At 72.7% G+C, this 54,705-nt stretch carries 52 protein-coding genes and 1 riboswitch; of the genes, 24 read left to right on the top strand and 28 right to left on the bottom strand.

What is annotated here, in order from left to right:
- From rhaD to rhaI, 3 genes are all read right to left on the bottom strand, one after another.
- A partial coding sequence (gene rhaD, locus VIG76_RS00450; protein WP_331949887.1) for a bifunctional rhamnulose-1-phosphate aldolase/short-chain dehydrogenase occupies positions 1–1,263 on the bottom strand: 1,263 nt, incomplete at its 3' end.
- A 21-nt stretch (positions 1,264–1,284) separates the two neighbouring features.
- Positions 1,285–1,617: an L-rhamnose mutarotase gene (locus tag VIG76_RS00445; protein ID WP_331949885.1), complete on the bottom strand. Its 333-nt coding sequence runs from the start codon at positions 1,615–1,617 to the stop codon at positions 1,285–1,287.
- A complete protein-coding gene (rhaI, locus tag VIG76_RS00440) occupies positions 1,614–2,780 on the bottom strand; it encodes an L-rhamnose isomerase (RefSeq protein ID WP_331949883.1) in 1,167 nt (388 codons plus the stop codon). The genes VIG76_RS00445 and rhaI overlap by 4 nt, the downstream gene beginning before the upstream one ends.
- Positions 2,781–2,871: 91 nt before the next feature.
- Between rhaI and VIG76_RS00435 the strand changes: the two genes are divergently transcribed.
- On the top strand, positions 2,872–3,870 hold the full coding sequence (locus VIG76_RS00435; protein ID WP_331949881.1) for a LacI family DNA-binding transcriptional regulator: 999 nt from the start codon (positions 2,872–2,874) through the stop codon (positions 3,868–3,870).
- Positions 3,871–3,874: 4 nt separating this feature from the next.
- Here the strand turns inward: VIG76_RS00435 and VIG76_RS00430 are convergent, their stop codons facing one another.
- Together VIG76_RS00430 and VIG76_RS00425 are read right to left on the bottom strand one after the other, a co-directional pair.
- The gene (locus VIG76_RS00430) at positions 3,875–4,717 is read right to left on the bottom strand and encodes an SDR family NAD(P)-dependent oxidoreductase (RefSeq protein WP_331949879.1); all 843 of its coding nucleotides are present in this window, start codon (positions 4,715–4,717) and stop codon (positions 3,875–3,877) included.
- A 35-nt stretch (positions 4,718–4,752) separates the two neighbouring features.
- Positions 4,753–5,541 (bottom strand): SDR family oxidoreductase, encoded by a 789-nt coding sequence (locus VIG76_RS00425; protein ID WP_331949877.1) that lies wholly within the window; start codon positions 5,539–5,541, stop codon positions 4,753–4,755.
- A 65-nt stretch (positions 5,542–5,606) separates the two neighbouring features.
- On the opposite strand from VIG76_RS00425, the gene VIG76_RS00420 reads away from it, so the two are divergent.
- Positions 5,607–6,431 carry a PfkB family carbohydrate kinase gene (locus VIG76_RS00420; protein ID WP_331949875.1) on the top strand — a complete coding sequence of 275 codons (825 nt, stop codon included), beginning with the start codon at positions 5,607–5,609 and terminating at the stop codon, positions 6,429–6,431.
- A gap of 108 nt (positions 6,432–6,539) precedes the next feature.
- Here VIG76_RS00420 and ribH read toward each other — a convergent pair whose 3' ends face one another.
- From ribH to VIG76_RS00365, 11 genes are all read right to left on the bottom strand, one after another.
- Positions 6,540–7,013, bottom strand: a complete 474-nt coding sequence (ribH, locus tag VIG76_RS00415; protein WP_331949873.1) for a 6,7-dimethyl-8-ribityllumazine synthase — start codon at positions 7,011–7,013, stop codon at positions 6,540–6,542.
- Positions 7,010–8,284 (bottom strand): GTP cyclohydrolase II, encoded by a 1,275-nt coding sequence (ribA, locus tag VIG76_RS00410; protein ID WP_331949871.1) that lies wholly within the window; start codon positions 8,282–8,284, stop codon positions 7,010–7,012. The genes ribH and ribA overlap by 4 nt, the downstream gene beginning before the upstream one ends.
- On the bottom strand, positions 8,284–8,904 hold the full coding sequence (locus tag VIG76_RS00405) for a riboflavin synthase (RefSeq protein WP_331949869.1): 621 nt from the start codon (positions 8,902–8,904) through the stop codon (positions 8,284–8,286). Before VIG76_RS00405 ends, ribA begins: the two co-directional genes overlap by 1 nt.
- A gap of 1 nt (position 8,905) precedes the next feature.
- Entirely contained in the window at positions 8,906–9,982 is a 1,077-nt protein-coding gene (gene ribD, locus VIG76_RS00400; protein WP_331949867.1) for a bifunctional diaminohydroxyphosphoribosylaminopyrimidine deaminase/5-amino-6-(5-phosphoribosylamino)uracil reductase RibD, read from the bottom strand.
- 77 nt (positions 9,983–10,059) lie between these two features.
- A riboswitch (FMN riboswitch) is annotated at positions 10,060–10,208 on the bottom strand.
- Between the two features lie 247 nt (positions 10,209–10,455).
- A complete protein-coding gene (locus VIG76_RS00395; RefSeq protein WP_331949865.1) occupies positions 10,456–11,349 on the bottom strand; it encodes an alpha/beta fold hydrolase in 894 nt (297 codons plus the stop codon).
- Between the two features lie 19 nt (positions 11,350–11,368).
- Positions 11,369–12,484: an NAD(P)/FAD-dependent oxidoreductase gene (locus tag VIG76_RS00390; protein ID WP_331949863.1), complete on the bottom strand. Its 1,116-nt coding sequence runs from the start codon at positions 12,482–12,484 to the stop codon at positions 11,369–11,371.
- The gene (locus VIG76_RS00385) at positions 12,481–13,218 is read right to left on the bottom strand and encodes an HAD family hydrolase (protein WP_331949861.1); all 738 of its coding nucleotides are present in this window, start codon (positions 13,216–13,218) and stop codon (positions 12,481–12,483) included. Before VIG76_RS00385 ends, VIG76_RS00390 begins: the two co-directional genes overlap by 4 nt.
- Positions 13,215–13,781: a GNAT family N-acetyltransferase gene (locus tag VIG76_RS00380; protein ID WP_331949859.1), complete on the bottom strand. Its 567-nt coding sequence runs from the start codon at positions 13,779–13,781 to the stop codon at positions 13,215–13,217. Before VIG76_RS00380 ends, VIG76_RS00385 begins: the two co-directional genes overlap by 4 nt.
- A complete protein-coding gene (gene trpS / locus VIG76_RS00375) occupies positions 13,778–14,788 on the bottom strand; it encodes a tryptophan--tRNA ligase (protein WP_331949857.1) in 1,011 nt (336 codons plus the stop codon). Before trpS ends, VIG76_RS00380 begins: the two co-directional genes overlap by 4 nt.
- Positions 14,789–14,822: 34 nt before the next feature.
- The gene (locus tag VIG76_RS00370; protein ID WP_331949855.1) at positions 14,823–15,659 is read right to left on the bottom strand and encodes an exodeoxyribonuclease III; all 837 of its coding nucleotides are present in this window, start codon (positions 15,657–15,659) and stop codon (positions 14,823–14,825) included.
- A gap of 10 nt (positions 15,660–15,669) precedes the next feature.
- Positions 15,670–16,944: a YihY/virulence factor BrkB family protein gene (locus VIG76_RS00365; protein WP_331949853.1), complete on the bottom strand. Its 1,275-nt coding sequence runs from the start codon at positions 16,942–16,944 to the stop codon at positions 15,670–15,672.
- A 115-nt stretch (positions 16,945–17,059) separates the two neighbouring features.
- Between VIG76_RS00365 and ptsP the strand changes: the two genes are divergently transcribed.
- Positions 17,060–18,706, top strand: a complete 1,647-nt coding sequence (ptsP, locus tag VIG76_RS00360; protein WP_331949851.1) for a phosphoenolpyruvate--protein phosphotransferase — start codon at positions 17,060–17,062, stop codon at positions 18,704–18,706.
- 79 nt (positions 18,707–18,785) lie between these two features.
- Here ptsP and VIG76_RS00355 read toward each other — a convergent pair whose 3' ends face one another.
- From VIG76_RS00355 to sdhC, 5 genes are all read right to left on the bottom strand, one after another.
- Positions 18,786–19,610: an endonuclease domain-containing protein gene (locus VIG76_RS00355; protein ID WP_331949849.1), complete on the bottom strand. Its 825-nt coding sequence runs from the start codon at positions 19,608–19,610 to the stop codon at positions 18,786–18,788.
- Between the two features lie 236 nt (positions 19,611–19,846).
- Positions 19,847–20,608 carry a succinate dehydrogenase iron-sulfur subunit gene (locus tag VIG76_RS00350; RefSeq protein ID WP_331949891.1) on the bottom strand — a complete coding sequence of 254 codons (762 nt, stop codon included), beginning with the start codon at positions 20,606–20,608 and terminating at the stop codon, positions 19,847–19,849.
- Positions 20,609–20,637: 29 nt separating this feature from the next.
- Positions 20,638–22,458, bottom strand: coding sequence for a succinate dehydrogenase flavoprotein subunit (sdhA, locus tag VIG76_RS00345; protein WP_414640587.1), 1,821 nt, complete (start codon positions 22,456–22,458; stop codon positions 20,638–20,640).
- Positions 22,459–22,553: 95 nt separating this feature from the next.
- A complete protein-coding gene (locus tag VIG76_RS00340) occupies positions 22,554–23,003 on the bottom strand; it encodes a succinate dehydrogenase hydrophobic membrane anchor subunit (protein ID WP_331949847.1) in 450 nt (149 codons plus the stop codon).
- Positions 23,003–23,446: a succinate dehydrogenase, cytochrome b556 subunit gene (gene sdhC / locus VIG76_RS00335; RefSeq protein WP_331949845.1), complete on the bottom strand. Its 444-nt coding sequence runs from the start codon at positions 23,444–23,446 to the stop codon at positions 23,003–23,005. Before sdhC ends, VIG76_RS00340 begins: the two co-directional genes overlap by 1 nt.
- A gap of 180 nt (positions 23,447–23,626) precedes the next feature.
- Between sdhC and VIG76_RS00330 the strand changes: the two genes are divergently transcribed.
- From VIG76_RS00330 to VIG76_RS00290, 9 genes are all read left to right on the top strand, one after another.
- Positions 23,627–24,778: a mannose-1-phosphate guanylyltransferase gene (locus VIG76_RS00330; RefSeq protein ID WP_331949843.1), complete on the top strand. Its 1,152-nt coding sequence runs from the start codon at positions 23,627–23,629 to the stop codon at positions 24,776–24,778.
- 144 nt (positions 24,779–24,922) lie between these two features.
- Positions 24,923–26,029 (top strand): BMP family lipoprotein, encoded by a 1,107-nt coding sequence (locus VIG76_RS00325; protein WP_331949841.1) that lies wholly within the window; start codon positions 24,923–24,925, stop codon positions 26,027–26,029.
- Positions 26,030–26,124: 95 nt separating this feature from the next.
- Positions 26,125–27,639 carry an ABC transporter ATP-binding protein gene (locus VIG76_RS00320; RefSeq protein ID WP_331949839.1) on the top strand — a complete coding sequence of 505 codons (1,515 nt, stop codon included), beginning with the start codon at positions 26,125–26,127 and terminating at the stop codon, positions 27,637–27,639.
- Positions 27,636–28,919, top strand: a complete 1,284-nt coding sequence (locus VIG76_RS00315; RefSeq protein ID WP_331949837.1) for an ABC transporter permease — start codon at positions 27,636–27,638, stop codon at positions 28,917–28,919. Before VIG76_RS00320 ends, VIG76_RS00315 begins: the two co-directional genes overlap by 4 nt.
- Positions 28,916–30,190: an ABC transporter permease gene (locus VIG76_RS00310; protein WP_331949835.1), complete on the top strand. Its 1,275-nt coding sequence runs from the start codon at positions 28,916–28,918 to the stop codon at positions 30,188–30,190. Before VIG76_RS00315 ends, VIG76_RS00310 begins: the two co-directional genes overlap by 4 nt.
- On the top strand, positions 30,187–30,600 hold the full coding sequence (locus VIG76_RS00305; RefSeq protein ID WP_331949833.1) for a cytidine deaminase: 414 nt from the start codon (positions 30,187–30,189) through the stop codon (positions 30,598–30,600). Before VIG76_RS00310 ends, VIG76_RS00305 begins: the two co-directional genes overlap by 4 nt.
- A gap of 9 nt (positions 30,601–30,609) precedes the next feature.
- Complete coding sequence (locus VIG76_RS00300) at positions 30,610–31,905, top strand: thymidine phosphorylase (RefSeq protein WP_331949831.1); 1,296 nt, start codon at positions 30,610–30,612, stop codon at positions 31,903–31,905.
- A gap of 42 nt (positions 31,906–31,947) precedes the next feature.
- Positions 31,948–33,063, top strand: coding sequence for an adenosine deaminase (locus VIG76_RS00295; RefSeq protein WP_331949829.1), 1,116 nt, complete (start codon positions 31,948–31,950; stop codon positions 33,061–33,063).
- A gap of 1 nt (position 33,064) precedes the next feature.
- Positions 33,065–33,346, top strand: a complete 282-nt coding sequence (locus VIG76_RS00290) for a PTS sugar transporter subunit IIB (RefSeq protein WP_331949827.1) — start codon at positions 33,065–33,067, stop codon at positions 33,344–33,346.
- Between the two features lie 166 nt (positions 33,347–33,512).
- On the opposite strand, the gene VIG76_RS00285 is transcribed toward VIG76_RS00290, so the two are convergent.
- On the bottom strand, positions 33,513–35,147 hold the full coding sequence (locus VIG76_RS00285; RefSeq protein ID WP_331949825.1) for a phospho-sugar mutase: 1,635 nt from the start codon (positions 35,145–35,147) through the stop codon (positions 33,513–33,515).
- Positions 35,144–35,989, bottom strand: coding sequence for a purine-nucleoside phosphorylase (locus VIG76_RS00280; RefSeq protein ID WP_331949823.1), 846 nt, complete (start codon positions 35,987–35,989; stop codon positions 35,144–35,146). The genes VIG76_RS00285 and VIG76_RS00280 overlap by 4 nt, the downstream gene beginning before the upstream one ends.
- A 55-nt stretch (positions 35,990–36,044) precedes the next feature.
- Here VIG76_RS00280 and VIG76_RS00275 point away from each other — a divergent pair, with 55 nt between their 5' ends.
- On the top strand, positions 36,045–37,481 hold the full coding sequence (locus VIG76_RS00275; protein ID WP_331949821.1) for an NAD(P)H-quinone dehydrogenase: 1,437 nt from the start codon (positions 36,045–36,047) through the stop codon (positions 37,479–37,481).
- Between the two features lie 120 nt (positions 37,482–37,601).
- Here VIG76_RS00275 and VIG76_RS00270 read toward each other — a convergent pair whose 3' ends face one another.
- A complete protein-coding gene (locus VIG76_RS00270) occupies positions 37,602–39,419 on the bottom strand; it encodes an acetyl/propionyl/methylcrotonyl-CoA carboxylase subunit alpha (protein ID WP_331949819.1) in 1,818 nt (605 codons plus the stop codon).
- Positions 39,420–39,498: 79 nt separating this feature from the next.
- Positions 39,499–40,152 carry a Maf family protein gene (locus tag VIG76_RS00265; protein ID WP_331949817.1) on the bottom strand — a complete coding sequence of 218 codons (654 nt, stop codon included), beginning with the start codon at positions 40,150–40,152 and terminating at the stop codon, positions 39,499–39,501.
- Between the two features lie 199 nt (positions 40,153–40,351).
- Here VIG76_RS00265 and VIG76_RS00260 point away from each other — a divergent pair, with 199 nt between their 5' ends.
- The 4 genes from VIG76_RS00260 to VIG76_RS00245 all read left to right on the top strand — a co-directional run bounded on the left by VIG76_RS00260 (position 40,352) and on the right by VIG76_RS00245 (position 44,736).
- Entirely contained in the window at positions 40,352–41,572 is a 1,221-nt protein-coding gene (locus VIG76_RS00260) for a class I SAM-dependent RNA methyltransferase (protein ID WP_331949815.1), read from the top strand.
- Between the two features lie 131 nt (positions 41,573–41,703).
- Complete coding sequence (locus VIG76_RS00255; RefSeq protein WP_331949813.1) at positions 41,704–42,402, top strand: response regulator transcription factor; 699 nt, start codon at positions 41,704–41,706, stop codon at positions 42,400–42,402.
- On the top strand, positions 42,392–43,669 hold the full coding sequence (locus VIG76_RS00250; protein WP_331949811.1) for a sensor histidine kinase: 1,278 nt from the start codon (positions 42,392–42,394) through the stop codon (positions 43,667–43,669). The genes VIG76_RS00255 and VIG76_RS00250 overlap by 11 nt, the downstream gene beginning before the upstream one ends.
- Positions 43,666–44,736 (top strand): hypothetical protein, encoded by a 1,071-nt coding sequence (locus VIG76_RS00245; RefSeq protein WP_331949809.1) that lies wholly within the window; start codon positions 43,666–43,668, stop codon positions 44,734–44,736. The genes VIG76_RS00250 and VIG76_RS00245 overlap by 4 nt, the downstream gene beginning before the upstream one ends.
- 407 nt (positions 44,737–45,143) lie before the next feature.
- Here VIG76_RS00245 and VIG76_RS00240 read toward each other — a convergent pair whose 3' ends face one another.
- Both VIG76_RS00240 and VIG76_RS00235 read right to left on the bottom strand, forming a co-directional pair.
- The gene (locus VIG76_RS00240; protein WP_331949807.1) at positions 45,144–45,356 is read right to left on the bottom strand and encodes an acyl-CoA carboxylase subunit epsilon; all 213 of its coding nucleotides are present in this window, start codon (positions 45,354–45,356) and stop codon (positions 45,144–45,146) included.
- On the bottom strand, positions 45,353–46,957 hold the full coding sequence (locus tag VIG76_RS00235; RefSeq protein WP_331949805.1) for an acyl-CoA carboxylase subunit beta: 1,605 nt from the start codon (positions 46,955–46,957) through the stop codon (positions 45,353–45,355). Before VIG76_RS00235 ends, VIG76_RS00240 begins: the two co-directional genes overlap by 4 nt.
- A 77-nt stretch (positions 46,958–47,034) precedes the next feature.
- On the opposite strand from VIG76_RS00235, the gene VIG76_RS00230 reads away from it, so the two are divergent.
- Positions 47,035–47,802, top strand: a complete 768-nt coding sequence (locus tag VIG76_RS00230; protein ID WP_331949803.1) for a biotin--[acetyl-CoA-carboxylase] ligase — start codon at positions 47,035–47,037, stop codon at positions 47,800–47,802.
- 3 nt (positions 47,803–47,805) lie between these two features.
- On the top strand, positions 47,806–48,357 hold the full coding sequence (locus VIG76_RS00225) for a PH domain-containing protein (protein WP_331949801.1): 552 nt from the start codon (positions 47,806–47,808) through the stop codon (positions 48,355–48,357).
- A gap of 33 nt (positions 48,358–48,390) precedes the next feature.
- Here VIG76_RS00225 and VIG76_RS00220 read toward each other — a convergent pair whose 3' ends face one another.
- Entirely contained in the window at positions 48,391–48,885 is a 495-nt protein-coding gene (locus tag VIG76_RS00220) for a GtrA family protein (protein ID WP_331949799.1), read from the bottom strand.
- A gap of 124 nt (positions 48,886–49,009) precedes the next feature.
- On the opposite strand from VIG76_RS00220, the gene VIG76_RS00215 reads away from it, so the two are divergent.
- The 5 genes from VIG76_RS00215 to VIG76_RS00195 all read left to right on the top strand — a co-directional run.
- Positions 49,010–50,125, top strand: coding sequence for a 5-(carboxyamino)imidazole ribonucleotide synthase (locus tag VIG76_RS00215; protein ID WP_331949797.1), 1,116 nt, complete (start codon positions 49,010–49,012; stop codon positions 50,123–50,125).
- Position 50,126: 1 nt separating this feature from the next.
- Positions 50,127–50,648, top strand: coding sequence for a 5-(carboxyamino)imidazole ribonucleotide mutase (purE, locus tag VIG76_RS00210; RefSeq protein ID WP_331949795.1), 522 nt, complete (start codon positions 50,127–50,129; stop codon positions 50,646–50,648).
- A 216-nt stretch (positions 50,649–50,864) separates the two neighbouring features.
- On the top strand, positions 50,865–52,397 hold the full coding sequence (locus VIG76_RS00205; RefSeq protein ID WP_331949793.1) for a glycosyltransferase family protein: 1,533 nt from the start codon (positions 50,865–50,867) through the stop codon (positions 52,395–52,397).
- 91 nt (positions 52,398–52,488) lie between these two features.
- Positions 52,489–53,889 carry an LCP family protein gene (locus VIG76_RS00200; protein WP_331949791.1) on the top strand — a complete coding sequence of 467 codons (1,401 nt, stop codon included), beginning with the start codon at positions 52,489–52,491 and terminating at the stop codon, positions 53,887–53,889.
- A 61-nt stretch (positions 53,890–53,950) separates the two neighbouring features.
- Positions 53,951–54,705 (top strand): hypothetical protein (locus VIG76_RS00195; protein ID WP_331949789.1); only part of this gene is annotated, 755 nt, incomplete at its 3' end.

Genomic DNA, 54,705 nt, shown 5'->3' with positions numbered 1-54,705 from the left:
GATGCGGGTCGCGTGCGACTTCGGCTTCGGCAGCCGCTGCAGCTTCGCCTCCTCGAGCGCCCAGTACTCGATCCGGAACTTCTCCGCCTCGTCGATCGGTGCGTAGCGGGAGACGGCCTCGGCACCGCGCATCACGTTGATGGCGTTGACGTAGAACTCGCCGGCCACCCGGGCGGTCTGCTTGTTCGCGCCGTAGCTGAACATCCCGACCCCCGGCACGAGCACGATCGCCGGGTCCGCGCCCCGGATGGCCGGGGAGTCGGCGGTCGCGTGGCGGTCGTAGTACGCCTGGTAGTCGGCCCGGTACTGCTCGTGCAGCTCGGCCAGCCGGGCGAGCTGCTCCTCGGCGCTCGCCGTGGCGGGCAGGTCGAGCACGAGGGGCTTCACCTTGGTGCGGAGGAAGTGGTCGGGGCACGACGTGCCGAGGGCCGCGAGCCGGGGATGCTCGGCCCGGGCGAGGAACTCGAGCACCTCGGGGGCGTCGGTGAAGTGCCCGACCATCGGCCGGTCGTGCGAGGCGAGGCCCCGGATGGCCGGGGCGAGCGCGACGGCGCGGGCGCGGCGCTCCGCCTCGGGCAGGGCCGCGTAGCCCGGCAGCTCGGGCCCGAAGGGCTCCGGCCGGCCGTGCTCGGCGATCCACGCCTCGGCGGTGCGGATGATCCGCAGCGAGTTCGCCTCCGCCTCCTCGCTGGTGTCGCCCCACGCCGTGATGCCGTGACCGCCGAGGATCGCGCCGATCGCCCGCCGGTGCTCGCGCTTGATCGCGGCGATGTCGAGGCCGAGCTGGAAGCCGGGCCGGCGCCAGGGCACCCAGACGACGTCGTCGCCGAAGATCTCGTGCGTGAGGCGCTCGCCGTCGGCGGCGGTCGCGATCGCGAGGCCGGAGTCGGGGTGCAGGTGGTCGACGTGGGCCGCGTCGACGAGGCCGTGCATGGCGGTGTCGATCGAGGGGGCCGCGCCGCCCTTCCCGAAGAGCGTGAAGTCGAATGCGGCGACCATCTCGTCCTCCCGCTCGACGCCAGGGTAGACGGACGCGAGCGCGCGCAGCCGGTCGAGCCGCAGGACCGCGAGGCCGGTCTCCTGCAGCGTGCCGAGGTCGCCGCCCGAGCCCTTCACCCAGAGCAGCTCGACGGGCTCGCCGGTGACCGGATCCGTCTCCTCGCCCTTCGCGGAGGTGTTCCCGCCCGCGTAGTTCGTGTTCTTCGGGTCGGCGCCGAGCCGGTTGGAGCGGGCGATCAGCGCCGCTGCGGTGGGGTTCGTCATCGTCTCGTTCTGTCCTCGAGGTCAGCGGTCGGATCGCCCGTCGAGGTGGAACACCTCGACCAGCTCGGCGGCGCCCGTGTCGGGGCGGCCGTCGAGGTCGGCGAAGAAGGCGGCGGACTCGGCCTCCCAGGCCGCGGTCCGGGGGTCGGCGCGAAGCGCGGCCGCCGAGGCGGCCGGGTCGTCGGCCTCGTAGTAGCCGATCAGGAGCCCGTCGTCGCCGACGAAGATCGAGTAGTCGCGGCGGCCGGCGTCACGGATGGCGGCGAGCACGTCCTCGTCGACCGCGCGGTGGCGCTCGACGTACTCCGCGATCCGCTCCGGCTTCAGCTGCAGCCGGAAGCAGACGCGGGTCACGCGCCCCATCCGGCCTGCGCGCCGCCGACCCGCTCCGCCTCGATCCGCTCCTGGTAGTCGGACTCGGCAAAGGCGCGCATCGGATCCTCCGGCAGGCCGTGCTCGGCTCGCCACGCGGCGAGGTCCGGACGGACGTCGCGGTAGAAGGCGTCCATGAAGATCGAGTTCGCCGCGAGCACGTCACCCGCCCGCTGCGCGGCGTCGAGCCCGTCCCGGTCGAGCAGCAGCGCCCGTGCGGTCATCTCCTGCACGTTCAGCACGCTGCGGATCTGGCCGGGGATCTTCTTCTCGATGTTGTGGCACTGGTCGAGCATGAACGCGACGCCGCTGTCCGGTCCGTACCCGCCGCCGCGGACGACCTCGACCAGGATGCGGAACAGCTGGAACGGATCCGCGGCACCGACGATCAGGTCGTCGTCCGCGTAGAAGCGCGAGTTGAAGTCGAAGGAGCCGAGCCGGCCCAGCCGCAGCAGCTGCATGACGATGAACTCGATGTTCGTGCTGGGCGCGTGGTGGCCGGTGTCGAGGCACACGAACGCCTTCTCGCCGAGGGCGGTCACCTGGGCGTAGGAGGTGCCCCAGTCCGGCACGTCCGTGTGGTAGAACGCCGGCTCGAAGATCTTGTACTCGAGCACGAGGCGCTGGTCGCCGCCGATCGCCGCGTAGATCTCCTGGAGCGACGCGGCGAGGTGGTCCTGCCGCGAGCGCATGTCGTCCTGGCCGGGGTAGTTCGTGCCGTCGGCGAGCCAGATCTTGAGGTCCCGGCTGCCGGTCTCGCTCATGATCTCGATGCAGCGCAGGTGGTGGTCGATCGCCTTGCGGCGCACGGCCGGGTCGCGGTGCGCGAGGCTGCCGAGCTTGTACGTCTCGTCCTGGAACGTGTTCGAGTTGATGGTGCCGAGCGCGACGCCGAGGTCCTCGGCATGGCGGCGGAGGGCACCGAAGTCGTCGACCTCGTCCCACGGGATGTGCAGCGCCACGCTCGGCGCGAGCCCGGTGAGCCGATGCACCTGCGCGGCGTCCGCGATCTTCTCGTACGGGTCCCGGGGCACGCCGGCCTGGGGGAACACGCGGAAGCGGGTCCCGGAGTTGCCGAACGCCCAGGACGGGAGCTCGATGGCCTGGGCGGCGAGTGCGGCGGTGATGTCTGCGAAGGACGGCATCGTGCTTCGGGCTCCCTATAGTGAATCGTTTCATTGACCGTAGGGGCGGTCCGTGCCAGTGTCAAGATGGCGGAGCCGGAAGGAGGAGCGGATGGCGGTGAGCGTTCGTGACGTCGCGCTTCGCGCCGGCGTCTCCGTCGGCACCGTGTCGAATGTGCTGAACCGCCGGGCGACGGTCGCGCCCGCGACCGCGGAGCGGGTGCTCGCGGCCATCGAGGAGCTCGGCTTCGTGCGCAACGACGCGGCGAGGCAGCTGCGCGCGGGCTCCAGTCGCAGCATCGGGCTGCTCGTGCTCGACGTGCGCAACCCGTTCTTCACCGACGTCGCCCGTGGTGCGGAGGAGCGGGCGCAGGAGGAGGGCCTCTCTGTGCTGCTCGCTGATAGCGGAGAGATGCTCGAACGGGAGTCCCAGCATCTCGACCTCTTCGAGGAGCAGCGCGTTCGGGGCCTGCTCATCACACCGGTCGGCGACGTCGCCGCTCGCCTGGAGCGCCTCCGCGAACGTGGGATCCCGATCGTCCTGGTGGACCGGATGGCCGGGGCCGGGGGATTCTCCTCCGTCTCCGTCGACGACGTCGCCGGAGGCCGCCTCGCGGCCGAGCACCTGCTCGCAGCAGGTCGGCGTCGGCTGCTCTTCGTCGGGGGGCCGCTCTCGCTGGCCCAGGTCGCCGACCGCCTCGAGGGCGCGAGGGCCGCGGTCGCCGCGGTGCCGCATGCCCGGATCGATGTGCTCGAGATCCCCTCGCTGACCATGGCCTCCGGTGTCGCGGCCGCACGGCGGATCCTCGGTGCGGATGCACGTCCCGACGCCGTGTTCGCGGCGAACGACGTCGTCGCGCTCGGGATCCAGCAAGGGGTGGGGATGCTCGGCGCGCTCAAGGTGCCGGACGACCTCGCGATCGTCGGGTACGACGACATCGATTTCGCTGCGGCCGCCGCGGTCCCGATCAGCTCCGTGCGCCAGCCGCGGGAGCTGATCGGGCGCACGGCGGTCGAGCTGCTGCTCGCCGAGATCGAAGGTGGGCACGAGCGTCAGCAGATCGTGTTCCAGCCGGAGATGGTCGTACGGGAGTCCACCCGGACGCGCTGAGCCGTCAGGCTCCGGGTCGCTCGAAGCTCGTGCCCACGAAGGCGTCCCACAGCCGGTCGGGCAGCACCCGCCGCACGCCGACGAGCAGGCCGGCGGAGGGCGTCACGAGCATCCGGGCGGCGGGGGAGCGGCGCCGGATCGCGCGCTCGACGGCCCTCGCCACCGCATCCGGGTCGCCGCCGAGCAGGCTGATCGGGCCGGACGCGTAGGTCTGAAGCGTCGTGCGCGCGACGCCCTCGTTGAAGGACGTGTACGGCGCGGGGGCGGGTGGCACGGCGGAGGCGGTCGCGGCGAACTCCGTGCGGATGAAGCCCGGCTCGATCAGCACGACCCGCACGCCGAAACCGGCGACCTCGAAGCGCAGCGCGTCGCTCAGCGCCTCGACCGCGTACTTCGTCGCGTGGTAGGCGCCGCCGCCGGGGAAGGTGAACCGGCCGCCCATCGAGCCGACGTTGATGATGCGCCCCCACCCGGCCCGTCGCATGCCGGGGAGCACGAGCTGCGTCATCCGCACGAGGCCGAGCACGTTCGTCTCGAACTGCCGTCGCAGCTCGTCCATCGGCAGGGTCTCGATCGCGCCCGACAGCGAGTAGCCGGCGTTGTTCACGAGCGCGCCGACCGCGCCGTGCTCGGCCTCGATCCGCTCGACCGCGCCTCGCATCGACTGCTCGTCGGTGACGTCGAGGGCGAGCGTCGTGCAGCCCTCCTCGCGCAGGTCGGCGATGGCGTCCTCCCGCCGAGCGGTCGCGACGACGGTGAGGCCGGAGCGGACGAGCCGCAGGGCCGTGGCCCGGCCGATGCCGGTGGAGCAGCCGGTGATCAGGACGGGGCGGGAGCGGACGGCCATGGCCGAAGCGTAGGGGCGCGGCCTGGCCCTCCCGGTCAGAGGGAGACGCTGATGCCGCCGTCGACGTAGAGCGTGTGCCCGTTCACGAAGCTCGCCGCGTCGGAGGCGAGGAAGACGCAGGCGCCGACGAGCTCCGCAGCCTCGCCCCAGCGCCCCGCCGGCGTGCGGGCCTTGAGCCAGCCGTCGAACGCCGGATCCGCGGCGAGCGGCTCGTTCAGCGGCGTGCGGATGTAGCCGGGCGCGAGGGCGTTGCAGCTGAGCCCGTGCCGGGCCCAGTCGGTGGCCATGCCCTTCGTCAGGTTCACGACCGCGCCTTTCGTGGCGGTGTACGGGGCGATGGAGTGCCGGGCGAGGGCCGCGTTGACCGAGGCGATGTTCACGATCCGTCCGCGGCCGCGCGGGATCATGTGCCGGGCGACGGCCTGCGCGACGGTGAAGACGCTCGTGAGGTTCGTGGCGAGCAGCTGCTCGAACGCGGCCTCGGGGAAGTCCTCGAGCGGCGAGCGGTGCTGCATGCCCGCGTTGTTCACGAGCACGTCGATGGGACCCTCGTCCACCTCGAAGCCGTCGACCGCGGCCACCACCGCGGCGCGGTCGGTCACGTCGAACGGCAGCAGGCGCGCACCCGGGATGCGTGCCGCGGCGGCCTCGAGCTTCGCCGGGTCGCGCCCGTTCAGCAGCACGCGCGCGCCCGCATCCGCGAGGCCGATCGCGAGCGCCAGACCGATGCCCTGCGAGGAGCCGGTGACGAGCGCCGTGCGCCCGGTGAGGTCGAAGAGCGCCGTTCCCCGGCGCGATCGGGGTGCGCTGCTGGTCGCGTCCATCGTCAGCCTTTCGTCGATCCCGCCGTCTCGGGGCCATTCTCCCGGGCCTGCGGAAGGATGGGGCCGTGGCGACCGTGTGGGTGCTCGGCAGTCTCAACGTCGACGCCATCGTGCGGGTGGCACGCCATCCGGCGCCCGGGGAGACGGTGCTCGGCGGCCCGGTCGAGCTGCGCTTCGGCGGCAAGGGCGCGAACCAGGCGGTCGCCGCGGCGGTCGCGGGCGCCGACGTGCGGATGATCGGGCGCGTCGGCGATGACGCGGACGGCCGCGCCTACCGCGACCGGCTCGCGTCGTTCGGCATCGACGTCGCGGCGGTGCGAGTCGACCCGTCCGCGGCGACAGGGCGGGCCGCCATCGCGGTCGACGCCGCGGGGGAGAACACGATCATCGTGTCGCCGGGTGCCAACGCGGCGGTGAGCCGCGCGGACCTCGACGCCCTCGAGGACCTGGCGCCGGCCGACGTGCTGCTCGTGCAGCTCGAGATCGACCTCGATGTCGTCGCCGAGGCGGTGCGGACGGCCGCGCAGCGGGGCGCGCGCGTGGTGCTGAACGCGGCGCCGTTCGCGCCGCTGCCCGCCGCCGTGCTCGCGCTCGCGGATCCGGTCGTGGCGAACGAGGCGGAGGCGGCCGAGCTCGCCGCATCCGGCGCGGTGCCGGTGCAGCTGCTCGTCACGCGCGGCGCGGGCGGCTCCGCGTGGGGCGAGGTCGAGGTCGCGGCGGATCGGGTGGAGGAGCCCGTGGACACGACCGGGGCCGGCGACACCTACTGCGGCGCCCTCGCCGCGGCGCTCGCCGCGGGCGTCGGGCCCGCGGACGCGATGCGCGCGGCGGCCGCCGCGGCGGCCCGCTCCGTCACGTGGCTCGGCGCGCAGCCCGACCCGGCCCTCTGACCCCGCCGAATCGCGCCGTTCCGGAGAAATCCGCCGACACGCCGGGGCGGAGCGCTCAGGCGCGGCGTGTCGCGCAGGAACTCCGGAACGGCGCGATGAACGAGCCGGTCAGCCGCGGATGACGCGGAGGGCGAGCGCCGTCTGCAGCGCTGCCGCTGCCGCCTCGGCACCCTTGTCCTCCTTCGAGCCCGGGAGGCCCGCGCGGTCGAGGCCCTGCTGCTCGTCGTCGAGCGTGAGCACCCCGAAACCGACGGGCTTGCCGGTCCGCAGCGCGACCTCGGTGAGCCCTTGCGTCGCCGCGGACGACACGTACTCGAAGTGCGGCGTGCCACCGCGGATGATCACGCCGAGCGCGACCACCGCATCCGCCCCGGCCGTCAGCGCCGCCTGGGCGACGACCGGCAGCTCGAAGCTGCCCGGCACCGGGTACTCGACGACGCGCGCACCCGAGGCCTCCAGCGTGCGGCGCGCGCCCTCGAGCAGGCCGTCCGCGATCCGCGGATGCCAGGTGCCGTGCACGATCGCGACGGTGAGGTCGCTGCCGTCGACGCCGGTGGCCTCCGGCTTGCCCTCCGCGCTCACGATGCGCTCCGCTCGGCCTGGGACACCCGCAGGTCGCTGTCGGCGATGAGGTGACCCATCCGGGACCGCTTCGCTTCGAGGTAGCCCTCGTTCACCGCGCCGACGCCCACGACGAGCGGGACCCGCTCGCTGACGTGCACGCCGTGCGCCTCGAGCTGCGCGATCTTGTTCGGGTTGTTCGTGAGCAGCCGCACGTCGGTGATGCCGAGGTCGGTGAGGATCACGGCGGCGGCGATGTACTCGCGCGCGTCGGCGGGCAGGCCGAGCGCGAGGTTCGCGTCGAGGGTGTCGAGGCCGTCCTCCTGCAGGCGATAGGCCCGCAGCTTGTTCACGAGGCCGATGCCGCGGCCCTCGTGCCCGCGCAGGTAGACGACCACGCCGCCCTCCTCCTGCACGGCGTCGAGCGCGGCGTCGAGCTGCGGCCCGCACTCGCACTTCAGCGAGCCGAACGCCTCGCCCGTGAGGCACTCGGAGTGCACGCGCACGAGGGCAGTCGGCCCGGGCGTGCCCGAGATCAGCGCCACGTGCTCGTCGCCGGTCATCGCATCCCGGTAGGCGCGGACGCGGAACATCCCGTGGGTCGTCGGCAGGGCCGTCTCGACCTCGAAGCGGATGCGCGGGGGCGGCGGCGGGGCGCTGATCCCGACGCGCGTGCAGAGGCCGGGGTTCGCGTCGAGGTGGGCGATGATCGCGGCGACGGTGGTGACGGGCACCGAGTCGGCCTCGCCGAGCTCGAGCAGCCCGGGCAGCCGCGTCATGGTGCCGTCGGGCTCGTTGATCTCGGCGATCGCGGCGACCGGGGTGAGGCCGGCGAGGCGGAGCAGGTCCACCGCCGCCTCGGTGTGCCCGCCGCGCACGCGCACGCCGCCGTCGACCGCGCGAAGCGGCACGACGTGGCCGGGCCGGATCACACTCGCGGGGGTCGACGACGGGTCGGCGAGCACGTTGAGCGTGTGTGCACGGTCCGCGGCGCTGATGCCGGTGCTCATCCGATCGGCCGCGTCGACGGTCACCGTGTAGGCGGTGCCGCGCGGGTCCTCGTTCAGCCGGACCATGGTGGTGAGCTCGAGCCGGTCGGCGATCGCGTTCGTCATCGGCGCGCAGAGGAAGCCGGATGAGTGGCGGATGATCCAGGCGACGGTCTCCGCGGTCGCGAGCTCGGCCGCGAGGATCGCGTCGCCCTCGTTCTCCCGTCCCTCGTCGTCGGCGACGAGCACGGGGCGGCCGGCGCGCAGCGCGTCGAGGACCTCCTGCATCGATGCGAGCGCCATCAGGCCACCGCCGCCGGGACGAAGGTCAGCATCCGCTGCACGTGGCGGGCGATCACGTCGGTCTCGAGGTTGGCGCGACCGCCGACGCCGATCGCGCCGAGCGTGGTCGCCTCGAGGGTCTCGGGGATGAGGCTGACCTCGAACCAGTGCCCGTCGTCGTCGCGGCCGATCGCGGAGACCGTGAGCGAGACGCCGGCGACCGTGATGGAGCCCTTGTCCACCACGAGGGGCGCGAGGTCGTCGGGGAGCCGGAAGCGCAGCACCCGCCAGGAGCTCTCGTCGTGCACCGCGATCACGGCCGCGGTGCCGTCGACGTGGCCCTGCACGATGTGGCCGCCGAGGCGGTCGCCGACCTTGGCGGCCCGCTCGAGGTTCACGTCGTCGCCGGGCGCGAGGTCCGCGATGGCGCTGACCGCGAGCGTCTGCCCCATCACGTCCGCCGTGAAGACGCCGTCACCGTGCTCGACGACGGTGAGGCAGACGCCGGAGACGGCGATGGAGTCGCCGTGGGACGCGTCGGATGCGGCGAGCGGCGCCGCGACGGTGAGGCGCGCGCCGCCGTCGGCGGTGGTCTCCCAGCCGAGCACGCGGCCGCGCTCCTCGATGATGCCGGTGAACATGTCAGTCCTCTCTTGTGGCGGCGGAGGCCGCTGCGAAGGATTCGGGGGAGCCCGCGTGATGCGGGCGGGCGACGATCAGCAGGTCGGAGCCGAGCGCGCGCGTCGCGCGCACGTCGAGCCGGCGCTGGGCGGAGATGGTGGCGACGCCGAGGTCGGCGATCGCGAGCCTCGGGCCGCCGATCAGGGTCGGGGCGAGGTACACGAGCACCTCGTCGACGAGGCCGGCGGCGAGGAAGGCGCTGACGAGCGTCGGGCCGCCCTCGAGGAAGGCCGACGTGGCGCCGGCCTCGGCGATCGCGGCGAGGACGGCATCCGGATCGTGGTCGCGCACATGCAGCAGCGGCCGCGGATGCGAGCGCAGCCGTGCGTCGGACGGCACGTCGCTGGCGCCGACGACGACCGGGATCGGCTGGTCCGGCAGCAGGGATCCGTCGGCGTCCCTGGCGGTGAGGCTCGGGTCGTCGGTGAGGGCGGTGCCGGTGCCGACGACGATGGCGCCGTGCGCGGCGCGGCGGCGGTGCACGTCCTCGCGGGCGGTGTCGCCGGTGATCCAGCGGCTCGTGCCGTCGGCCGCCGCGATCCGGCCGTCGAGGCTCGACGCCCACTTCGCCGTCACCCAGGGGCGGCCGCGGACGACGGCCGTGATCCAGCGCTCGTTCAGGGCCGCCGCCTCGTCGGCGAGCACGCCCTCGACGACCTCGACGCCCGCGTCGCGCAGGCGGTCGCCGCCACCGGCTGCAAGACGGTAGGGGTCGCGGAGCGCGAACACCACGCGCGCGACGCCCGCCTCGATCAGCGCGACCGCGCAGGGGCCGGTGCGACCGGTGTGGTTGCAGGGCTCGAGGGTGACGACCGCGGTTGCGCCGGCCGCGGTGCCGGGCGGCAGCTGCGCGAGCGCGTCGGCCTCGGCGTGCGGCGTGCCCGCGCCGCGGTGGTGCCCCTCGGCGAGCACGCGCCCGTCCGGCGACAGCAGCACGCAGCCGACCTGCGGATTCGGGCCGCCGGCGGGGCCCAGCGCGGCGAGGTCGAGGGCGCGGCGCATCGCGGACTCGACGGTCGTCGTCGTCGCGATGGTCATGCGGTCCTCGGTGCGGTCGGGTCGCTCCGGGGACGGCGGACTGCTCCGCCTCGCGGTGCGCGACGCGCGCGCGACCGCCTCGTGCTTCTCCCATCCAGACTGTGACTGTCGGTTCCGGAGTTCCACCGGATCGGCCCCGCCCTCGCCGCCCCTCGCGGGGCGCTTCGGACGGGGTTCGCGGACTATGACCGCCGGTTCGGAATTGCACCGACCCCGGAGCACGAAAATGTGTTGCTTGTTCCTACCAGAACCCGCCGCATCCGTGCCTATTCCCAGGTCGCCCGATGACATCGCCCAGGAGTGATGTGAGTTGCCACTTCTGGCCCTCGAGGGGTGCGTTCGAGGGCGGAAAGTGGCAACTCACCCGAATCGTGAGCTCCAGTCGGGCCAGGGGGAGGTGTGGGTTGCCACTTCTGGCCCTCGAGGGGCGCGTTCGAGGGCGGATAGTGGCAACTCACCCCGTGGTGGCGGACTCATGAGGGCAGGAGGACGGGGGTGAGCGCCGCCAGCACCGCATCCGGCTGCTCGACCGCCGCGAAGTGGCCGGCGTCCGCGAGGACCGTCTCGGCGAAGTCCGGGAGCAGGCTTCGCAGCGCATCCGCATCCCGCCGCCCGACGAACACGTCCCGGGCGCCGCGCACCGATCGCACCGGGCAGCGGATGTCTCTCCACCGATCCACGTCGTAGCGGGCCGCCGCGAGGGTGGCGGCGTGGAAGGCGCGCGGCCGCGCCTCCTGCGCCAGCGCATCGACGACGGACCGGTCCGGGGTGCGGGCGAAGAGCGGCCCGGTCAGCGGCCCGAGCAACCCGGTGCGGCCGAGCACGGCAAGGAGTCCTCGACCCTCGCGCGGCAGCAGACCGAGCGCGCCCATCGCGAGCCGCATGCCGGCGAACCACGGCAGCCCCGGACTCCCGCGGAGCGGACGGCGGACCGCGTCGACCACGGCGGGGCCCGTCGGGGAGACGAGGCCGACCCCGAGCACGGCGTCGGGGCGCCGCGTCGCGAGGTCCAGGGCGACGAAGCCGCCGAGCGAGTGACCGAGCAGGCGCCAGCGTCCGTACCCGAGGTCGAGGGCGAGCTGCGCGATCGCCGCCGCCAGGTCGGCGATGGGAGGAACCGGCCCGGCGGACCCGCCCCATCCGGGCAGGTCGATCGCGATCACGTCGGTGATCGGCGAGCCCGCCCGGTCGGATGCGGCCAGTAGCGGCGTCCAGGTCGTCCACGAGCCCGCGGCGCCGTGCAGCAGCACGGTCGCCGGGCCGTCCGCCCCTCGACCGACGTGCACCACGAGCGTGCCGACCGCCGTGCGGACCTCGGTGCGGCGCAGGCCGAGGGCACGCGGATCGGTCAGGAGGGCGGCACGCACCGCAGGGGTTCGGAGCGGATCAGGCCGGCAGGGCGTCGCGCGCGGGGGAGAGGTCGGCGAGCACGCCCTCGAGCCCGGGGATCGTCGACGCGGTGCCGAGCAGGTCGTCCGCGACGGCGGCGCCGAGCGCCGCGGACGTCTGGATGCCGTAGCCGCCCTGCCCCGCGAGCCAGTAGAAGCCCGGGACGTCGGCGTCGCGGCCGACGACCGGCAGCGAGTCGGGGGCGAGGGTCCGGAGGCCCGTCCAGGTGGTCTCGGTCTCCCGCAGCGCGAGGTCGGTGGCGGCGTTCACCCGATCGAGCACGGTCGCGACCACCTCCGCGCGCGGCTGGGCGTCCTCCGGCTCGCTCGGCTCGTCCTCGAGCGCGGATGCGAGCACGGCGCGGCCGCGCGGGCGGAAGTAGAAGGTGTCGAGCACGTCGGACGCCATCGGCCAGGCCGGATCCACGGGGCGGCCGGTCGGCACCGCCACGGCGACGGTGCGGCGGAGCGGCTGCAGCCCTCGTGAGCGGGCGCCGAACAGTGCGGCGATCCGCTCGACCCAGGCGCCGGCCGCGTTCACGACGACCGGCGCCTCGACCACGGCCGTGCCGGCGGTGAGCCGCCAGGCGTCCCCGATCCGCTCCGCGCGCTCCACACGGCTGGACGGGAGCACCTCGACCCCGCCCGCGACGGCCGCGGCCCGGTACGCCTCGAGCAGCGCGGGGACGTCGACCTCGACCGCGGACCGGTCGATCCCGGCCGCGTGCACCGCGTCCGGACGGAGCGCCGGCAGCAGCGCGACGGCCTCGCGCGGTTCGATCTCCTCGAGGCCCAGCACGGTCGCGAGCAGCTCATCGAGGTGGTGGCGATCGGGGGTCGTTCCGACCCAGAGCAGCGGCCGCGGCGTGAAGATCGGCCGTCCGAGCCCCTCGGCGATCGCCTGCACGCGGGGGATCGACGCGCTCGTCAGCCGGCGGACGGGCGCCGGGCCGTAGGTCGGCTGCATCTGCTCCGCCGAGCGGCTTGAGGTGTGGTGGAAGAGCTCCGGCTCGGCCTCGAGCAGCACGGTGCGGGCGCGCCCGCCGATCGCCGAAGCGAGGGAGAAGCCGGCGATGCCGCCGCCGATGATCGCGATGTCCGCCGTCGTGGTCACGCCGCCTCCGTCCGTGCGAGCAGCGCAGGCAGGCCGTCCAGCCCGGTGAGCACCGGGACGCCGAGCCGCCGCGCCTCGTCGAGATCCGACGGGCTCGCGACGCCGGTCCCGCGGTCGAGCCAGATGCCGAGCATCTCGGCATGGGTGGCGCCGAGCGCGTCGGTCCAGAGCCGGTCGCCCACGTACGCGCAGGCGTCCGGCGGCACGCCGAACCGCTCGGCCGCCATCGCGAAGATCCGCCGGTCGGGCTTCGCGACGCCGAGCTCGCCCGAGGTGATCACCTGCTCGAAGCGCTCCGTGATGCCGAGCGCGTGGAGCTTCGCGGTCTGGAAGGCCAGGTCGCCGTTGGTGATGATCCCGAACCGGAGGCCGTGCCGCGCGAGGTCGTCGAGGCAGGGCAGTGCGTCGGCGTGCAGGCGGAACGCGGCTCGGTAGCGGCTCGAGTACTCCTCGAACCACGCCTCGGCGGCTGGATCGTCGAGCTCGGCGCCGTACGGCGCGAGGAAGTCGCGGACGCGTGCCCGCCGCTGCCCCTGGTAGTCGAGCTCGCCCGCGAGGTAGCGGTGGTAGTGGCGCTCCTCGAGCTCGCGCCAGCGGGCCTGCTCCTCGGTCTCGTCGGGTGCGTCGGCGGGCCGCTCCATCGCGGCCAGGGTCGCGAGCACGCCCTCCTCGACGGCTTCGCGATGACGAAACAAGGTGTCGTCCAGATCGAAGAGGACGACCTCGGTCCTCATCCCCCCACCTCGGACGGCCAGCCCGACTGCGGCTCCCGCGGCTCGCCCGCGAAGAGCTCGCCGTGCCAGCTGTCGGGGCGCGACCCGTCGCGGTGGGGGACCGTCGCCGGCCCGGTGCCGGTGAAGTGGAACCCGGCGCGGCGCGCGGCGCGGGCGGACGCGACGTTGCCGACGATGCACGACCACGTGAGCCGCTCGTGGCCGGCGCGGAACCCGTGGTCGAGCACGACCTCGAGCGCCTCGCCGAGGTACCCCTTGCCGCGGTGCGGCGCGCCCATCCAGAACCCCAGCTCGCCGTACGAGCGCAGCCCGATCACGCCGAGCAGCCGGGCGTCGGGCACGTCCGCCTGGCGGATCGCCCAGGTGTGCTCCACGTCGTCCTCCCACCACCGCGGCACGAGCTCGAGCAGGAAGTGCTCGGCGTCGCTCCGCGCGTACGGCACGGGGATGGTGGTGTACCGCTGCAGCACCTCGTCCTGGCAGTACTCGGTCACGAGGTCGATGTCGCCCTCGCCCGGCTGGTCGAGCACGAGGCGCGGCGTGCGCAGCACGACGGGGGTCATCGGATCCGCCGGAGGAGGCCGACCCGGTCGTAGACCTCGTCGAGCTTCGCGTCTGCGAGCCCGGCGGCGCGCTCGGCGCTGCGGGTGAGGATGCGGTCGAGCTCCGCGGGATCCGCGAGCAGCTCCTGGGTGCGCTGCTTGATCGGCCCGAAGACCTCCACGACGGCGTCGGCGACGTCCTTCTTGAAGTCGCCGTAGCCACGGCCCGCGTACTCCTGCTCGAGCTGGGGCACCGGCACCTCGCGGAACGCGGACAGGATCGCCAGCAGGTTCGCGATGCCCGGCTTCGTCTCCCGGTCGAAGCGGATCTCCCGCTCGGTGTCCGTGACCGCGGAGCGGATCTTCTTCGCGGTGACGTTCGGCTCGTCCAGCATCCAGACGATCCCGGCGTCGGACGCCGCGGACTTGCTCATCTTGACTGTCGGCGTTTGCAGGTCGTAGATGCGCGCGGTGTCCTTCTGGATCAACGCCTCCGGCACCGTGAAGGTGTCTCCGAACCGGCTGTTGAAGCGGTTCGCGAGGTCGCGGGTCAGCTCCACGTGCTGCCGCTGGTCGTCGCCGACGGGCACGGCCGCCGCGTCGTAGAGCAGGATGTCGGCCGCCATCAGGATCGGGTACGCGAACAGGCCCACGGATGCCGCATCCGCGCCCTGGCGCTGCGACTTGTCCTTGAACTGCGTCATCCGGCTCGCCTCGCCGAAGCCGGTGATCGTGTTCAGCACCCACGCGAGCTCGGCGTGCGCGGGCACCTGCGACTGCACGAACATCGTCGAGCGCTCGGGGTCGATCCCGGCGGCGATGTACTGCGCGGCGAGGGTGCGCGTCTGCTGCTGCAGCCCCTTCGGGTCCTGCGGCACCGTGATGGCGTGCAGGTCGACGATGCAGAAGATGGCGTCGTAGGCGTCCTGCAGGGCGCGCCACTGCAGCACCGCGCCGATGAAGTTGCCGATGTGCAGGGAGTCGGCGCTCGGCTGGATGCCGGAGAAGATGCGGGCCTTGTCGGTCATGGTGCTTCCGTCGTTCGAGGGGGCGGGCTCGGGGTCAGAGCGCGTAGTCGGCGACCACGGGCGTGTGATCCGACCATCGGCCGTCGCGCGAGTCGGCCTTGTCGACCGCGTAGTCGGCGACGCGCTCGCCGAGGGCCGGCGACGCGAGGTGGTAGTCGATCCGCCAGCCGGTGTCGTTGTCGAACGCCTGGCCGCGCCAGGACCACCAGGTGTACGGGCCGTCGACCTCGCCCGCGGCACGGCGGCCGACGTCGACCCAGCCGAGCCCGGCGCCCGAGTTGTAGCGGTCGTCGTCCTCGGCGCCGATGATCCGGTCCCAGTACGCGCGCTCGTCGGGCAGGAACCCGCTGGCCTTCTGGTTGCCGCGCCAGTTGCGGATGTCGAGCCGCCGGTGCGCCACGTTCAGATCGCCGACGACGACCGCGAGCGGATTGTGCGCGGTGAGCTCGGGCAGCCGGGCCTCCATCGCGTCGAGGAAGCGGAACTTGTCGTCCTGCTTCGGGGTGCCGACCTCGCCCGAGTGCACGTAGGCCGAGACGACGGTGAGCACGGTGCCGCCGATCTCGAAGTCGGCTTCGAGCCAGCGGCCGGCGGTGTCGAAGTCCTCCTCGCCGATCGCGACGCGGTGGATGTGGGCCGGCTCGCGGGAGGCGATCGCCACCCCGGCGCGGCCCTTCGCGGTCGCCGCGTCGTGCAGCACGCTCCACTCGGGACCGAGCAGCTGCTCCAGGTCCTCGGTGGCGGCGCGCACCTCCTGCAGGGCGAGGATGTCGACGCCCCGGCCGTCGAGCCACGCGCCCATGCCCTTGCGGAAGGCCGCGCGGACGCCGTTCACGTTGACGGAGGCCACTCGAACGGTCGCGCCAGCCATGCCCTCGAGCCTACCGAGCGCGTGCGACGGGCCCGTCGGCGTCGGCCCCGGTCGGCTCGACCTCGTCCGAACGAGGCGTCTCGTCGCCGGTGTGCTGCTGCGCCTGCTTGAACTCCGAGGCGGTGGGCACGACAGCACGCCGGTGCTCCTCGGCCGTTCGCTCCCGGTCGAGCTGCCGGGTGAGCCGCCAGCGCTCGAGGCCGCGCGCCGCGCGCATCCGCTCCTCCAGCTCGCGCTGGTTCGACTCCGCAACGAGCCGCCGCGCCTCCTCGAGGCGTTCGGCGTCGTCGACGCCGCGCTGCTCGGGGTTCAGCCGCCGGGCGTCGATGCCGGCCTCCTCCATCCCGACCGCGATCCACGACGCGGCGAGCAGGATCGTCTGGCAGACGAAGTTGAAGTAGAGCAGCACCCCGACGAGGGTCGCGAAGGCGCCCATCAGCGGGTTGGAGGATGCCCCGCCGAGGAGCTTCGTGCCGAGGGTCTGCAGGAACGCGAGGCCGATCCCGCCGAGCAGCGCCCCGACGAGCAGGCGCCTGCGCGGGATCGGGATGCCGGACAGCAGCCGGTAGGCCGCCGCGAGCAGCAGGGTGTCGATGACGACGAGTAGCAGCGCGCCGACCGCCGTGGTCGCGAGCTGCTCCACGACGGAGGCGGCGCCGAGCCCGAGCAGGGACAGCACCGCGCCGAGCGCCGTGTTGCTGATCAGGCTGATCACCGCGGTCAGGAGCACCACGACGCCGAACGCGAGCGAGTAGCCGAGGTTCTTCAGGATCAGCAGCACCGGGTTCGTGGTCGGGCCGGGGAGCGAGAACATGATCCGGATGGCGGTCCGCAGCGTGCCGACGAAGCCGACCGTCGTGAAGAGCAGGCCGATGATCGAGATGACGCTGCTCCAGGCGAGACCGGTCGTCCCGAGCAGCGTCGATGCCGGAATCGCGCCGGACATGCCGTCGTAGGCGATGAGGCCGGGGATGAACTGGTTGATGGCGCCGAACACCGCGTGCTGCAGCGGGACGTTCCCCGCAAGCGCGAAGCCGGCGAGGGAGAACACGAGCCAGAGGGCGGCGAAGAGGGCGAAGAGCGCCTGGTAGGTCATGCCGGCCGCGATGAGCGGGCCGTTGTCCCCGGTGTAGTGGAAGAACACCCGGACGGGCTTCCACGCGAGGACCCGCTGCACCAGGCCCGGGATGCCGGAGGCCTGCTGCGGCGGATCCGGCCGTGCCCCGGACGCCTGCACGGGCACCCGGGCGTCCCGGACCCCCTGGTCGGCGGCACCCTCGGTCATGGCGTCACCCTAATCGCGCCGCGGGCGGCGCCGACCGGGCATCCGCTGGGGGAGTTGTCACGGACAACCCGGGCCATATGCTTTCGGCGGGCACCGTCAGCGAGGAGGCAGGCAGATGCGACTGACCGGGATCGGCGTGGGCAGGACCGTGGCCGTCGGGCCGGTGAAGCGGATGCCCGATCCGCTGCCGGAGCCGCCCGAGGGCGCCACGCACGCCGGCGCGGACGCGGAGATCGCCCGCACCCGGTCCGCGCTGCAGCAGGTGGCGGCCGAGCTGAACGAGCGCGGCAGGCGTGCGGGCGGCGAAGCCCGCAACGTGCTCGAGGCGCAGGCGCTGATGGCCGAGGACCCCTCGCTCGTCGATGACGTGGTGGCGCGCATCACCGCGGGGCGCACCGGCGAGCGGGCCGTCTTCGAGGCCTTCCTCGAGTTCCAGGTGATGCTCGTGGGCCTCGGCGGATACATGGCCGAGCGCGCCACGGATCTGGGCGACGTCGCGCAGCGCGTCATCGCGCGCCTCACCGGCGTGCGGGCCCCGGGCGTCCCCGAGTCCGACACCCCGTTCGTGCTCGTCGCGCGCGACCTCGCGCCCGCGGACACCGCGCTGCTCGACCTCGACAAGGTGCTCGCGCTCATCACGAGCGACGGCGGCCCCACCTCGCACACGGCGATCCTCGCCCGCGCGAAGTCCATCCCCGCGATCGTCGGGGTGGGCGGCGCGCAGCAGCTGGCCGAGGGGCAGCTCGTCATCGCGGATGCGTCGACCGGCGAGATCGAGGCCGACCCCGACGACGCTGCGGTGGCCGACGCCCAGCGGCGCATCGAGGAGCGCAGGGCGATGCTGAACGCCCCGATCACGCCCGGCGCGCTCGGTGACGGCACGAGGATCGCCCTGCTCGCGAACCTCGGCAACGCGAAGGACGCCGCCGGAGCCGTGGAACTCGGCGCCGAGGGCGTCGGCCTGTTCCGCACCGAGTTCCTGTTCCTCGACTCGAGGTCGGCGCCGACGGTGCAGGAGCAGCGGGACCAGTACATCGCCCTCCTGAAGGCGTTTTCGGGCAAGAAGGTGGTCGTCCGGGCGCTGGACGCCGGCGCCGACAAGCCGCTCGCGTTCCTCAACGACACCGAGGAGGAGAACCCGGCGCTCGGCCTCCGCGGCCTGCGGGTGCTCCGCGCGCACGAGGACATCCTCCGCGAGCAGCTCACGGCGCTCGCCGAGGCGGACGCTGCGACGGAGGCGGACCTCTGGGTGATGGCGCCGATGGTGTCGGAGCCGGAGGAGAGCGAGTACTTCACCGCGCTCGCCCGGGAGCTCGGCATCGCGACCGCGGGGGTGATGGTGGAGGTGCCGTCGTCGGCGCTGCTCGCCGCGCAGATCCTCGAGTCCGCCGACTTCGTCTCGATCGGCACGAACGACCTCACGCAGTACACGCTCGCCGCGGACCGCCTGCTCGGCACCGTCGCGAACTTCCAGGACCCCTGGCACCCCGCGGTGCTCAGGCTCGTCGCGGAGGTGGGCCGTGCCGGCGCGGCGGCGGGCAAGAGCGTCGGGATCTGCGGCGAGGCGGCGGCGGATCCGCAGCTCGCGGTCGTGCTCGTCGGCCTTGGCGCCACGAGCCTCTCGATGACGCCCGCGGCGCTCGCCGACGTGCGCGCCGAGCTGCTCACCGTGACGCTCGACGAGGCGAGGGCCCGCGCTGCCGCCGCGCTCGCGGCCCCGTCCGCGGCCGCAGCCCGAGCCGCCGCCGCGTCCCTCGTGTAGGGGATCGTCCCGGGTGTAGGCGAGTACACGGCGTGTCGGCCTCCGCCCGGCACGGATGCCTACGGCCGGGACGGTGGGGTCAGGAGTGGAGAGCGGCGAGCACCGCCGCCTGCACCGTCGGCCAGTCGAACAGGACCTGCGCCCAGGTGAATCGGAGGGTGCGGTACCCCTGGCTCGCCGCGATGGCATCCCTCGCTCGGTCCCTGGCGAACTGCCCCTCGTGGTACTCGCGGCCGTCCAGCTCGACGATCAGCCGGCCTTCGACGACGAGATCGACGCGGCCGACGCCCGGGATGTCCACCTGCGGCACCACGTGAAGACCGAGGCTCTGGAGCAGGTATCGGGCGACCGACTCGATCCCGGACTCGCAGCGGATGTCGACCGCGTCGACGAGATCGCGGAGGTGCGCAGGCACTCGAGCACGGAGCACCGCGAGGTCGTCCCGGCGGAAGCGTCGCTCCCGGAGGGCCGAGTCGATGCTCGCGACCGCGAACGCCGCGGGAACCGTCAGCAGGAGGTGCTGGAGCACCAGCACGACCGGCAGGAGCCCGGTGATCAGGGCGGCACGGGGCATCGTGGCGACGCGGTGGACCCGCACACCGGAGGAGGGATCGAGGGGACGCGCGGCATCGTCCGGATCGCGGAGCCGCGGCTCGTTCTCCGCGACGGCGACCGACAGCGGTGGTTCAGGAGGTGCCCAGAAGCCGTAGGCCGCGGCGGCGGTGCCGGCCGTCGCAGGGCCGCCGACGCGCATCGCCCTGACGACATCGGGTGGTGTCGTCGCCGCAGCGTAGTGGCCTCGCCGGACGGCGACGAGGCGGCCGTCGGCCACCGCGGCAGCGACCTGCCGCTTGGCCCAGCCCTGCTCGCGGAGCTCCGCGGACGTCCAGAATCGGTAGTGCACGGCGGAAGGGTGCCCGTGGCCGCAGCGGTCTCGGGCGCAGCCGTGCGTCGAGCGTCCTGAGGGCTGCTCAGGAGCCCCTGTGGAAGAGCCGAGGCCGCGCAGACGCGCCCACCCCGCCCTGCCGCCGGCCACCCGCCGTGCCGCGAGTAGGGCGATGTGCCGGGTGAGGCCGCGCAGCGGCGCGTCGGCCTACACCCCGCACGAACCCCTACGGCCGGGACAGAGACGGGGGCGGGCTACGCGATCTTCACGCGGGCGGCGCCGCGCATCGTCGCGGCCTTCACCTCGCTGATCGCCTTCGTGATCTGGATGCCGCGCGGGCACGCCTCCGTGCAGTTGAAGGTGGTGCGGCAGCGCCACACGCCCTCGCGGTCGTTCAGGATGTCGAGGCGCACGTCGGCGGCCTCATCGCGGCTGTCGAAGATGAAGCGGTGCGCGTTCACGATCGCGGCCGGACCGAAGTACTGGCCGTCGGTCCAGAAGACGGGGCACGAGGTGGTGCATGCCGCGCAGAGGATGCACTTCGTCGTGTCGTCGAAGCGCTCCCGCTGCTCGGCGGACTGCAGGCGCTCGCGGCCCTCGGGCGGCGGCGTCGAGGACTGCAGGAACGGCTGCACCTGCCGGAACGCCGCGAAGAAGGGCTCCATGTCGACGACGAGGTCCTTCTCGAGCGGCAGGCCCTTGATCGCCTCGACGTAGATCGGCTTCGACGGGTCGAGGTCCTTCACCAGCGTCTTGCAGGCGAGCCGGTTGCGGCCGTTGATCCGCATCGCATCCGAGCCGCAGACACCGTGCGCGCACGAGCGGCGGAAGGTGAGCGACCCGTCCTGCTCCCACTTGATCTTGTGCAGGGCGTCGAGGATGCGGTCCGTCGGCAGCACGTCGACGTCGTAGTCGCGCCAGTACGGCTCGGCGTCGACCTCGGGGTTGTAGCGCCGGATGATCAGCGTGATCGTCGAGAAGCCCTCGGCGGGACGGTGCTTGATCGCGGGGTTGATGCCGGTCTCGGCGACGGTGAGGGTCACGCCTAGTACTTCCGCTCCATCGGCTGGTAGCGCGTGATCACCACGGGCTTCCAGTCCAGCTTGATGTGGTCGGACGCGTCCGCGGAGTGCGGGTCGCCCGTGAGGTAGGCCATGGTGTGCTGCATGTAGTTCGCGTCGTCCCTCTTCGGGAAGTCGTCGCGCATGTGGCCGCCGCGGCTCTCCTTGCGGTTCCGCGCGGAGTAGACGACGACCTCGGCGAGGTCGAGCAGGAACCCGAGCTCGATCGCCTCGAGCAGGTCGGTGTTGAAGCGCCGGCCGCGGTCCTGGATGCCGATGTTCTTGTACCGCTCCCGCAGCCCGTGGATGATCTCGGTCACCTTCGCGAGCGACGCGTCGGTGCGGAACACCTGGGCGGATGCGTCCATGTTGTCCTGGAGCTCCTTGCGGAGGTCCGCGACCCGCTCGGTGCCGGTGGAGCCGCGCAGCTGCTCGACGAGGGTGCGCACGGCCCTCGCCGGGTCCTTCGGCAGCGGCACGAAGCTCGCCGTGTTCGCATAGGCCACGGCGTTGTTGCCGGCCCGCTTGCCGAACACGTTGATGTCGAGCAGCGAGTTGGTGCCCAGCCGGTTCGAGCCGTGCACGGACACGCAGGCGCACTCGCCGGCGGCGTACAGCCCGGGCACGACCGTGTCGTTGCTCGAGAGCACCTCGGCGTTCACGTTCGTCGGGATGCCGCCCATCGCGTAGTGCGCGGTCGGCATGACCGGGACCGGCTCGGTGACCGGGTCGACGCCGAGGTAGGTGCGCGCGAACTCCGTGATGTCGGGCAGCTTCGTCTCGAGCACCTCGGCCCCGAGGTGGGTGCAGTCGAGCAGGACGTAGTCCTTCAGCGGCCCGGCGCCGCGGCCCTCGGCCACCTCCTGCACCATGCAGCGGGACACGATGTCGCGAGGTGCGAGGTCCTTGATGGTCGGGGCGTAGCGCTCCATGAACCGCTCGCCCGAGGCGTTGCGCAGGATCGCGCCCTCGCCGCGGGCGCCCTCGGTGAGGAGGATGCCGAGCTTCGCGAGGCCGGTCGGATGGAACTGGAAGAACTCCATGTCCTCGAGCGGAAGGCCCTTGCGCCAGATGATGCCGACGCCGTCACCGGTGAGTGTGTGCGCGTTCGAGGTGGTCTTGTAGATCTTCCCGAAGCCGCCGGTCGCGAAGACGATCGACTTCGCCTGGAAGACGTGGATGTCGCCGGTCGCGAGCTCGTACGCGACGATGCCGCTCGGCCGCTGCACCGTGCGCCCGTTCTCGACGACGGTCGTCATCACGAGGTCGAGCGCGTAGTACTCGTTGTAGAACTCGATGCCGTGCTTGACGCAGTTCTGGTACAGCGTCTGCAGGATCATGTGGCCGGTGCGGTCGGCCGCGTAGCAGGCCCGGCGCACGGGCGCCTTGCCGTGCTCGGAGGTGTGCCCGCCGAAGCGGCGCTGGTCGATCTTGCCCTCGGGGGTGCGGTTGAACGGCAGGCCCATGTTCTCGAGGTCGATGACCGCGTCGATGGCCTCCTTCGCGAGGATCTCGGCCGCGTCCTGGTCCACCAGGTAGTCGCCGCCCTTCACCGTGTCGAAGGTGTGCCACTCCCAGCTGTCCTCCTCCACGTTCGCGAGCGCGGCGGCCATGCCGCCCTGCGCCGCGCCCGTGTGGGAGCGGGTGGGGTAGAGCTTCGTGATGACCGCGGTGCGCGCCTTCGGGCCCGCCTCGATCGCCGCACGCATCCCCGCACCGCCGGCGCCGACGATGACGACGTCGTGCCGGTGGTACTTGATCCCGTCGATCTCACGCTCGTCCGGGCCCTCGTCGGTCCAGGACAGCACGTCCTCGGGATCGCGCTCCGGTCCACCGGGGTTCGTCGAGCGGTCGTTGCCGCGCAACGCGTTCGCGGCGCGCTTGAGGGGGTTCTCGGGAGTCACTTGACCGCCTTGCAGAAGTCGGGGAGGTTCGCGGCGAGGCCGTTGGCCGGGCACGGGTCGAACGTGAAGATGACGAGCGTGCCGAGCACGATCAGCACCACCGTCGCTGCGACGAGCGCGTACTTGACGACGCGGTTCGCCAGCGGAGAGACGACGTAGTCGTTCGTGATCGTGCGCATCCCGTTCGCACCGTGGATGAGGGCGAGCCAGAGCATCAGCGCGTCCCAGATCTGCCAGAACGGGGTCGCGTACTTGCCGGCGATGAAGGCGAAGTCGATCTGCCGCACGCCGTCGCCGGCGACCAGGTTGATGAAGAGGTGGCCGAAGATCAGCACGACCAGCACGACGCCGGAGGCGCGCATGTAGATCCAGCCCCACTTCTCGATGTTGAAGCGGCGGTTCCGGTGCACCGGCGCGCTGCGCGGCGCCTCGATCGTGGTGGCCATCAGCGGGGGAACTCCTCGATGATCGTGAACAGCTGCCGCGGCGCGAAGCCGGCCATGACGATCACCCAGAGCACGATCACGGCCCAGAACATGCCGCGCTGGTGCTTCGTGCCGAAGCTCCAGAAGTCGATGAGGATGATCCGCAGCCCGTTGAAGGCGTGGAAGACGATCGCCGCGACGAGGGCGAGCTCACCGAGCCCCATGATCGGGTTCTTGTAGGTGGCGATCACCCCGTCGTAGAGCTGCGGGGAGACGCGGATCAGCGCGGTGTCCATGATGTGGACGAGCAGGAAGAAGAAGATCCCGACGCCGGTGATCCGGTGCAGGACCCAGGACCACATCCCCTCGTGCCCGCGGTAGACCGTGCCCGCCGGTGCCTTCGGCAGTGACAGTCGCGTGGTGCGGGTGGGGGAGAGCTCGGGCGCGGGCCTCGTTGACACCATGCGCTACAACCGCCTCCTCGAACCGATATCGGATTCGATCCTACGTCCGCCGAAGCGTGCTCCCGACCCCTAACGGGGGCGCGGGCGCTCTCCGTGTCGCGCCCCCGTTCCCCGAGCCGTCCGCGGCCTCGGACCCCGGGAATCCGGGGCGCGGCGACCGCCATCGCTACAGTGGCGCGCATGACGGACAGCACCATGCGCTGGGCGGGCCGCGGCACCGAGCCGGATGCGGTGGACCGGTTCTACGCGGTCATCCCGGCCGGCGGGATCGGGTCGCGCCTCTGGCCGCTGTCCCGCGCCGACGCGCCCAAGTTCCTGCACGACCTGACCGGCTCGGGGGAGACCCTGCTCAAGGAGACCTGGGACCGGCTGACGCCGATCGCCGGGGAGGACCGGGTGATGGTCGTGACCGGCCGGGCGCATCGCGCCGCCGTCGAGGCGCAGCTGCCCGGCCTGTCGGACCGGAACATCGTGCTCGAGAGCGAGCCCAAGGACTCCTCGGCCGCGATCGGGCTGGCCGCCGCGATCCTCGAGCACCGCGAGCCGGGCGTGATCATCGGCTCGTTCGCCGCCGACCACGTGATCGGCGACCTCCGCCGCTTCCGCCAGGCGGTCGTCGAGGCCGTCGTGGTGGCCGACCAGGGCTACATCGCGACGATCGGGATCGTGCCGACCGAGCCCGCGATCGGGTTCGGCTACATCAAGCGCGGCGCGGGCCTCGAGGTCGAGGGGGCGCCGAGCGCGCTGCTCGTCGACCGGTTCGTGGAGAAGCCCGACCTCGACACGGCCCGCGGCTACGTCGACTCCGGCGACTTCCTCTGGAACGCCTCCATGTTCATCACCCGCGCGGACGTGCTGCTGACCGAGATGGCGAAGACGAAGCCCGACCTGGTGCGCGGCCTCCGGCGCCTCGCGGAGGCCTGGGACACCCCCGACCGCGGCGCCGTCGTCGACCAGGTGTGGCCGGGGCTCGAGAAGATCGCGATCGACTACGCGGTCGCGGAGCCGGCGGCCGCCGCCGGCCGGCTCGCGGTCGTGCCCGGCGACTTCAGCTGGGACGACGTCGGCGACTTCGCCTCGATCGCGAAGCTGCAGTCCGGCGGCCGCGGCAGCGACCTCGCGATCCTCGGCGCCCGCGCGCGCGTGCTCGCCGATTCCTCCAGCGGCATCGTCGTGACCGACAGCGACCGGCTGATCACGCTGATCGGGGTCGACAACATCGTCGTCGTCGACACCCAGGACGCGCTGCTCGTCACCACGAGCGAGCACGCCCAGCGGGTGAAGAGCGTCGTGGATGCGCTGAAGCTGTCCGGCCGCACCGACGTGCTCTGACCGCGGGACCGCCGGGTTCCGTCTCGGTCCCGTAACCATCCCGGGGTCCGCTTCCCGGGGTGACGCGCCGGGTGCGGCGTCCCGTTAGCCTGACCCCGATCGCGTAGCCCGCGATCCCCGACCGGACCTCACGAAGGACATCTCTTGACCAGAATCGCATCGCGCTTCGGCCTCGGCGGCGTCGCCGCCGTCGGCGTGCTCGCCCTGCTCACGGCTTGCGGGGCCGCGCCCTCCTCGTCGTCATCGGCGTCGGGCTCCGGCTCGGCCACGAAGGCCGCCTCCAAGTACCTCCCCTGCATCGTCTCCGACCAGGGCGGCTTCGACGACCACTCCTTCAACGAGCTCGGGCTCAAGGGCGTCCAGCAGGCGGCCGGCACGATCGGCTCCTCCTACAAGAAGGTGCAGTCGGCCACCGCGAACGACTACGCGTCGAACATCGCGAACCTGATCTCGCAGAAGTGCAACATCATCGTCGCGTCCGGCTTCAACCTCGTGGCCGCTGTCAAGGACGCCGCCGCGAAGAGCACGAGCACCGACTTCGCGATGATCGACGACAACTCGATCAAGGCGCCGAACGTGAAGCCCGTCGTCTTCGAGACGGACGAGGCCGCGTTCCTCGGCGGCTACGCCGCGGCCGCGTACTCGAAGACCGGCAACGTCGCCACCTGGGGCGGCCTCGCCATCCCGCCGGTCACCATCTACATGGACGGCATCGCGGACGGCATCGCGTACTACAACCAGCAGAAGCACAAGAACGTGAAGCTGCTGGGCTGGGACGTCAAGACCCAGAAGGGCACGTTCGTCGGCAACTTCACCGACCAGAACAAGGCCAAGACGATCACGTCGAACTTCCTCAACTCGAACGCCGACGTGGTCATCCCCGTCGCGGGCAGCCTCTACCAGGGCGCCGGCGCGGCGATCAAGTCGTCCGGCAAGCCGGCGGTGCTCGAGGGCGTGGACGCGGACCTCTACAACACCGACACCGCGGGCTACAAGAGCCTGATGCTCGTCTCGATCCTGAAGAACATCCAGTCCGCCGCGAACGCGGTCGTGACGCAGGCGGCGAGCGGCAAGACGTTCGACAACACCGAGTACCTCGCGACGCTCAAGAACAACGGCGTCGGGCTCTCGCCGTTCCACGACTACGAGAGCAAGATCCCGTCGACCCTGCCGGCCGAGCTGACGGCAATCCAGAAGGGCATCAGCGACGGGTCCATCAAGGTCCAGTCGCCCTCGTCCTTCACCAAGTAGGCGGACCCGCCTCGGACGGCCCGGCTCCCCGCTCACGGGGGACCGGGCCGTCCCGTTCTCGCCAGCGTCGCTGCGCGGGGGGAGAATCATTCGTCGTGAAGCTCGAACTGCGCGGGATCACGAAGCGGTTCGGACCGCTCACCGCGAACGACCACATCGACCTCGTCGTGGAGGCCGGTGAGATCCACTGCCTCCTCGGGGAGAACGGGGCGGGCAAGTCCACCCTGATGAACGTCCTGTACGGGCTCTACCAGCCCGACGAAGGCGAGATCCTGCTCGACGACGCCGTCCAGCACTTCTCGGGCCCCGGCGACGCGATGCGCGCGGGCATCGGCATGGTCCACCAGCACTTCATGCTCGTCCCCGTCTTCACCGTGGCCGAGAACGTGATGCTCGGTCACGAGTCGACGCGCTTCGGCGGTCGGCTCGACCTCGCCGCGGCGCGGGAGTCGGTCAAGGCCATCTCGGACCGGTTCGGCTTCGACGTCGATCCGGACGCGCGCGTCGAGGACCTCCCCGTCGGCGTGCAGCAGCGCGTCGAGATCATCAAGGCGCTGTCGCGGGACGCGAAGGTGCTCGTCTTCGACGAGCCGACCGCGGTCCTGACCCCGCAGGAGACCGACGAGCTCATGGGGATCATGCGGCAGCTGAAGTCCTCCGGCACCGCCATCGTCTTCATCACCCACAAGCTGCGGGAGGTCCGCGAGGTCGCGGACCGCATCACCGTCGTCCGCCTCGGCAAGGTCGTGGGGGAGGCGCAGCCGACGGCCACGAACACCGAGCTCGCCTCGCTCATGGTCGGCCGTGCCGTGGAGCTCACCGTCGAGAAGCAGCCGCCGACCCTCGGCGACGACGCCCTCGTCGTCGAGGACCTCGTGGTCCGCGGCCCCGGCGGCGCGGCGCTCGTCGACGGCGTGAGCTTCACCGTCAAGGCGGGGGAGATCCTCGCGATCGCCGGCGTGCAGGGCAACGGGCAGACCGAGCTCACCGAGGCGATCTTCGGGCTGCAGCCGAACGTGACCGGCCGCATCCTGCTCGACGGCAAGCCGCTGACCGGGCGAAGCGTCAAGGACGTCCTCGCCGCCGGTGCCGGGTTCGTGCCCGAGGACCGCCAGCACGACGGCCTCGTGCCCGAGTTCACGATCGCCGAGAACCTCATGCTCGACCGGTCGGACGGTGCGCCGTTCGTCCGCTTCGGTGCGCTGCGCCTCGACGACCTGAACGCCTTCGCGACCGAGAAGCTCGGCGAGTTCGACGTGCGCGCGCAGAGCATCCAGACGCGCGTCGGACGCCTGTCGGGCGGCAACCAGCAGAAGGTCGTGCTCGCCAGGGAGCTGTCCCGGGACCTGCGGCTCTTCGTCGCCGCCCAGCCCACACGCGGGCTCGACGTCGGCTCGATCGAGTTCGTGCACGAGCGGATCGTCGCGACGCGCGACGCCGGCATCCCGGTGGTGGTGATCTCCACCGAGCTCGACGAGGTGGTGGCGCTCGCCGACCGGATCGCGGTCATGTACCGCGGCCGGATCGTCGGGATCGTGCCCGCGGACACGCCCCGCGACGTGCTCGGGCTGATGATGGCGGGCGAGGCCCCGGAGAAGGTGGCGGCATGAGCGGCATCGAAGGCACCACCCTCCCGGTCGCGGAGACGGGCGACGACGAGCTGACGCTCGAACCGGGCCAGACGCCCGCGGCGCCGGCCACGCCCGAGCCCGAGCGGACGGGCTTCCAGCGGTTCCTGCACGACCTCGTCACCGGCAGCTTCCTGATCACGGTGCTCGCGATCGTCGCGTCGCTGATCCTCGGCGGCGTGCTGATCGCCGTGACCAGCCCGGCGGTGCAGGCCGCGGCGGGCTACTTCTTCGCCCGGCCCAGCGACACGATCGTCGCGATCGTCCAGTCCGTCGGCGGCGCCTACGCGTCGCTGTTCCAAGGCGGCGTCTACGACTTCACCGCCACGACGTTCGTGGCGGGCATCAGCCCGTTCCTGAGGAGCCTCGGGTTCGCCACCCCGCTCATCGCGGCCGGGCTCGGCATCGCGATCGGCTTCCGGGCGGGCTTGTTCAACATCGGCGGCCAGGGCCAGATCCTCATCGCCGGCGCGGTCGCCGGCTGGATCGGCTTCGCCTGGAACGGGCCGCCCGTCCTGCACCTGATCGTCGCGGTGGTCGGCGGCCTGCTCGGCGGCGCGATCTGGGCCGGCATCGTGGGCCTGCTGAAGGCGCAGACCGGGGCGCACGAGGTGATCGTCACGATCATGCTCAACTACGTCGCGTTCTACCTGCTCGACTTCCTGCTGCACACCCCCGTGCTCCAGGCGCCCGGGTCGAACAACCCGAAGACGGCCGCAGAGCTGCCCACCGCGGTCCTGCCGTCGCTGTTCGGGCTCCCGGTGAACCTCGGCTTCCTGCTCGCGATCGTCGCGACGCTCGCTGCCGCCTGGCTCCTGAACCGGTCGAGCCTCGGCTTCAAGCTCCGCGCGGTCGGCGAGAACCCCGCGGCCGCCCGCACGGCGGGCATCGACGTGAAGCGGATCACGATCCTGGCGCTCGCGATCTCCGGCCTGCTCGTCGGCTTCGCCGGGGTCTATCAGGTGCTCGGCCAGACCACGAGTGGGTTCGGCAACGACTTCGACGCCTCCATCGGCTTCAACGCGATCACCGTCGCGCTCCTCGGCCGCTCCCGCCCCTGGGGCGTGTTCGGGGCCGGGATCCTCTTCGGCGTCTTCGAGAACGGCGGATACACCATGCAGGCCGCGAACAGCGTCGACCTCAACGTCGTCTCGGTCATCCAGTCGCTGATCGTGCTCTTCATCGCGGCGCCCCCGCTGGTGCGGACGATCTTCCGGCTGCCCACGCCCGGCGCGCGCCGGAAGGGGGTGCGGGCGGCATGACGAGCATCGGAGCGGCCCTCCCTGGCACGGCCACCGGCGCCTCGTCCGTGCGCCATTGGAAGCTGCCGATCGTGTACGGCGCCATCACCCTCGTCGCCCTGCTGCTGCTCGTCGTGCTCGGGCGCCCCGGCAGCGCGACCATCGGCCTGAACGGCGGGAACGCCGTCCAGCTGCCGCCGCTCGTGCTGCCCGCCCGCGGCACCGGCATCGTCACCGTGCTCATCGGCGTCGTCTGCACGGTCATCAGCGTGCTGCTCACCCGCAGCGGCCGCCGGCAGTCGATCTGGCTGCCGATCGTGTTCGCGCTCGCGATGCTGGTCGGGCTGCTCGTCTGGGCCACGAGCGGCGAGACCCTGCCGCTGCCGGGCCTGCTCGCCGGCTCGCTCGCGCTGTCCGTCCCGCTGATCTTCGGCGCGCTCGGCGGCGTGATCAGCGAACGCGTCGGGGTGGTGAACGTGGCGATCGAGGGCCAGCTGCTCGCCGGCGCCTTCGTCTCCGCGGTCGTCGGGTCGCTGACCAAGAACCTCTTCGCCGGCCTGATCGCCGCGATGGTCGCCGGCGTGCTCGTGTCCTTCGTGCTCGCCGCGTTCGCGATCAAGTACCTCGTCGACCAGGTCATCGTCGGCGTCGTGCTGAACGTGCTCGTGCTCGGCCTCACGAGCTTCCTCTACTCGGCGGCCCTCGTCCCCGCGTCGGCGGCGCTCAACTCGCCGCCGCAGTTCGAGCCGATCGCGATCCCGCTGCTGTCGGCGATCCCGATCATCGGGCCGGTGCTCTTCGACCAGACCCTGATCGTCTACATCATGTACGTCGCGGTCGCCGCGGTGACGATCGGGCTCTTCGCGACCCGGTGGGGACTCCGCCTGCGGGCCGTGGGCGAGCATCCGCAGGCCGCGGACACCGTCGGCATCAACGTGTCCGGCACCCGCTTCTGGAACGTCTCGCTCGCGGGCGCGATCGCCGGGCTCGGCGGCGCCTACTTCACGCTCGCGGCCGTGCCGTCGTTCAGCAAGGATGTGACGAGCGGCGCCGGATTCATCGCCCTCGCCGCGGTCATCTTCGGCCAGTGGAACCCCGTACGTGCCACCCTGGCGGCGCTGCTGTTCGGCTTCGCCAGCAACCTGCAGAACGTGCTCGGGATCCTGAACAGCCCGGTGCCGAGCGACTTCCTGCTGATGCTGCCGTACCTCGTCACGATCTTCGCGGTCGCCGGGTTCGTCGGACAGGTGCGCGGGCCGGCCGCCGCGGGGAAGCCGTACATCAAGGGATGAGCGACATCGACTGGGCTGCGCTGCGCGAGGCCGCGGTGGCCGCCGCCGCGAAGGCCTACGTGCCGTACTCGCGGTTCCCGGTGGGTGCCGCGGCGCTCGTCGACGACGGGCGGGTCGTCTCCGGCTGCAACGTCGAGAACGCGTCCTACGGCCTGACCCTCTGCGCGGAGTGCGCGCTGGTCTCGGCGCTCGCGATGTCCGGCGGCGGGCGGCTCGTCGCGTTCGCCTGCGTCGACGGGCACGGGGCGGCCCTGATGCCGTGCGGCCGTTGCCGGCAGCTGCTCTACGAGCACTCGGCCGAGGGGATGCTGCTCGCGACCGTGAGCGGCATCCGCACGATCGACGAGGTGCTGCCCGATGCGTTCGGGCCGCGCACCCTCGCCGCCTATCGCGACGAGGACGCCAGCTAACTTGGAGCGGTGAGCGAAGCCTTCGACGCCGTCGACCTGATCGTCGCCAAGCGGGAGCGCCGCGTGCTCTCGACCGAGGAGATCGACTGGCTCGTCGACGCGTACACGCGGGGCGTGGTCGCCGACGAGCAGATGTCGGCCTGGGCGATGGCGGTGCTGCTGAACGGCATGGACCGGCGGGAGATCCGCGACCTGACCCTCGCGATGATCGCGTCGGGCGAGCGGATGTCGTTCGAGGGCCTCGGCCGGCGCACGGTGGACAAGCACTCGACCGGTGGCGTCGGCGACAAGATCACGCTGCCGCTCGCCCCGCTCGTGGCCTCCTTCGGGGTGGCGGTGCCGCAGCTCTCCGGCCGCGGGCTCGGCCACACGGGCGGCACGCTCGACAAGCTCGAGTCCATCCCGGGCTGGCGCGCGGACGTGACGCCGGACGCGATGCGGGCGCAGCTGGCGGACATCGGCGCGGTGATCTGCGCCGCGGGCGGCGACCTCGCGCCCGCCGACAAGCGCCTCTACGCCCTCCGCGACACCACAGGCACCGTCGAGGCGATCCCGCTGATCGCGTCGAGCATCATGTCGAAGAAGATCGCCGAGGGCACCAGCGCGCTCGTGCTCGACGTGAAGTTCGGGTCCGGCGCCTTCCTCCGCCGCCGGGAGGACGCCGACGAGCTCGCCCGCACCATGGTCGACCTCGGCACCGACGCAGGCGTGACCACCGTCGCGCTGCTCACCGACATGTCGGTGCCGCTCGGGCTCGCGGTCGGCAACGCGGTCGAGGTGGCCGAGAGCGTCGAGGTGCTCGCCGGCGGTGGCCCGGCGGATGTCCGGGAGCTCACCGTGGCCCTCGCGCGGGAGATGCTCGCGCTCGCCGGGCTGCCCGACGCGGATCCGGCCGCCGCGCTCGACGACGGCCGCGCCATGGACGTCTGGCGGCGGATGATCGCCGCGCAAGGCGGCGACCCGGACGCGCCGCTGCCGGAGGCCCGCGAGCGCACCGTGGTCACGGCCGAGTCCGACGGCGTGCTCGTCGAGCAGGACGCGAAGGCCGTCGGCGTGGCCGCCTGGCGGCTCGGGGCCGGCCGCGCCCGCCAGGGTGATCCCGTGCAGCACGGCGCCGGCGTGCTCCTGCACGCGAAGCCCGGGGACCGCGTGACGGCGGGCCAGCCGCTCGCGACGTTGCTCACCGATGAGCCGGCCCGGTTCCCGCGGGCGGAGGCGATGCTCCGCGAGGCGCACCGCATCGCCCCGGCCGGCACGGCGGTGCCCGAGGGTCCCCTCGTCGCCGGCCGCATCGCCGCCTCGTGAACCGGCGGGCGCGCGACCTCCGCGCCCGGTAGCCTGAGGACCGTGTCGGGGGCTTCGCCGTGGTTGCTGTGGAACGACGTGGATGCCGCGCGCCTGCCGAAGGTGTCGTTGCACGACCACCTGGACGGGGCGCTGCGCCCCGCGACGATCGTCGAGATCGCCGGTGAGACGGGCGTCGAGCTCCCCGAGACCGACCCCGCGTCGCTCGCGACCTGGTTCCACGAGCACGCCGACTCCGGCTCCCTCGTCGACTACCTGAAGACCTTCGACGTGACCACGTCGGTGATGCAGACCGCCCCGGCGCTCACCCGCATCGCCCGCGAGTACGTGCAGGACCTCGCCGCCGACGGCGTCGTGTACGGCGAGGTGCGCTGGGCGCCCGAGCAGCACCTCAGCGCCGGCCTCACGCTCGATGCGGCCGTCGAGGCCGTGCAGGCGGGGCTCGAGCAGGGCGTCGAAGCCGTGCGGCAGGAGGGCCGTGCCATCCGCGTCGGCCAGCTCGTCACCGCGATGCGGCACAACGACCGGGCGCTCGAGATCGCGGAGCTCGCCCTGCGCCACCGCGACCGCGGCGCCGTCGGCTTCGACATCGCGGGCGCCGAGGCCGGCTTCCCTCCCTCGCGGCACCGGCTCGCCTTCGAGTTCCTCGCCGAGCACTGCTTCCCGGTCACCGTCCACGCGGGCGAGGCCGACGGGCTCGACTCCATCCGCTCGGCCCTCGTCGACGGGCGCGCGCTGCGGCTCGGGCACGGCGTGCGGATCGCGGAGGACCTCGTGCTCGAGCGCGAGGACCAGGAGAACTCGTACGTCACCGTCGGACGGCTGGCGCGCTGGGTGCGCGACCGGCAGATCCCGCTCGAGCTCTCGCCGCAGTCGAACCTGCAGACCGGCGCCATCGCGGCGTGGGGCGACCGGCTCGAGGACCATCCGTTCGACCTGCTCTACCAGCTCGGCTTCCGGGTCACCGTGAACACCGACAACCGGCTGATGAGCGACACGAGCCTCTCGAAGGAGCTCTCGCTGCTCACGGAGGCCTTCGACTACGACCTCGACGACCTGCTCACGTTCCAGCTGAACGCGGCCGAGGCGGCGTTCCTGCCGCTCGAGGACCGCGACGAGCTCGGCGACACCCTCACCCGCGGATTCGAGGCGATCTGACGTGACGGTGAAGATCGTGACCATCTGCGGCGCAGGGGTCGGCACGAGCGAGATCCTGCGGGTCTCCGCCTCCCGGGTGCTCGCGCGCCTCGGCATCGACGCCGAGGTCGTGGCGACGGACGTGGAGCACGTGCAGGAGCTCGCGGAGGACGCCCAGGTGATCCTCGCGACGCCTGAGCACGTGAAGCACATCGGCCGCACCTACGCGCAGATCATCGTGGTGCAGAACATCCTCGACCAGGAGGAGCTCACCGAGAAGCTCTCGGACGCCCTCGGCGACTGACTCCGTCCGGGAGTCGCCACTGGTGGTGACTTCTTCGCTCGGGAAGTCGCCACGAGTGGCAACCCGTGAGGGGTGATGGCCCATTGACGGTTGCCACTTTCTGCGACCTTGAGCGCCTCAAGGTCGCAGAAAGTGGCAACAGCCCGGCTGTCGGCCGGGTGGGTCGTCAGCCGGCGAGGAGGGCGTGGACGCCGTCGCGGAGGGCGGCCAGCTTCGCGTCCGTCTCCGCGCGCCGCTCCTCGGGCGTCGCGGCGTCCGACCAGACGTCGAGGTAGGCCTTCAGCTTCGGCTCGGTGCCGCTCGGCCGCACCACGAGGCGCGCGCCGCCGGCAAGGGTGTACCGCAGCACGTCGGACGGCGGCAGGCCGTCGGATCCGTCGAGCAGGTCGTTCACGGACTCCACCCTCAGCGACCCCACCGCGGCGGGAGGCCGCTCACGGAGCCGCGTCATGATCGCGGTGATCTCGTCCAGGTCCTGCACGCGCAGCGAGATCTGATCCGAGTCGAAGCGGCCGATCGCTGCCTCGATGTCGGCCAGCCGGTCCTCGATCGTGCGCCCCTCGTTCGCCAGCCGCACCGCCTCGCGGAGCACGACGACGAGCGCGGAGACGCCGTCCTTGTCGCGGACCGTCTTCGGATCCACGAGGTAGCCGAGGGCCTCCTCGAAGCCGTACAGCAGCCCGGGCGCGCGGGAGATCCACTTGAAGCCGGTCAGCGTCTGCGCGTACGCGAACCCGAAGTGGTCCGCGATCCGGGCGAGGCCGGGTGTCGAGACGATCGAGGTGGCGAGCGTGCCACCGGCGGTGTGCGCCTGCGAGGCGATGGTCCAGCCCAGCAGCAGGCCGGTCTCGTTGCCGCTGAGCCGCCGCCATCCGTCGCCGTCGGGGACCGCGACGGCGAGCCGGTCGGCGTCGGGGTCGTTGGCGAGCGCGAGAGCCGCGCGCGAGCTGCGCGCCGCCTCGAAGGCGGGGTCGAGGGTGCCGGGCTCCTCGGGGTTCGGGAAGGGCGCGGTCGGGAAGTCGGGGTCCGGCTCGGCCTGCGACGGCACGACGATCGGCTGCGGCAGCCCCGCGGCCGCGACGACCTGCCGCACCTTGGCGAGGCCCACGCCGTGCATCGGCGTGTAGACCCAGCGGATGTCGCCGCGTACCCCGTCCGCCAGGCGCGCGGTCGCGGTGATGTAGCGGCCGATCAAGTCCTCGCCGGCGATAGTCACCTCGCGCGAGGTCGGCGGCAGACCGCCCTCGGCGGCCACCGCGTCGATCTCGGCGAGCACGCGCGCGTCGTCCGGGCTCACGAGCTGCGAGCCGGCGTCCGCATCCCCGAGGTAGAGCTTGTAGCCGTTGTCGGGTGCCGGGTTGTGGGAGGCGGTGATCATGACTCCGGCGCTCGCGCCGAGGTCGCGGACCGCGAACGCGAGGATCGGGGTCGGCAGGGCGCGGGGGAGCAGGGTCACCTCGACGCCGGCCGCGGCGAGCACCTCGGCGGCGTCCCGGGCGAACCGGTCCGACTTGTGCCGGGCGTCATGGCCCACGACCACGGTCGGCCGGTCGGTGCGCGTCGCGAGGAAGCGGGCGAGGCCCGCGGAGGTGCGCATCACGACGACCCGGTTCATCCGGTTCGGTCCCGCACCGAGCGGGCCGCGGAGGCCCGCCGTGCCGAACTCGAGCCGGGCGCCGAAGCGGTCGGCGAGGGCGGCTTCGTCGTCGGCGTCGAGCAGCGCCTGCAGCTCGGCACGCGTATCCGGGTCGGGATCGATCGCCAGCCAGGCCTCGGCCGCGGCGCGCACGTCGCCGCTCATGCCGCGGCCAGGTCGGTCGCGACGGCCGCGACGATGCGCGCGAGCAGGTCGGCGAGGCGGCCCTCCGCCTCCTTGCCGGCCGCGAGCACCTCCGCGTGGCTGAGCGGCGTCGACTGGATGCCGGCCGCCAGGTTGGTGATGAGCGACATCCCGAGCACCTCCATGCCGGCTTCGCGGGCCGCGATCGCCTCGAGCGCGGTCGACATCCCGACGATCGATCCGCCGATGGTGCGCGCCATCGCCACCTCGGCGGGGGTCTCGTAGTGCGGGCCGCGGAACTGCACGTAGACGCCCTCGTCGAGGGTCGGATCCACCTGCCGCGCGATCCCGCGGAGCCGACGCGAGTAGAGGTCGGTGAGGTCGACGAACGTCGCCCCCTCGAGCGGCGACGCGGCGGTCAGGTTGATGTGGTCCTCGATCAGCACCGGCGTGCCGGGTTTCCAATGCGGACGGATGCCGCCCGCCCCGTTCGTGAGCACCATGACCCGGGCGCCCGCGACGGCCGCGGTGCGGACGCTGTGCACGACCCGGCGGACGCCGCGCCCCTCGTAGAAGTGCGTGCGGGCGCCGATCACGAGCGCGTGGAGGCCGTGCTCGAGCTCGATCGAGGTGAGCGTGCCGGAGTGGCCGGGGACGCCGGATCGCGTGAAGCCCGGCACCTCCTCGGCCGGCACGACGGCGACGGTGCGGCCGAGGCGCTCGGCCGCTTCGCCCCATCCGCTGCCGAGCGTCAGGGCGATGTCGTGGCGCACCACGCCGGTGCGCTCGGCCAGCGCGGCGGCCGCCAGCTCGGCGACGGCGGTGGGCGGGGTCTCGAGGTCGTCGAGGGAGGGCTCGGCCATGTCGTCAAGCCTAGGAGCGACGGATGAGCGTTGCCGAGCCGCCAGAATGTCGTGCATGCCCTACGAGTTCGATCGCAAGCAGCGGATCGCCGTGGTGGGCGGCGGCCCCGGCGGCTACGAGGCCGCGCTCGCCGGCGCCCAGCTCGGCGCCGACGTGACGCTCGTCGAGCGGGTCGGGGTCGGCGGCGCCGCGGTGCTCACCGATGTGGTGCCGTCGAAGACGCTCATCGCGACCGCCGAGGCGACCGACGCGATCGCGTCCGCCGGCGACCTCGGGGTGCAGTTCTCCGTCCCGAACGCGGCCGGCCGCGCGAGCCGCCCCGACATCGCGATCAACCTCGGCGTGATCAACCGGCGGGTGCGGGCGCTCGCCCGCCAGCAGTCCGAGGACATGCGCACGAACCTGGAGCAGGCGGGCGTGCGGATCGTCGCGGGCGAGGGGCGCCTCGACGCACCCGGCCGCGTGATCGTCTCGACGGGGAAGGGCAGGACCGCGCACGACTTCGACGAGATCGAGGCGGACACCGTCGTCATCGCCACCGGCTCGAGCCCCCGCAAGCTGCCGTCCGCGATGCCGGACGGGGAGCGCATCCTCACCTGGACGCAGCTCTACGAGCTCGACGAGGTGCCCGAGCACCTCATCGTGGTCGGCTCCGGCGTCACCGGCGCCGAGTTCGCCTCCGCGTACATGCAGCTCGGCAGCGAGGTCACGCTCGTCTCGAGCCGCGACCGGGTGCTGCCCGGCGAGGACGCGGATGCGGCCGCCGTGCTCGAGGACGTCTTCACGCGCGGCGGGATGCACCTGCTCTCGCGCAGCCGCGCCACCTCGGTGCGCCGGGACGGCGACGGCGTCGTCGCGCTGCTGTCGGACGGCCGCGAGATCCGCGGCAGCCACTGCCTCATGGCCGTCGGCTCGGTGCCGAACACCGCGGGCATCGGGCTCGAGGAGGCCGGCGTGCAGCTGGCACCCTCCGGGCACATCCGGGTGAACCGGGTCGCCAGCACCTCGCAGCCCGCCGTCTACGCGGCGGGGGACTGCACGACCGCGCTGCCGCTCGCATCCGTCGCGTCCATGCAGGGGCGCACGGCCGTCTTCCACGCCCTCGGCGACGCCGTCACGCCGCTCGAGCTGCGCAACGTGGCCTCGAACGTCTTCACCCAGCCCGAGATCGCGACGGTCGGCTGGACCCAGCGGCAGATCGAGGACGGCATCGCGCAGGGCGAGATCTACAAGCTCCCGCTGAGCCAGAACCCGCGCGCCAAGATGCAGGGGCTCACCGACGGGTTCGTGAAGCTCTTCGCGCGGACCGGATCGGGCACCGTCATCGGCGGCGTGATCGCGGCGCCGAGGGCGAGCGAGCTGATCCTGCCGATCGCCCTCGCGGTGGAGCACCGGCTGACCGTCGACCAGCTGGCCCGAGCGTTCAGCGTCTACCCCTCGCTGTCCGGCGCCATCACGGACGCCGCGCGGGCCATGCACATCGTCGCCTGACGCCGCGTCGCGCCCACCCCAATCGCGCCGTTCCGGAGAAATCGGACGACACGCCGCCCGTCGGCGCCACGGCGCGGCGTGTCGCTCAAGAACTCCGGAACGACGCGATGAAGGGCCGGCTCAGACCGGGGCGGGCACCGAGGCGTCGTCGAGGATCTCGAGCAGCACCGTGCCGGACGCGACCGTGGTGCCGGCCTTCGCCGTGAGGCCGGAGACCACGCCGTCGCGGTGGGCCGTGATCGGCTGCTCCATCTTCATGGCCTCGAGCACGGCGACGAGCTCGCCGGTGACGACCCGCTGACCCGCCTTCACGGCGACCTTCACGATGGTGGCCTGCATCGGCGCCTTCACCGCGTTGCCGGATGCGCCGGTGGCCCGGCCGCCGCCGCTGCTGCGCCGGCGGGGCGGGGGAGCGGGCGGGGTGACCCCGCTGTCGCCCTTCGCGAGGGCGGCGGGCAGCGAGACCTCGATCCGCTTGCCGTTGACCTCGACCGTGACGCGGTGCCGGTCGTCGGGGGCGGTGCCGCGCGGGTCCTGGTCGCCGAGGGATCCGCTCCACGGCTCGAGCGTGTTGACGAACTGCGTCTCGATCCAGTTCGTGAAGACGCCGAAGACGCCGTCGTCGGCGATGAAGGCGGGGTCGCGGACGACGGCGCGGTGGAACGGGATGACCGTGGGCAGGCCGGCGACCTCGAACTCGGCCAGCGCGCGGCGGGACCGCTCGAGCGCGTCCCGGCGGTCGGATCCGGTCACGATGAGCTTGGCGAGCATCGAGTCGAAGGCGCCGGAGACGACGTCGCCGGTGGTGACGCCGGAGTCGATGCGCACGCCCGGGCCGCCGGGCACGCGGAACGCCTGCACCGGGCCGGGCGACGGCAGGAAGTTGCGGCCCGGGTCCTCGCCGTTGATCCGGAACTCGAACGAGTGGCCGCGCGGGACGGGGTCGCCGTAGCCGAGCTCCTGGCCCTCGGCGATGCGGAACTGCTCGCGCACGAGGTCGAGGCCGGTGACCTCCTCGGAGACGGGATGCTCCACCTGGAGGCGGGTGTTCACCTCGAGGAACGACACCGTGCCGTCGGCCCCGACGAGGAACTCGCAGGTACCGGCGCCGACGTAGCCGACCTCCTTGAGGATCGCCTTCGACGCCGAGTAGAGCAGCGCGGTCTGCTCCTCGCTGAGGAACGGCGCGGGCGCCTCCTCGACGAGCTTCTGGTGCCGGCGCTGCAGCGAGCAGTCGCGGGTGGAGACGACGACCACGTTGCCGTGCTCGTCGGCGAGGCACTGGGTCTCGACGTGGCGGGGCTTGTCGAGGTACTTCTCGACGAAGCACTCGCCGCGGCCGAACGCCGCGACGGCTTCGCGGGTGGCCGACTCGAAGAGCTCCGGGATCTCGTCGCGGGTGCGGGCGACCTTCAGGCCGCGGCCGCCGCCGCCGAACGCCGCCTTGATGGCGATCGGCAGGCCGACCTCGTCGGCGAAGGCGACGACCTCGCCCGCGGTCTCGACCGGGTTCAGGGTGCCGGGCGCGAGCGGGGCGCCCACGCGCTCCGCGACGTGCCGCGCGGTGACCTTGTCGCCGAGCTGCTCGATGGCCGACGGCGGCGGGCCGATCCAGATGAGGCCCGCGTCGAGAACGGCCTGCGCGAAGTCGGCGCGCTCGGAGAGGAAGCCGTAGCCGGGATGCACCGCGTCCGCGCCGCTGCGGCGGGCGATCGACAGCAGCTTCTCGATGACGAGGTAGGTGTCGGCGCTCGTCGTGCCGTTCAGCGCGTAGGCCTCGTCGGCGAGCCGCACGTGCCGGGCGTCGCGGTCCTGGTCGGCGTAGACGGCGACGGAGGTGATGCCGGCGTCGCGGGCCGCGCGGATGATCCGCACGGCGATCTCGCTGCGGTTCGCGATCAGCACCTTGGTGATCGGGCGCTGGTTCCGTCGCGACATGATTCCTCACCCTATTGGCCGGATCCGCCGCTCCCTTGGAAGCGTGCTACAAACCTCCCGACGAACCGCCGTCCGGTTCCTACAGGGCCCGGGCGTCGCCGGTGTGCAGGCCCTGACGCCAGAGCGCGGTCCACTCGGTCCCGGTCGCCCGTACGAGGCGGCGGAGCGCGGGCAGGGAGAGCCCGACGACGGTCGACGGATCGCCCTCGATCCGGTCGATGAACGGGCCGCCGAGGCTGTCGATCGTGAACGCGCCGGCCACCGCGAGGGGCTCGCCGGAGGCGACGTACGCGCCCAGCTCGGCGTCGGTGAGGTCGGCGGCGAACCGCACGAGCGCTCGGGTGACGGTCCCGTCGCCGCGGCCGGTGCGCCCGTCGATCAGCCACTGCCCGGAGTGCAGGACGCCCTCGCGGCCGCGCTGCGCCTTCCAGCGCTCGAGCGCCCGGTCGGGGGTGTGCGGCTTGCCGTGGATGCTGCCGTCGAACGCGAACGCGGAGTCGCCGCCGAGCACGAGGGCATCCTCCGCGCCGTGCAGCGCGGCGACGGCCTCCGCCTTGGCGCGGGCGAGCAGCAGCACCGTCTCGTCCGGGTCGAGGGGCCGCCCGAGGCGGTCCTCCTCCGCCGCGACGGCCGCGGGCTCGTCGACGGACGAGGGCACGATCTCCGGCTCGACGCCGGCGGCCCGCAGCAGCGCGAGGCGGGCGGGGGAGGTGGAGGCGAGCACGAGGCGCATGCCGCCACGGTAATCCGCACCCCTGCGCCGCTTCCCGACGATGTCTGCTGTCCGCACGGACAACTGCTGCCGGTACAACGCCGACAGTTGTCCGTGCGGACAGCAGACGCGGGTTCCATGGCCGGGCGGCCGGGCGGCCGGGCGGCCGGGCGGGCGGGGGTGGTGCGGCGGCACCGCCCGCGTCGGGCACCCTTAGGGGGTGACGGATCCGGAGACCCCAGGCGACCTCGTCGAGCTCGACGTGCTGCGCATCGCGCACGGCGGCGTGGCGGTGGCCGAGCACGAGGGCCGCGTGGTGTTCGTCGGGGACACGCTGCCGGGGGAGCGGGTGCTCGCCCGCCTCAGCGACACGACCCACGGCCGCTTCTTCCGCGCCGAGACGGTGTCCGTGCTCGAGGCGTCACCCGACCGGCGGCCGCACATCTGGTCGGCCGCGTCCGTCGACCGGGACCCGGCGGACCGCGCCGGCGGCGCCGAGTTCGGGCACATCGCCCCCGAGCGGCAGCGGGCGCTGAAGACGACGGTGCTGCGCGACGCCCTCGAGCGCACCGGGCGGATGGACGAGGCGCAGCTCGACGCGCTCGACCCGCAGGTGCGGGCGGTGCCGGGGCTGCCGGACGGCACCCGTTCGCGAACCCGCATCCGCCTCCACGTCGACGACGACGGTCGGGCGGGGCCGTACGCGGCACGGACCCGGCACGTCGTGGCCGTCGACGACCTCCCGCTCGGCGTCAGCGAGCTCGAGGACCTGCTGCCGTCCGTGCCGCGGAGGCCGGGCCCCGTCGACCTCGTCGCGCCGTCGGCGGGGACGGCTTTCGCGCTGCCGAACGGCACCACCCACTCGCCCGTCCGCGAGCGGATCGGCGACCGCACGTTCGTGCTCGAGGCCACCGGGTTCTGGCAGGTCCACCCGGCCGCGCCCGCGGTGCTCACGGCAGCGGTCGGCGCCGCCATCGATCCCGGCCTGTTCGATCCGCGCGCCGGCAACCTCGACCTCTACGGGGGCGTCGGCCTGCTCGCCGCGGCGCTCGGCGATCTCGGCGGCCCGACCACGGTCGTCACGACCGTCGAGGCGGACCGCCGTGCGAGCCGGCACGCGCGCGAGAACCTCGCCGACTGGCGGGGCGCGAGGACGGTCGGCGCGCGCGTCGACGTGTTCCTCGGCCGGGAGAAGGGCCAGAGGCCCGGAGCGACCGTCGTGCTCGACCCGCCGCGCTCCGGCGTCGGCCGCGCCGTGGTGGAGGGCGTCGTGGCGCTCGCGCCGGCGCAGGTCGTCTACGTCGCCTGCGACCCCGTGGCGCTCGCCCGCGACCTCGCGACGTTCGCCGAGCACGGATGGCGGCCCCGCCGCCTGGACGCCTTCGACCTGTTCCCGAACACGCACCACTTCGAGGTGGTCGCGGCCCTCGCCCAGGGCTGATGCTGGATGGGGACGGGGGACACCACCCCGAACTGGGGGACGGACCCTCCCCGATCGGGGTGCACCCGTCGGTCCGTTCTGTCCCCCGAAATCCGTAGACTCCTGCCGTTCATACCGAGGAGACCCTTCTGATGACCATCACGAACGCCCAGGCGGAGACCATGACCGAACTCGTCCGCGTCGCCGTCGTCGACGACCACGAATCCGTCCGTCTCGGCCTCAGCGCTGCCTGCATGCGCGAGGGCTTCCAGTTCGTCGACGAGGGCGCGACCGTCAAGGAGCTCATCGACCGCCTGAACGGGCGCGAGATCGACGTGGTCGTGCTCGACCTCTCCCTCGGTGACGGCTCGACCATCACCGAGAACGTGAAGAACATCCAGGCCACCGGCGCGGGCGTGCTCATCCACTCCATCGCCGACCGCGCCGCAGGCGTCCGCGAGGCGCTCGCCGCCGGTGCCGCCGGCGTCATCCCGAAGTCCGCCGCCACCGCGACCGTGATGGCCGCGATCCGCACCGTCGCCCGCGGCGAGGTGCTCAACAACCTCGAGTGGGCGAGCGCGATCGACGCGGACGTCGAGTTCGCGAAGGCCCAGCTCGGCCGGCGCGAGCGCGACGTACTCAACCTCTACGCCTCGGGCCTCCCGCTGCGGATGGTCGCCGAGCAGCTCGGCATCGCGCCGTCGACCGTGCGCGAGTACCTCGACCGCATCCGCGTGAAGTACGTCGAGGTCGGGCGGCCCGCCCCCACCAAGGTGGACCTGCTCCGCCGCGCGGTGGAGGACGGCATCCTGCCGAACCTCGACACCGACTCCGACGACGATGAGGCCTGAGGAGCCGGCGCTCCCTGATCACCCGGCGGCCGGAGCCCGCGGCTTCGTCTCACCGATCGGCACGCGCCGAGTCGAGGTCACCCTCGCCGTCGCGATGAGCCTGTTCGGCGTGCTCTTCAGCGTGCAGAGCCTGCCGGCGCTCATCTCCCAGTGGGGCGTGCTCGACACCGCCATCGGGCACGCGGTCGTGGTCCTCGTCTACGGCTCCATCCTCGTCGCGGGGCTGGCGGCCGTGCTGCGCCAGTGGACGCGGCAGATCTTCCTCACCGCCGCTGCCGCCTACCTCGTGGCGCTGCTGCTCTGGGTCCCCTCCTTCGCGCCCGGGCAGAGCCTCACCGGCGGGGAGACGCCGTGGCTGACGGAGCTCGCCGCCGTGCCGAGCGGGTTCGTGATCATCGCCCGCCGCGAGTGGATCACCCCGGCGCTCTACACGGGGCTCATCGGCGTGGCCGTCGGCGTGATCCGCCATTCGCCGTACGGCGGGAGCCTCTCCGTCACGGATGCCGTGCTCGACGCGGTCTATGCAGTCGCCCTGAACCTCGCCCTGCTCATCCTCACGGTCGCCGTCCGGCTTGCCGCCGCGCAGGTGGACACCGCCCAGACGAATGCGCTGCAGCGGTATGCCGCCGCGCAGATCGACCAGGCGATGGAGGCTGAACGGGTGCGGACCGACGCGCTCGTGCACGACTCGGTGCTCACGACCTTCCTCTCGGCCGCCGCCGCGCAGACCGCGGACGCCAAGTCGCTGGCGGCGCGCATGGCCCGGAACGCGATGGGGCACCTCTCCCGCGCGACGGTCGCGGCGGAGACCGGGCCGCGCGTGCTGCTCGTCGAGCTCGTGCCCCGGATCGAGGAGGACGCGCTGGCGGTCGTCGACCGGTTCTCGATCAGCACCGAGAACCTCGACGGCCGGCTGCTGCCCACGGGTGCGGCGGAGGCGCTCGTGTCCGCGACGGTGCAGGCGATGACGAACAGCGTCAAGCACGCCGGCGGCCCCGAGATCACGCGGTCCGTCGTGCTGCGCGGCACATCCGCGGGCGGCGTGCAGTCCGTCATCTCCGACGACGGCGCGGGCTTCGACCCGGCGCTGATCGCGAGCGAGCGGCTCGGCGTGCGCGTGTCGATCCTCGAGCGCCTCCGCCTCGTCGGCGGCGACGCGGAGATCCGCACCGCTCCGGGCCTCGGCACCACGATCACGCTCTCCTGGCCCGCCGCCTCCCGTGAGGCGGTCGAGCCGGTCGACCTGAACGAGCTGGCGCTCGGATGATCACCCTCCCGCGCCCGCTGCTCGTCGCGCTCGGCATCGGCTTCTCGCTGTACCACGTGGTGCTCGGGCTCTCGGCGCTCCTCACCACGCCGCAGTACTACGAGACCCCGGGCCACGACCACATCGAGCGGGTCGTGATCGCGCTCGTGCTCTACGTCCTCGCGACGGGGCTGTCGGTGACCGTCGGCCGCCGGGTCGAGATGCCGGTCTGGCTGGCCGGGCTGAACGTGGGCGTGGCCCTCTCGATCACGCTGCTCGTGGCGAGCTCCTTGGACGTCACCGCGCCCGACCTCGGCCACGCCACCTGGTACGTCGCCGCCGTCGGCACGCTGCTCACGATCACGGCCGTGCGCCGGCACACCACGTACGCCTGGTTCGGCACCGGCCTGGTCGTGACGCAGACCGTGGCCTGGGCCGGCCCGCTCGGACTGACGCGCTTCGGCGTGCTGGGCGACGTGCTCTGGGTCAGCATCGCCCACGTCTTCACTCGGGCGCTCGCCCGCGCCACGGTCGACGTCCGCCAGTTCGCCCGCGCGGAGCGGGAGGCCGTGGAGTGGCAGGCCGCGCAGGACGCGCACCACTTCGAGCGGCAGGTGCGGCTCACGCAGACGAGTCGCATGGCGCTGCCGATGCTGCGCCGCATCGCCGAGGTCGGCGGCGACCTCGACGAGGCGGACCGCCAGGAGTGCCGCGTGCTCGAGCAGTCGATCCGCGACGAGATCCGCGGACGCCGGCTGCTGAACGACGCGCTGCGCGAGCAGGTCATCGCGGCGCGACGTCGCGGCGCGTTCGTGCAGGTGCTCGACGACGGCGGCGTGGACGACATCGACGCGGACCTGATGAACCCCGTGCTCGACCGGGTCGCCGAGGCGATCAGCCGGGTGCGGTCGGACCGCATCATCATCCGCACGGCCCCGAAGGGCTCGACCAAGGCCGTCACGGTCGTCGGCCTCTCGAGCGGCACGTCGTCGGCGAGCGCGCTCGGCCTCGAGGACGACGACGAGGACGTGGACCTCTGGCTGGAGCTGGACCGCCCCGTCGGCGCGCCCGTCCCGGTCGCCTCCTGACCGCTCGGACCACCACCCAAGGAGTTGCCACTCGTGGCGACTTCCGGCCTCGAGAAGTCGCCACGAGTGGCAACTCGTCTTCAGGACGGATCTGCGGAGCGCACCATCAGCGACGTCTTCGATCCGCTTGCGGATCGAAGACCATGGGCACAGCGAAAGGGGCCGGCCTCCCCAGACCGGCCCCTGTACACCCCCGAAACGGTGAGACAACCCGAATATCTCGTCGCTTCGCCCCCGACGGACGCCTGCTTACCCTGATCGGCGTCTCGCCCGGTCGCGTCGCCGTGGGTCGGTCGACGCTGTACCCCTATTCTGCACGGCCCTCCCGAACGGCCGCAGTAGGCCGAATCGGGGACATTCGGGGTACAAATCGGGCGGACCGGTCGGTACGGGACCCCCTGTTCGGGTCAGCGGATGTCGGTCCAGCTGCCGTCGGTGGTGCCGGGCCGCCGGAGCGGCCGCAGCGTGCGCATCCAGAGCGACGGCGCCTTGACGGGCAGCGCCTGCACGGCGGCGGCGCGCTCGAGCTGCAGCTGGGCGAAGACGGCCGCGATCGCCGCGATCTCGTCGTCCGTGGCCGACCCGCCGAGGATCCGCGGGCTCTCGGGGGCGTCGGTCACAGGGGGATGTTCCCGTGCTTCTTCGGCGGCATGCTGGCCCGCTTGGTGCGCAGGGCGCGGAACGCCTTGATCACGGTGATGCGGGTGGAGGCGGGCTCGATCACTCCGTCGAGCTCGCCGCGTTCGGCCGCCAGGAAGGGGCTCGCGACGTTGTACGTGTACTCGTTCGCGAGGCGGGTGCGCACGGCGTCGACGTCCTCGCCGGCCTGCTCGGCCCGCTTGATCTCGCCCCGGTACAGGATGTTCACCGCGCCCTGGCCGCCCATGACGGCGATCTCGGCGGTCGGCCACGCGTAGTTCAGGTCGGCGCCGAGCTGCTTCGAGCCCATCACGATGTACGCCCCGCCGTAGGCCTTCCTTGTGATCACGGTGACGAGCGGCACGGTCGCCTCGGCGTAGGCGTAGAGCAGCTTCGCGCCGCGCCGGATGACGCCGGTCCACTCCTGGTCGGTGCCCGGCAGGTAGCCGGGCACGTCGACGAGGGTGAGGATCGGGATCGAGAACGAGTCGCAGAACCGCACGAAGCGGGCGGCCTTCTCGCCCGCATCGATGTTCAGCGTGCCGGCCATCGAGCTCGGCTGGTTCGCCACGATGCCGATCGTGCGGCCTTCGATCCGGCCGAAGCCGACGACGATGTTCGGGGAGTACAGCGGCTGCGTCTCGAGGAACTCGCCGTCGTCGACCAGCGTCTCGATGACCTCGTGCACGTCGTACGGCTGGTTCGGGCTGTCGGGGATGAGGGTGTTCAGGCGCCGGTCGGCGTCCGTCACCTCCACCTCCGCGGTCGAGGCGTAGAGGGGCGCGTCCGTCATGTTGTTGTCGGGCAGGTAGCCGATCAGGGTGCGCGCGTAGTCGAGCGCGTCGTCCTCGTCGGCGGCGAGGTAGTGCGCGACGCCCGAGCGGGTGTTGTGCGTGAACGCGCCGCCGAGCTCCTCCATGCCGACGTCCTCGCCGGTGACGGTCTTGATCACGTCGGGGCCGGTGACGAACATCTGGCTGGTCTTGTCGACCATGATCACGAAGTCGGTGAGCGCGGGGGAGTAGACGGCCCCGCCGGCGGCCGGCCCCATCACGATGGAGATCTGCGGGATGACCCCGGATGCGGCGGTGTTGCGCCGGAAGATCTCGCCGTACTTGCCGAGCGCGACGACGCCCTCCTGGATCCGGGCGCCGCCGGAGTCGAGGATGCCGATGATCGGCACGCCGGTCTTCAGGGCGTGCTCCATCACCTTGATGATCTTCTCGCCGGCGACCTCGCCGAGGGAGCCGCCGAAGATCGTGAAGTCCTGGCTGTAGACCGCCACCTGGCGGCCGTGGATCTCGCCCATGCCCGTGACGACCGCGTCGCCGTACGGACGCTTCGACTCCATCCCGAACGCGTGGGTGCGGTGGCGGACGAACTCGTCGAGCTCGACGAACGTGCCGTGGTCGAGCAGCTGCTCGATCCGCTCGCGAGCGGTCTTCTTGCCCTTGGCGTGCTGCTTGGCGATCGCGGCCTCGCCGCTCGCGGTCACGGCCTCGTGGTAGCGGTCGCGGAGGTCGGCCAGCCGGGCTGCCGTGGTGGCGGGCGCGCCGGCCGCTGCCTGGTCGGTGTCGGTCACCAGCCGAGCCTAGCCCCGGGTCCTGCTGCGGATCCGGGGCCCCGCCCGGCATCCGCGGCGGTGCCTAGGCTCGGCGCGTGGACCTGCCTCGCACCGCCGCGCTCGCCTCCCGACTCGAGTGGCGGGACACCGCCGGATCGACGAACGCGGAGCTCGGACGGCTCGCCGCCGCCGACCCCGCGGCGTGGCCGGCGTGGTCCGTGCTGGTGACGGACACCCAGACCGCCGGCCGCGGCCGCCTCGGCCGTGCCTGGACGGCGCCCCCCGGCACCTCGCTCGCGATCTCCGTGCTGCTCACCCCGCGCATCCCGGCGGAGCGCTACGGATGGCTGTCGCTGCTCGCCGGCACGGCGATGGCCCGGTCCTTGCGGGCGATGGATGTCGCCGCGGCCGTGAAGTGGCCGAACGACGTGCTGATCGGCGGCCGGAAGGTGTGCGGCCTGCTCGCGGAGGCGCTGCCGGGCGGCGCGGTGCTCGGCGCGGGGCTGAACCACCGGCTCGGCGCCGACGAGCTCCCCGTGCCCACCGCGACCTCCCTCGCCATCGAAGGCGGCCCGACCGACCCGGACGCCCTGATCGCGGGCTGGCTCGAGCAGCTGCGGCGGCTCGTCGGCGACCTCGAGGCGGCGGGCGGCGACCCGGTCGCATCCGGGCTGCACGACGCGGTCAGCGGCACCTGCGAGACCATCGGCCGCCGCGTCCGCGTCACCCTCCCGGACGGCGGCGCGGTCGTCGGCACGGCCACCGGCATCGGGGCCGATGGCCGGATCGAGGTGACCGACCTGGGGATCCGCGCAACGACGGCGATCGCCACGGGCGACGTCGAGCACCTGCGGTATGAATAGGGCATGGCGATCGGGGGCGGGACCCGGGCGATGCCCGGTCGCGCCGAGCGTCGCGCCCCGGCGCCGCCCGCGGTGCGCGAGCAGCCCGAGCACGTCGTCGTGCGGATGCGCCGATCCGGCCGCCACCTCGTGCTCCCGGCGGTCTGCTTCGTGCTCCTCTGCTTCGGCACCGGCTACTGGTGGGGGCGCCTCTCGCCCGCGTGGCTGAACCTCGCGCTGCCGATCGTCGCCGGCGTGCTCGCGGTGCTGACCTCGCTCGTGCCGCTGGTGCTCTGGCTCAACCGGATCACGATCATCACGACCCGACGACTCATCGTGAAGCACGGGTTCTTCGTGCGCGAGCGCACGGAGTTCCTGCTCGGCCGCGGCTCCGAGGCCACGCTGCGGCGAGGGCCGATGCAGCTGCTCACCGGCAGCGGGGACGTCATCGTGCACGCGGGCGCGGAGGGCACGATGATCCTCCGGGACGTGCCGCGGGCGCGGCTCGTGCAGCGGGCCGTGGCGGACCTCATCGAGCGAGCCGGCCCCGTCCAGAACGCCCGCCGCGCCGGCTGATCCCGGTGTGCGCCCGGCGAGGAGCGCCGGCACCTACTCGGTGATGCCCGCCGACTTGAGCTTCGCGGCGCGATCCGCGATCCGGTTCGCCCGGCCCGGGGCGTAGACCCAGTGCCGGTACAGGGAGAACCGCACGATCGAGCCGAGCATGAGGCCGACGACGTTCGCCGAGACGTTGTCGGCGAGCGGGCTCGTGAGCCCGAGCAGGTAGTGCGAGAACCAGAGGCATCCGAGGCCCACCAGCATCCCGAGGATCGAGACCGCGAGGAACTCGAGCGCCTCCATGCCGCCGCGTGTGCTGCGGTGCGGGCCGAACGTCCAGTACCGGTTGCCGATCCAGTTCACCGCGATGGCGACGATCGTCGACACCGTCTTGGCGAGCAGCGGCCCCTCGTGGATGCGCGACGGGTCGAACACGGTGAGCCGCAGCGCGTTGAACACGGCGAGGTCGACGACGAAGCCGACGCCGCCGACGAGGGCGAACTGCGTCAGCTGACGGCCGAGTGCACCGATGTTCGGACGACGCATACGCTCTCTTCGTTCAGGATTTCGGGCCCATGCGGGGCTCGGGCGGGCGCGGCGCCCGTGAGACTGTTCCCGCGCAGCATAGGTCGTGCCGCGCAAAGGAACGGCCGGAGGAGCAGGGAGGACCATGCGCGTCGGGGTGATCGGTGGCGGGCAGCTCGCCCGGATGATGGTGCCCGCGGCCGTCGAGCTCGGTATCGACATCGCGGTGCTGGGGGAGGGGCCGGACGCCTCCGCCCGGCTCGCCGTGACCGCGATCGGTGCGGCCGGGGACGCGGACGCGGTCCTGGCCTTCGCCCGCGACGTCGACGTGGTCACCTTCGACCACGAGCACGTGCCGCAGCCGGTGCTCGCCGCGCTCGTCGAGGCGGGCGTGGCAGTGCGGCCGGGGCCCGGCGCCCTCGCGCACGCCCAGGACAAGCTCGTGCTGCGTCGGCGGATGGACGAGCTCGGCGTCCCGCAGCCCGTCTGGGCCGAGGTCGCCGATGAGGCGCAGCTCACCGCGTTCCTCGACGCCAACGGCGGCCGGGCGATCGTGAAGACCCCGCGCGGCGGCTACGACGGCAAAGGCGTGCGGGTCGTGACGACGGGCGCCGAGGCGGCGGACTGGCTGGCCGACGGGCCGCTGCTCGCCGAGGAGGTCGTGGACTTCCGGCGCGAGCTCGCGCAGCAGGTGGCACGCCGGCCCTCCGGCGAGCTCGTCGCGTGGCCGCTCGTCGAGACCGTGCAGGGCGGCGGCGTCTGCCGCGAGGTGATCGCCCCGGCCCCGCACAGCGCGGGCCGCATCGCAGACCTCGCCTGCGACATCGCGATGACCGTCGCCGAGGCCCTCGACGTGACCGGCGTGCTCGCCGTCGAGCTGTTCGAGACGGTCGACGCGCGCATCCTCGTCAACGAGCTCGCGATGCGCCCGCACAACTCGGGCCACTGGACGATCGAGGGCGCCACCACGAGCCAGTTCGAGCAGCACCTCCGCGCGGTGCTCGACCTGCCGCTCGGCGCGACCGGCTGCCGCGATCCGTGGAGCGTGATGGTGAACGTGCTCGGCGGACCCGAGGACGGCGACCTCGACTCGCGGGTGCCAGGACTGCTCGCCGAGCATCCGACGGCGAAGCTCCATCTGTACGGCAAGGCCCCGCGTCCCGGCCGGAAGATCGGGCACGTCACCGTCACCGGCGAGGACCTCGACGACCTGGTCTTCCAGGCCAGGGCGGCGTCCGCGCGGCTGTCCGGCACCGCCTAGCATGTGGCGGGTGGGGGACGCCGGGAGCACTGCGGTCGTCGGGATCGCGATGGGGAGCGACTCCGACTGGCCCGTCATGCAGCGCGCCGCCGCCGTCCTCGCCGACTTCGAGGTGCCGTGGGAGGCGCGGGTGCTCTCCGCGCACCGCACGCCGCGCGCGATGCTCGAGTGGGGTGAGGCCGCCGCGGATCGCGGGCTGAAGGTCGTGATCGCGGGTGCCGGGGGCGCCGCCCACCTGCCCGGCATGCTCGCCGCCGTCACGCCCCTGCCCGTGATCGGGGTGCCTGTGCCGCTGAAGACCCTGGACGGGCTCGACTCGCTGCTCTCCATCGTGCAGATGCCCACCGGGGTGCCCGTCGCCACCGTCGCGATCGGCAACGCCGCGAACGCCGGGCTGCTCGCCGTGCGCATCCTCGCCACCGCCGACGCCGCGCTCACGCAGCGCCTCGCCGCCTACCGCACCGACCTCGAGCGCCAGGTCGCCGAGAAGGACGTGAGGCTCGACCGGGAGCACCTCGGCTGAGCGTCGCCGGCCGCCATCCGCACCGGCCGTGGGCTGAACGGGCCGATCTCAGGCGGATCGGGCGCGACGGAGGGTCACGGCCATCGATGCTCGGGGACCACGGCAAGGTGGCTCCGGCATCATCGCGGAGCGCGTGCCGGGAGGCTGCATGACCCGCACCCCAGCGGCGCCCGCCCGCCGGGCGATCATCCGCGTTCAAGGAGGGACATCATCACGATGACGACGGACACGGTGGCGAGCAGCGGCGTCGCAGGGCGGATGGGGCGACTCCGGGGCCTGGGGCCTCGAGAGTCGGCCTGGATCCTGGTCGTCGCCGTCATCGCCGTCGTGGCGTTCCTGGTCCGGCTCGGCCTGATGCTCCGCGGGGGCGGCCTCCTCGGGGAGGCGGGATACGACGACAGCGTGTACTTCAGCGGGGCGGCCGCCCTCGTCCACGGCCGGTTCCCGTACCGCGACTTCCTGTTCATCCAGCCGCCCTCGATCCTCGTCGCGCTCGCGCCGTTCGCGTGGCTCGGGACGCTGATCAGCGACGCCCGCGCGTTCGAGCTCGCCCGTCTCGCGTTCATGGCCATCGGAGCGGTGAACGCGGTCCTCGCCGCCCTGCTCGCGCGTCGGTTCGGTCGCATCGCCGGTGCGGTGGCGGGGTTCTCCTACGCGATCTTCTTCCCGGCGGCCTACTCGGAGCACAGCACCCTGCTCGAGCCGCTCGCATCGACCCTGATCCTGCTCTCCCTCCTGCTCCTCGGCGCCGCATGGTCCCGGCCGAGGCTCGGGGTGCTGATCGCCGGCGTGGTGGGCGGGTTGTCCCTGGGGTTCAAGGTCTGGTACGTCGTGCCCCTGGCGGTCATCGTCGTGTTCCAGCCCGGCCGCCGACTCCTCTACCTCGCCGGTGTCGTCATCGCCGGCCTGCTCGCCTACCTCCCGTTCTTCGTGCTGGCTCCGTCGACGATGTGGCAGCAGGTGGTGCTGGATCAGTTGGGCCGGCCGGGCCCCCACTCGCTCGTGTCGGCGCTCAAGCAGCGACTGGTCGGGATGTCAGGGGTACCGACCCTGCACGGCGCGCTCGCGCCGTTCACCCCGGTCGTGTTCGGCGCGGTGGTGCTCCTCGCGGTGATCGTGCTCGGCGCCGCGGCGTGCACCGTTCCAGGAGCGCGGGTGTACCCGGCCCTGACTGCGGCCGGCGCGGCCGTGATCCTCGCGAGCCCGTCGTACTTCCTCCACTACGTCGCGCTGGTCGCGCCCCCGGCGGCGGTGACGGTGGGGATCGGCGCGGGACGCCTCGCGCGGTTGCTGCCCAAGCCGTCGTTCCGGATCGCCGCAGCCGTCGTCCTGATCGCCCTCATCGTGGTCGCGAACGTCAAACGGGACACCGGAGGCGTCGGCGCCCGGCTCCCCGTCGCGGCGCTCCGGCCTGCAGCACTCGCCGTGAAGGGGTGCGTCACCACCGACGATCCCACCGGCGTGATCGCGCTCGACACGCTGTCGCGCGACCTGAGCCACGGCTGCGCCTTCCGGCCCGACGTGACGGGGTACACCTACGACCGCGACCGGTTCAGGGTGAACGGCGTGGAGGTGTCGCGTCCGGACAACCCGCGCTGGCAGCGTGACGTCCTGCAGTACCTCCGGTCGGGGGAGGCGACGTTCGTGTTCCGCCCGCTGACCGGGTTGAGTGCCGCTTCGCGCGCGGTCCTCGAACGGGGCCAGGTGCTCGCGGAGCACGGGAAGTACGTCCTGCGGACGACTCCGTGATCCGGATCCGGCGGATCGTCCGGGGCTCCCTTGTCCCTCCGCGGTACCCTCCTGCGATGCCGAGCCCGTCGAGCCGATCCGGACGCGTCCGATGACGCTGTCCGCGGCGCGGCCCCGAGCGCAGGTGCCGCCGCCCGCGAGGGCGTCGGTCTTCCGCGACCCGAACGGCGCCGACCCCGCGCTGATGACGCGCCGCGCCTGGTGGCTCGTCGTGCTCCACGTGCTCGTCCCGGGCAGCGCCCAGGCGCTCGCCGGGAACCGGCGGCTCGGCCGATTCGCGCTCGGGGTCTGGCTGCTCGGGCTGATCGCCGTGCTGCTCGCGGCCGGCCTCTTCTTCGTGCTGCCGCAGGTGCCGCTGTCGATCCCGAGCAACGCCGTCGGGCTCACGGTGGTCCAGGGCGTGGTGCTCGCGTGGGCGGTGCTCTGGATCGTGCTCACGCTGAACACGCTGCGCCTCGTGCGGCTCCCCGCCGTGCGACCCGGGTCCCGGATCGGGGTCGCGGCGGTGCTCGTCGTCGCCCTCGTCGTCGGCACCGGCGGCGCCGTGCAGGCCGCCGTCACAGCTGGTCAGGCCAGGGACGCGCTCGGCTCGCTCTTCAGCGGCACCCGCGTGGCCCTGCCCGCCGGCGGCCGCTACAACATCCTGCTGCTCGGCGGGGACGCGGGCCCCGGCCGATCCGGGCTGCGTCCCGACAGCATCTCCGTCGTCAGCGTGAACGCCGTCACCGGCCACATGGTGATGTTCGGCCTGCCCAGGGACCTGCGGAACATGCCGTTCGCCGCCGGCTCGCCGATGCTGAAGGCGTATCCCCACGGCTACGGCTGGCACGACACCTGCAACGTCGACGTCTGCGAGCTGAACTCCATCTACACCGAGGTGCAGCTGAAGAGCCCGCAGCTCTACCCCAACGCGAAGGCCGACCACACCCTGCCGGGCATCGAGGCCACGAAGGAGGCGGTCGAGGGCTCCCTCGGCATCCCGATCCAGTACTCGGTGCTCGTCGACATGGGCGCGTTCGGGAAGCTGATCGACGCGATGGGCGGCGTGACCATCGACGTGAAGCAGCGGCTGCCCATCGGCGGCGGCGTCGACGCGAACGGCAACCCCACCGGGGTGAAGGTGTGGATCGAGAAGGGCGTGCAGCACATGAACGGCAACCGGGCCATGTGGTACGCCCGCAGCCGGCACGGCATCGGCAACAGCGACTACGCGCGGATGGCGCGCCAGCGCGAGCTCGAGACGGCGATGCTGCACCAGATGAACCCGGTCACCCTGCTCACCCGGCTCGAGGCCATCGGCAAGGCCGGGTCGGCCGCGGTGACCACCGACATCCCGCAGGGGCTGCTCGGCGACCTGGCCGGCGCGGCCGTGAAGTCACGAGGGCAGAAGACGATCACGATCGAGTTCGTCCCTCCTCGCGTGACCCCGTCGTCACCCGATTACGCCTCCATCCGGAAGACCGTCGCGACGACGCTCGCGAAGGCCGGATAGTGCGCGGCTCGCCCGAGGACAAGCCCTCCGGACGAGGCGCCGCACGGTTACCCTCGAGGCCGTGTCTTCCGTGACCCGCCTCCGCGACAGCGTCGTCGCGGCGTCTCCCGCGATCCGGGCCGCCCGTCCCCGCACCCGGACGGACGTGCTCTTCGTCGTCGTGATCTCCGTGCTCGTCGCGGTGCACCTCACGATCTTCTTCGCGGTGCTCGTGCTCGCTCCCGTCACGCCGGCGGAGCACGCGAGCCTCGACCTGCTGCACCTGCCCGTCGAGGTCGCGCGGGCGCTGATCCTGCCGTTCCACGCGGTGCTGCTGATCAGCCTCTTCGTCATCGGCCGCCGTGCCGCGGGGCGCTGGGCGGGCGTCGGCGCCGTCCTCGCCATCCTCGCCCTGAACCTCCGCGCCGACCCGAGCGCCGTCGTCTACGGGCCTTCCGTCGCGACCGGCGGATGGATCGCGGCAGCCCTGCTCGCGGCAGCGATCGCCGTGCTGCCGCAGCGCCGCCGGACCGCCGCCGTGCTGCTCGGCGCCGCTGCGGTCGTGCACGGCCTCACCGTGCTGGCGCTGCCGGCGTTCCTCGTGGCGCTCGCGATCTTCCCGTCACCGTCCGGCCCGAGGGTCCGGGATCGGATGCGGGATCTCGGCCGCTTCGCCGGTGCCTGGGCGATCCCGTTCGTGCTCGGCCAGCTGCTCTGGCTCGCCTCGCTGGGCTTCGACGCGTACCTCGCCCGCCTCGACGTGTTCCTCGCGGAGTTCCGGCCGCACGCCCTCGTGCCGTTCCTCGACCAGCAGGTGATCGTCTTCAGCGGGTGGCA

This window comes from Amnibacterium sp. (assembly GCF_036559085.1).
GTDB lineage: Bacteria > Actinomycetota > Actinomycetes > Actinomycetales > Microbacteriaceae > Amnibacterium.
The sequence above is the reverse complement of the archived record's forward strand: the minus strand, read 5'-3'. Positions and strand labels throughout refer to the sequence as shown.

Coding starts and splice junctions, on each gene's coding strand:
- rhaI (WP_331949883.1), bottom strand. CDS start 2,780: ATGCCGTCCTTCGCAGACATCACCGCCGCACTCGCCGCCCAGGCCATC.
- VIG76_RS00435 (WP_331949881.1), top strand. CDS start 2,872: ATGGCGGTGAGCGTTCGTGACGTCGCGCTTCGCGCCGGCGTCTCCGTC.
- VIG76_RS00430 (WP_331949879.1), bottom strand. CDS start 4,717: ATGGCCGTCCGCTCCCGCCCCGTCCTGATCACCGGCTGCTCCACCGGC.
- VIG76_RS00425 (WP_331949877.1), bottom strand. CDS start 5,541: ATGGACGCGACCAGCAGCGCACCCCGATCGCGCCGGGGAACGGCGCTC.
- ribA (WP_331949871.1), bottom strand. CDS start 8,284: ATGGCGCTCGCATCGATGCAGGAGGTCCTCGACGCGCTGCGCGCCGGC.
- VIG76_RS00405 (WP_331949869.1), bottom strand. CDS start 8,904: ATGTTCACCGGCATCATCGAGGAGCGCGGCCGCGTGCTCGGCTGGGAG.
- ribD (WP_331949867.1), bottom strand. CDS start 9,982: ATGACCATCGCGACGACGACGACCGTCGAGTCCGCGATGCGCCGCGCC.
- VIG76_RS00385 (WP_331949861.1), bottom strand. CDS start 13,218: ATGAGGACCGAGGTCGTCCTCTTCGATCTGGACGACACCTTGTTTCGT.
- VIG76_RS00380 (WP_331949859.1), bottom strand. CDS start 13,781: ATGACCCCCGTCGTGCTGCGCACGCCGCGCCTCGTGCTCGACCAGCCG.
- trpS (WP_331949857.1), bottom strand. CDS start 14,788: ATGACCGACAAGGCCCGCATCTTCTCCGGCATCCAGCCGAGCGCCGAC.
- VIG76_RS00370 (WP_331949855.1), bottom strand. CDS start 15,659: ATGGCTGGCGCGACCGTTCGAGTGGCCTCCGTCAACGTGAACGGCGTC.
- VIG76_RS00365 (WP_331949853.1), bottom strand. CDS start 16,944: ATGACCGAGGGTGCCGCCGACCAGGGGGTCCGGGACGCCCGGGTGCCC.
- ptsP (WP_331949851.1), top strand. CDS start 17,060: ATGCGACTGACCGGGATCGGCGTGGGCAGGACCGTGGCCGTCGGGCCG.
- VIG76_RS00340 (WP_331949847.1), bottom strand. CDS start 23,003: ATGGCCACCACGATCGAGGCGCCGCGCAGCGCGCCGGTGCACCGGAAC.
- sdhC (WP_331949845.1), bottom strand. CDS start 23,446: ATGGTGTCAACGAGGCCCGCGCCCGAGCTCTCCCCCACCCGCACCACG.
- VIG76_RS00330 (WP_331949843.1), top strand. CDS start 23,627: ATGACGGACAGCACCATGCGCTGGGCGGGCCGCGGCACCGAGCCGGAT.
- VIG76_RS00315 (WP_331949837.1), top strand. CDS start 27,636: ATGAGCGGCATCGAAGGCACCACCCTCCCGGTCGCGGAGACGGGCGAC.
- VIG76_RS00310 (WP_331949835.1), top strand. CDS start 28,916: ATGACGAGCATCGGAGCGGCCCTCCCTGGCACGGCCACCGGCGCCTCG.
- VIG76_RS00305 (WP_331949833.1), top strand. CDS start 30,187: ATGAGCGACATCGACTGGGCTGCGCTGCGCGAGGCCGCGGTGGCCGCC.
- VIG76_RS00285 (WP_331949825.1), bottom strand. CDS start 35,147: ATGAGCGGCGACGTGCGCGCCGCGGCCGAGGCCTGGCTGGCGATCGAT.
- VIG76_RS00280 (WP_331949823.1), bottom strand. CDS start 35,989: ATGGCCGAGCCCTCCCTCGACGACCTCGAGACCCCGCCCACCGCCGTC.
- VIG76_RS00275 (WP_331949821.1), top strand. CDS start 36,045: ATGCCCTACGAGTTCGATCGCAAGCAGCGGATCGCCGTGGTGGGCGGC.
- VIG76_RS00270 (WP_331949819.1), bottom strand. CDS start 39,419: ATGTCGCGACGGAACCAGCGCCCGATCACCAAGGTGCTGATCGCGAAC.
- VIG76_RS00265 (WP_331949817.1), bottom strand. CDS start 40,152: ATGCGCCTCGTGCTCGCCTCCACCTCCCCCGCCCGCCTCGCGCTGCTG.
- VIG76_RS00255 (WP_331949813.1), top strand. CDS start 41,704: ATGACCATCACGAACGCCCAGGCGGAGACCATGACCGAACTCGTCCGC.
- VIG76_RS00250 (WP_331949811.1), top strand. CDS start 42,392: ATGAGGCCTGAGGAGCCGGCGCTCCCTGATCACCCGGCGGCCGGAGCC.
- VIG76_RS00245 (WP_331949809.1), top strand. CDS start 43,666: ATGATCACCCTCCCGCGCCCGCTGCTCGTCGCGCTCGGCATCGGCTTC.
- VIG76_RS00225 (WP_331949801.1), top strand. CDS start 47,806: ATGGCGATCGGGGGCGGGACCCGGGCGATGCCCGGTCGCGCCGAGCGT.
- VIG76_RS00220 (WP_331949799.1), bottom strand. CDS start 48,885: ATGCGTCGTCCGAACATCGGTGCACTCGGCCGTCAGCTGACGCAGTTC.
- VIG76_RS00215 (WP_331949797.1), top strand. CDS start 49,010: ATGCGCGTCGGGGTGATCGGTGGCGGGCAGCTCGCCCGGATGATGGTG.
- purE (WP_331949795.1), top strand. CDS start 50,127: ATGTGGCGGGTGGGGGACGCCGGGAGCACTGCGGTCGTCGGGATCGCG.
- VIG76_RS00205 (WP_331949793.1), top strand. CDS start 50,865: ATGACGACGGACACGGTGGCGAGCAGCGGCGTCGCAGGGCGGATGGGG.
- VIG76_RS00200 (WP_331949791.1), top strand. CDS start 52,489: ATGACGCTGTCCGCGGCGCGGCCCCGAGCGCAGGTGCCGCCGCCCGCG.